The sequence below is a fragment of the Erwinia rhapontici genome (genome assembly GCF_012271765.1).
GTDB lineage: Bacteria > Pseudomonadota > Gammaproteobacteria > Enterobacterales > Enterobacteriaceae > Erwinia > Erwinia rhapontici.
On the sequence record NZ_VRKO01000013.1, the window covers coordinates 227,678 to 283,901 of the forward strand.

Here is a 56,224-nt window from a genome sequence, read left to right on the forward strand (position 1 = left end):
ATCGTAGTGGTGTGGTGGCAAAATGCCGGCTTCACCCGCGGAGGCAAGCACCTGCTGAGTACGCATCATTACCGCATCGGCAAAGCCACGTAGCAACATGACAAATGCCAGAATGATGTACATGATACCGAGTTTTTTGTGGTCAACTGAGGTCAGCCACTCGGTCCACAGATATTTCCACTTACCGAAGTAAGTCAGTGCGGCGACCAGCGCCAGACCGCCAAGAATAATGGCGGCAACCGTAACCATGATAATCGGTTCATGATACGGCACTGCATCCAGTGTTAATTTTCCAAGCATCGTATTATTCCTCGGCTCCCGCGTGAGCGGCATTGCTCATATCCATGCCTTCATGGCCTTCGCCGTGGGACATGTCCATGCTTCCACCGTGGTTCATCTTGAACTGACCGATAATGTCTTTAAACAGTCCAGGTTTCACACTTGAGAAGAATTCAACCGGGTGATTTTCGCTAGGCGCAGCCAGCTTATTAAAATCATCCATTGTCATGAGGGTGTCTGGTGACTGTTTTGCTTTAGCAACCCACTGCTCGAAAGACGCTTCGTCAGGAGTAGCAATCGCTTTAAACTTCATACCAGAGAAACCACGACCACTGAAGTTCGAGGAAATACCGTCAAAGGTGCCGGCTTCATTAGCAATCAAGTTCAATCTTGTCTGCATGCCCGCCATAGCGTAAATCTGGCTACCGAGGGTAGGGATGAAGAAGGAGTTCATGACGGTGTTCGAGGTAATCTTGAAGCTCACAGGGCGGTTAGCCGGGAAAGCAATCTGATTAACGGTGGCAATACCCTGTTCCGGGTAAATGAACATCCATTTCCAGTCAAGAGAGACAACTTCGATCACGACAGGTTTCGCGTCAGATGCCAGTGGCTTGCTTGGTTCCAGTGCATGGGTTGATTTCCACGTCAGAATGCCAAGGAAGACAATGATCAAGATCGGCACAGTCCATACTACGGCTTCCACTTTGTTCGAGTGGGACCAGTTTGGGCTGTACTTCGCATTGGTGTTAGATGCCCGATATTTCCAGGCGAACACCACGGCCATCAAGACTGCGGGGATCACGACGATCATCATCAGGCCGAAGGCCGTCAAAATCAGCGAACGTTGCTCCATTGCAATCTGTCCTTTGGGATTTAATAACGCACTATCACAACCACTTAACAAAATCATGCTTGCGATTAATGACAAAATCCCCAAACTTTTATTGTATTTCCTGAGTCTCATTTAACGACCTCAATGACAAGGGCTCTATTGTCGTTTAAGTGTGGCGGCATTTTACGGGAAGGTTTCAGTACTGTAAACCTGCAACAGGTTGTGTCAGCGGGGTGTTGACACCTTTTGCAAAGACTGTCACATATGTTGCCGTAAGTGACAAAATATGAATGCTGGCAAAGGGTTGGCATCAATATAACAAAATCCAATAGAAAAAACCGTACAAAAATTGTATCTGCTATAACCAGGCATTTAATGCACCATTTATTTAACATCTCATTATCAATTGTGTGATATTGATTAACTAAATTTAATTACGCACCGGGTTTTAATACCTGAAAATGAGGGGGAAGATTCGTCAGGATTTTTTTTAAACGACTTAATAAAGGATAAAAATAATATTTCTCGTCAAGCCATCAACTTTTCTGATGTGTTACCTGCGTGCCGCACTCCCTGTGCGGCAAAAGTCACTCGAATTGTTAACCCATTGTTGGTTAAATAATTTTCTTAACATTTCTCGAATGCAAAGACATTATCGCTGATTTACGATGTTTGCATGGGATTTCCGCAGCGCCAGGAAGTCCAGCAGTGTTCCCGTCACAATCCCGCCCAGTACCAGCAGAATACCTGCTTCAAACAGACGGGTACTCAACTCGGGGTAGGAGAACCAGTCCAGCGCATCCATCGCCAGCACCAGCAGCCAGACAGCCAGCAGTGCACAGCCAGCAATCAGTCCGCGCACTGCCCAGCGATAGCCGGAGCGATAGGCGGTTCGCGGCAGAAAGTCAGGATGAGTTTGTGCATATTCCAGCGTCGAACGGCATCCGAGCAGTAATAGCAGTCCGGGCAGTGCTGCCACCACAGAGAAGGCATAAAACGTCGGCCAGCCCCAGGACTCAACAAACCATCCCGCCACAGGTCCCACATAGACGCGACCCACCGCTGAGAGCGCAGAGAGCAGGGCAAATTGAGTCGCCGAAAACGAACGGTTACACAACGTCATCAATAGCGCCACGAAGGCAGCAGTACCCATCCCACCGCACAGATTTTCCACGGTCACTGCGGCTGCCATGCTGTAAAGGTGCTTGTCAGTGACTGACAGGATCCAGTAACCCAGATTGGACACCGCTTGTAAAATACCGAACAGCATCAGGGCGCGAAACAGGTTAAGACGTTGCATCAGCACACCGCCTGCCAGTGCACCGATGATGGTGGCGACCAGGCCGAGTGTTTTGTTGACCAATCCAACATCACCTGCATCAAATCCGACGCCACGGATCAAAAAAATGGTGGTCAGGCTGGCAGCAAAAGCATCGCCCAGCTTATAAAGGACAATCAGTGACAGAATCAGCCAGGCATTATTGCGGTTGAAGAAATCGCGCAGTGGGGCAATAACGGCTTCTTCCAGTGTCTGTGGGCGATCAACGGTAGCATCTGGCTCTTTAGCCAGTAAGGTGGCTATCACACCCGGCAGCATCATTGCGGCCATCAGCCACCAGATCGCCTGCCAGCCGAGAAAACGATCTGCCAGCCACAGTGCCAGCCCGCCGGAGACCAGCATTGCCAGCCGATAGCCCAGTACGCTAATTGCCGCACCGCTACCGCGCTCAGTGGCGGACAGCACATCCGTCTTCCAGGCATCAAACACAATATCCTGAGAGGCCGAACAAAATGCGACCAGCACCGCCAGCGCTGCCAGCAGAGTCAAATCGCGTGAAGGTTGCATAAAGCCCATCAGTGCGATCCCGACGATCAGCAACAACTGAGTGACTAACAACCAGCCACGTCTGCGCCCAAGAAATGGCGGCGTGTAACGGTCCATCAGCGGTGACCAGAGGAACTTAAAGACGTAAGCCTGTCCGACGAGGGAAAAGAATCCGATGGTTTTAATATCGATATTCTCAACGGCCATCCACGCCTGAAGCGTACCCGATGTGAGCGCGAGCGGCAGACCAGAAGCGAAGCCGAGGAATAAAAGAAGGGCAGAGTTGCGTCGGGTAAAGATGTGCAGATAGTGGTTAGGCATACGGACCTTACATCAGGCCCGGCGTCCTGCCGGGCCAGAGGGATTAACGCGCGTTTTGCTTGATGAAGTCGTTAACGCTGGTGTCCTGCGCCATATCGGCAATCACGTCACCGAGGGTGCTGTTGACGACATTCGTGATTTTCTGATTATTTGCGGCGAACGCACCTTCAACACTGCTGGTCTGGCGGTAGTTTTTCACCTGCTTACTGCCATTTTTAGCCGTAGCGATGATAGAAATATCCGCTTTAGTGGTGATGCTGTAACGCACATTACCCTGGGTAACGTCAGCGTACAGGCCATTCACCACGATTTGCAGATCAACAGCGCCGCTTGGGCCGACCATATAACCGCGTGCGGTCATCTGCTTCTCCAGTGTTTCCTGTAACAGGAAACGCAGATCGCGAGACGGGGTCAGGGTGATCAGCTGGCCGTCGCGGTTAACTTTCGCCAGCGCCTGATCGCTACGCTGATCGGCACCCGTGATGCTGATAGTGATGCCCATCAGGCTTGGATCACGCTGTGGCAGCTGAATTTTTGGTGAAATGTCGAGCGTATTGCTGCTCCCTGCGCAGCCAGCCAGAATTAACACGGCCAGCAGAGGGAAAAATAATTTTTTTAACATGCTTATTTTCTCGATTACGTGAGTAGTATTGCTGACAAAACTGCGGTCATCATATCATTGCCTGTCGGCAGGGGAAGCCCCGATCGAGCGTAAATTCATCGCGTTGCGGAATTTTCAGACTTAATGAGACTCAGGCATTCGACCTCGTGATAGGCGATGTGTTGCATGGCGGTGATTGAAAAGTAAATGCCATCAGGAAAAAAACGCTAAAGTGCGTCGGTTTTACACAAAAACCGACTACGATTTAAAGGGATGGGGCGCAGTTCTCTGCATCAAAGGAGTCCAGGTATGATCCGTGAACAAATAGAAGAAAAGTTACGAACGGCGTTTTCTCCTGTGCATCTTGAGGTGCATGATGAAAGCTATCGCCATAATGTGCCTGCGGGCGCTGAGAGTCACTTCAAGGTGGTGATTGTCAGTGACAGCTTTAACGATCAGCGTTTTCTAACCCGCCACCGGGCTATTTACGGGGTGCTGGCGGATGAGCTGGCCGGCAGTGTGCACGCACTGGCACTTCACAGTTATACCTTGAAAGAGTGGGAGGGTTTACAAGATACCGTTCCATCCTCACCTAACTGCCGTGGTGCCGGTACGCTGGCCTGACCCGACGCAAAAAACTGAAAACGGCCTGTTGGCCGTTTTTTCATTTATAGAGCCAGAAAAATGTGGCAGTCAGCAAATTCTTGCGATTTGGCAGCAAAAATGTAAAAAGTAGCGGGGTCCGGGCGAGAGTGTAGCCTCGACTCATTAAGACGTTGCCGCTATAATGCTGCGTCTATTTTTTTCCGGAATGTCTTCGGGATGCTTCTGTGAAACAGGGAATGTGGTTCTGACATCAGAAGCCGTCCCGGTTCTTAGATACACCCTGGTCATCCAGTGGTGTTTGTCTGAAGTTGACCGAGCACGTGATTTTTTGAGGTAATAAGATGCAAGTTTCAGTAGAAACAACTCAGGGCCTGGGCCGTCGCGTAACGATTACCGTAGATAAAGATGTGATCGAAAACGCGGTGAAAAGTGAGCTGGTCAGCGTAGCTAAGAAAGTGCGCATCGACGGTTTCCGCAAAGGAAAAGTACCGATGACTGTTGTTGAACAGCGTTACGGTGCTTCTGTTCGCCAGGACGTCCTGGGCGATCTGATGCAGCGCGGCTTTGTCGATGCGATCATCAAAGAAAAAATTAATCCGGCTGGCGCACCGCAGTACGTACCAGGCGAATACAAAACCGGTGAAGACTTCACATTCTCAGCTGAATTTGAAGTGTACCCGGAAGTTGAGCTGAAGGGTCTGGAAGCAATCGAAGTTGAAAAACCGGTTGTTGAAGTGACTGATGCTGACGTTGATACCATGCTGGACACTCTGCGCAAGCAGCAGGCCACCTGGAAAGAAACCGACGCTGCAGCGACTGCTGAAGATCGTGCAACCATCGATTTCTCCGGTTCTGTAGATGGTGAAGAGTTCGAAGGCGGCAAAGCGTCTGACTTCGTACTGGCAATGGGCCAGGGTCGTATGATCCCTGGTTTCGAAGAAGGTGTTGTTGGCCACAAAGCGGGCGAGACCTTTACTATCGACGTTAACTTCCCGGACGATTACCACGCTGAGAACCTGAAAGGTAAAGCAGCGAAGTTTGAAATCGTACTGAAGAAAGTTGAAGAGCGCGAGCTGCCAGAGTTCACTGAAGAGTTCATCAAGCGTTTCGGCGTTGAAGATGGTTCTGTCGCGGGTCTGCGTGCAGAAGTGCGCAAGAACATGCAGCGTGAGCTGAAAGGTGCCGTGCGTAACCGCGTGAAATCTCAGGCAATCGACGGTCTGGTGAAAGCCAATGACATCGATGTTCCTGCTGCTTTGATTGACGGTGAGATTGACGTGCTGAAGCGTCAGGCTGCACAGCGCTTTGGTGGTAACGAAAAGCAAGCTCTGGAGCTGCCTCGTGAACTGTTCGAAGAGCAGGCTAAACGCCGCGTAGTTGTCGGTCTGCTGTTGGGCGAAGTGATTCGTACTCACGAGCTGAAAGCTGACGAAGACCGTGTTAAAGCGCTGATCGAAGAGATGGCTTCTGCATACGAAGATCCAACAGAAGTGATCGAGTTCTACAGTAAAAATAACGAGCTGATGAACAACATGCGTAACGTTGCGCTGGAAGAGCAGGCTGTTGAAGCCGTGCTGGAAAAAGCGAAAGTGACTGAAAAAGCCACTAACTTCCAGGAACTGATGAACCAGACTGCTACGGCCTGATTCTGAACTCTGTTAGTTGACGTTAAGCCCGCTGCCTTCTGGCAGCGGGCTTTTGTCGTTTATGGGGTAAAATCCCACTGCTTTTATAGGCTATTTGCGCATTTAATCTGCAAATTATCGACTAAGCTACTTTTCCTGGTTAGCAGTTGATAAAAACGTTGTTATGCTTGAAACAGCAGGGGATCATCCCCAAATTGGTACAACGAAGTCATCAGGCCCGATAACTGTCCGGACGGCATCGGGTGTAAGGCCTGGAATCATAGTGTTCCTGATCGCTCTCAAGTAGAATCGCTACAGAGTGTTGCCAAATGAAATTTATCCAGGAGACGATAATGTCATACAGCGGCGAACGTGAACTAACTGCACCTCATATGGCTCTGGTGCCAATGGTGGTCGAACAAACCTCTCGTGGAGAGCGTTCTTACGACATCTACTCGCGCCTGCTGAAAGAGCGCATTATTTTTCTGACCGGCCAGGTCGAAGACCACATGGCCAACCTGATCGTTGCGCAGATGCTGTTTCTGGAAGCGGAGAATCCAGAAAAGGATATCCACCTGTACATTAACTCTCCTGGTGGCGTCATCACCGCAGGGATGTCAATTTATGACACCATGCAGTTTATCAAACCTGACGTTAGCACCATCTGTATGGGCCAGGCCTGTTCGATGGGCGCTTTCCTGCTGACCGCGGGAGCGAAAGACAAGCGTTACTGCCTGCCGAATTCACGCGTGATGATTCACCAACCGCTGGGCGGTTTCCAGGGGCAGGCGTCAGATATTGACATCCATGCCCGTGAAATCATCAAGACTAAGCAGATGATGAACGAACTGATGGCAAAACATACCGGGCAGACGATCGAAACCATTGAGCGCGATACCAACCGCGACCGTTTCTTGTCGGCCAGCGAATCCGTAGAGTACGGCTTAGTGGATTCTGTGCTGTCCCAGCGTAACTGATTAAACATGTTGTGACATGGTGCCGTTGCCTCCGCGGATAGCTCTGGTGGCGGCCGCGTAACTAACCCCTGGTGGGAAGGTGAGTGTGACAATGAGGGGGAAGTAAATGACTGATAAACGCAAAGACGGTTCAGGTAAACTGCTGTACTGCTCTTTTTGCGGCAAAAGCCAGCATGAAGTGCGYAAGCTGATYGCCGGCCCGTCWGTSTAYRTCTGCGATGAATGTGTYGAYTTRTGYAAYGACATYATTCGCGAAGAGATCAAAGAAGTTGYGCCACAYCGTGAGCGYARCTCACTGCCCACGCCGCACGAAATCCGCCACCACCTCGATGACTACGTTATCGGCCAGGAGCGGGCGAAGAAGGTGCTGGCAGTGGCGGTGTATAACCACTACAAGCGCCTGCGCAACGGCGACACCAGCAACGGTATTGAGCTGGGGAAAAGTAACATTCTGCTGATTGGCCCGACCGGTAGCGGTAAAACCCTGCTGGCCGAAACGCTGGCCCGCCTGCTGGACGTCCCGTTCACCATGGCCGATGCCACCACGCTGACCGAAGCCGGTTACGTGGGCGAGGATGTGGAAAACATCATTCAGAAGCTGCTGCAGAAGTGTGACTACGACGTGCAGAAAGCGCAGCGCGGGATTGTCTACATCGATGAGATCGACAAGATTTCACGCAAGTCAGACAACCCGTCTATCACCCGAGATGTCTCCGGTGAAGGCGTGCAGCAGGCGCTGCTGAAGCTGATCGAAGGCACGGTGGCGGCAGTTCCTCCGCAGGGCGGGCGCAAGCATCCGCAGCAGGAGTTTTTGCAGGTGGATACCTCGAAAATTCTGTTTATCTGCGGCGGTGCGTTTGCCGGCCTGGATAAAGTGGTGTCGCAGCGCGTGGATACCGGCACCGGTATCGGTTTTGGCGCATCGGTGAAGGGCAAGTCTGAGAAAGCGACAGAAGGCGAGCTGCTGGCACAGGTGGAGCCGGAAGATCTGATCAAGTTTGGTCTGATCCCGGAGTTCATCGGCCGYCTGCCGGTGGTGGCGACGCTGACGGAGCTGAGTGAAGATGCGTTAATTCAGATCCTGCGTGAGCCGAAAAATGCGCTGACCAAGCAGTATCAGGCGYTGTTCAATCTGGAAGGCGTGGAGCTGGAGTTCCGTGARGAWGCRYTGACGGCGATTGCCAAAAAGGCAATGTCACGCAAAACRGGTGCYCGYGGGCTGCGTTCTATCGTGGAAGGCGCACTGCTGAACACCATGTACGACCTGCCGTCGATGGATGACGTGGAGAAAGTCGTGGTGGATGCACCGGTCATCGACGGTGACAGCGAACCTAAGCTTATCTACGGCAAGCCAGAAACTCAGCAGGCATCTGGCGAGTAACCTGATGTTATGCAGACAAAAAAGGGCCCGCTGATGCGGGCCTTTTTTTGTTACTGTCGGGCGATTAACCTTTCAGTTCGTCCCACTGGCTGATGACGTGGGTAGTGATACCGTAATCAACGGCTTGCTCAGGACTCATCCAGTAATTACTGTCAGTGTCTTTCTCTACTTTTTCCAGAGGCTGGCCCGTTGCTTTGCTGATCAGCTGGTTAATACGTGCACGTGCACGCAATAGCTCTTTCGCTTCGATCTCAATGTCAGAGACTTTACCGCGCACGCCGCCCAGGGGTTGGTGAATCATAAAGCGAGTATTCGGCAGTGAGTAACGGTCATCTTTGTCAGCTGCAAGGAAAATGGTGATACCGGCGCTGGCCACCCAGCCAGTACCAATGACCAGTACTTTAGGTTTCACAAATTTGATCATGTCGTGGATGGTGTCACCAGCTTCAACATGGCCACCCTGGCTGTTAATGAACAGCTTGATTGGCTCATCGCCCATTTCTTGCAGGATCAGCAACTGTGCGGTCACTTTCTCAGCAAGCGCCTGATTAATCTCACCTGAAATGATAATAGAGCGTGACTGCAGCAGTTTATTGACTGCCAGCGATGAGTTCTTCTCTTCCTGCCCGTTTTCTTCTTTAGTTGGCTCTTGAGGCATGCTTTACACTCCATCGGATAATCATAAGTGACCAGAGTTTAGCATAATCCAATTACCAGCTAAATCAACAGGAATAGTAGGCAGTCTTTGTTATTTAAAACAGTACGTTAAATGACATTTTCACCTGTAAATAAAGTGACTGGCTGTTTTTTGTCCGGAGTGTGTGTGTCCATGATTAAGTCTTGTGAACATGACACGCATCGGACTTTTACTCCCAATTACAGCGGGAAATGGGCTATATTAAGGACTGGTACGCGTAAATTAAGTAAGGCATGAGGTTAACTGATGACAGATAAGCGCAAAGACGGTTCAGGTAAACTGCTGTACTGCTCTTTTTGCGGCAAAAGCCAGCATGAAGTGCGTAAGCTGATTGCCGGCCCGTCAGTCTACATCTGCGATGAATGTGTCGACTTATGTAACGACATTATTCGCGAAGAGATCAAAGAAGTTGTGCCACATCGTGAGCGCAACTCACTGCCCACGCCGCACGAAATCCGCCACCACCTCGATGACTACGTTATCGGCCAGGAGCGGGCGAAGAAGGTGCTGGCAGTGGCGGTGTATAACCACTACAAGCGCCTGCGCAACGGCGACACCAGCAACGGTATTGAGCTGGGGAAAAGTAACATTCTGCTGATTGGCCCGACCGGTAGCGGTAAAACCCTGCTGGCCGAAACGCTGGCCCGCCTGCTGGACGTCCCGTTCACCATGGCCGATGCCACCACGCTGACCGAAGCCGGTTACGTGGGCGAGGATGTGGAAAACATCATTCAGAAGCTGCTGCAGAAGTGTGACTACGACGTGCAGAAAGCGCAGCGCGGGATTGTCTACATCGATGAGATCGACAAGATTTCACGCAAGTCAGACAACCCGTCTATCACTCGAGATGTCTCCGGTGAAGGCGTGCAGCAGGCGCTGCTGAAGCTGATCGAAGGCACAGTGGCGGCAGTTCCTCCGCAGGGCGGGCGCAAGCATCCGCAGCAGGAGTTTTTGCAGGTGGATACCTCGAAAATTCTGTTTATCTGCGGCGGTGCGTTTGCCGGCCTGGATAAAGTGGTGTCGCAGCGCGTGGATACCGGCACCGGTATCGGTTTTGGCGCATCGGTGAAGGGCAAGTCTGAGAAAGCGACAGAAGGCGAGCTGCTGGCACAGGTGGAGCCGGAAGATCTGATCAAGTTTGGTCTGATCCCGGAGTTCATCGGCCGTCTGCCGGTGGTGGCGACGCTGACGGAGCTGAGTGAAGATGCGTTAATTCAGATCCTGCGTGAGCCGAAAAATGCGCTGACCAAGCAGTATCAGGCGTTGTTCAATCTGGAAGGCGTGGAGCTGGAGTTCCGTGAGGAAGCATTGACGGCGATTGCCAAAAAGGCAATGTCACGCAAAACGGGTGCCCGCGGGCTGCGTTCTATCGTGGAAGGCGCACTGCTGAACACCATGTACGACCTGCCGTCGATGGATGACGTCGAGAAAGTGGTGATCGATGAATCGGTCATTGGTGGTGAGAGCGAGCCGATGCTGATTTATGGCAAGCCCGAAGCACAGCAGGCGTCTGGCGAATAAATAACCAAATCATTCCAGTCAGTTATCGAAAAGGGGGAAAATGTTCCCCCTTTTACTTTTCTCGTTACCCCAACATTGAATCTATTCCGTTCATCCCCATATACTCAGATACCTGTGGGTCAAACTGCACTTTTTCTGGATGATGCGGTTCCCCTTACCCTGGCGGAAATTAAACTAAGAGAGAGCTCTATGAATCCTGAGCGTTCTGAACGCATTGAAATCCCTGTGTTACCGTTGCGTGACGTAGTGGTTTATCCGCACATGGTCATTCCGTTGTTTGTTGGTCGTGAAAAATCAATTCGCTGCCTTGAAGCCGCCATGGATCATGACAAAAAGATCATGCTGGTCGCTCAGAAAGAAGCTTCAACGGATGAACCTGGCATCAACGATCTCTTCTCAGTCGGGACTGTTGCCTCTATTTTGCAAATGCTGAAACTCCCTGACGGCACCGTTAAAGTGCTGGTTGAAGGTTTACAGCGTGCACACATCACTACCTTATCCGATAACGGCGACCACTTTACTGCCCAGGCAGAGTACCTGGAGTCGCCTGAAATTGAAGAGCGTGAGCAGGAAGTGCTGGTGCGTACGGCGATCAATCAGTTTGAAGGCTATATCAAGCTGAACAAAAAGATCCCCCCAGAAGTCCTGACCTCACTGAACAACATCGATGATGCTGCCCGTCTGGCCGATACTGTTGCTGCCCATATGCCGCTGAAACTGGCTGATAAACAGTCTGTTCTGGAAATGTCAGATATCAACGAGCGTCTGGAATACCTGATGGCGATGATGGAGTCGGAGATTGACCTGTTACAGGTTGAGAAACGCATCCGTAATCGTGTCAAAAAGCAGATGGAAAAAAGCCAGCGTGAGTACTATCTGAATGAGCAGATGAAGGCCATTCAGAAAGAACTGGGCGAAATGGACGATGCGCCGGATGAAAACGAAGCGCTGAAACGCAAAATCGATGCGGCAAAAATGCCGAAAGAAGCGCGTGATAAAACGGAAGCTGAGCTGCAGAAGCTGAAAATGATGTCGCCGATGTCTGCCGAAGCCACCGTTGTACGTGGTTATATTGACTGGATGGTTCAGGTGCCATGGAATGCACGTAGCAAGGTGAAGAAAGATCTGCTGAAGGCGCAAGAAACGCTGGATATGGACCACTTCGGCCTTGAGCGCGTCAAAGACCGCATCCTGGAATATTTGGCAGTACAGAGCCGCGTCAGCAAAATCAAAGGCCCAATCCTGTGCCTGGTAGGCCCTCCTGGCGTGGGTAAAACCTCGCTGGGGCAGTCCATTGCCAAAGCCACTGGCCGTAAATATGTGCGTATGGCATTGGGTGGGGTACGTGATGAAGCAGAAATCCGTGGTCACCGTCGTACCTATATCGGTTCCATGCCGGGCAAACTGATCCAGAAGATGGCAAAAGTTGGCGTTAAAAACCCACTTTTCCTGCTGGATGAAATTGACAAAATGTCTTCGGATATGCGCGGTGATCCGGCATCTGCTCTGTTGGAAGTACTTGATCCAGAACAGAACATTGCCTTTAACGATCACTATCTGGAAGTAGATTACGATCTCTCCGATGTGATGTTTGTCGCAACGTCTAACTCGATGAACATTCCAGCCCCCTTGCTGGACCGTATGGAAGTGATTCGCCTGTCGGGTTACACCGAAGATGAAAAACTCAATATCGCCAAACAGCACCTGCTGTCGAAGCAGATTGAGCGTAATGCACTGAAGAAAAATGAACTGACCGTGGACGATAGCGCCATTGTTGGCATTATTCGCTATTACACTCGTGAAGCGGGCGTGCGTAGCCTTGAACGCGAATTGTCCAAGCTGTGCCGCAAAGCCGTCAAAACGCTGCTGATGGACAAATCCATTAAACACATCGAAATTAACGGCGATAACCTCAAAGATTATCTCGGCGTGCAGCGCTTCGATTATGGCCGTGCCGATAGCGAAAACCGCGTAGGCCAGGTGACTGGTCTGGCATGGACGGAAGTTGGGGGCGATCTGCTGACCATTGAAACCGCCTGTGTGCCGGGTAAAGGCAAGCTGACCTATACGGGGTCACTGGGCGAAGTGATGCAGGAATCCATCCAGGCGGCGCTGACGGTGGTGCGTGCTCGTGCAGAGAAACTGGGCATCAACGCTGACTTCTATGAGAAGCGTGATATCCACGTTCACGTGCCTGAAGGGGCAACGCCGAAAGATGGTCCAAGTGCCGGTATTGCAATGTGCACCGCGCTGGTTTCGTGTCTGACCGGTAACCCGGTGCGTGCAGACGTGGCGATGACGGGCGAAATTACGCTGCGTGGTCAGGTTCTGCCGATTGGTGGTTTGAAAGAAAAACTGCTTGCCGCACACCGTGGTGGCATCAAGACGGTCTTAATCCCGGACGAGAACAAGCGCGATCTGGAAGAAATTCCGGATAACGTGATTGCCGACCTGGAGATTCATCCGGTGAAACGCATTGAAGAAGTATTAGCCCTGGCCCTGCAAAATGCCCCGTATGGCATGCAGGTTGTTACGGCAAAATAGTGATTTAAGGCAAACTCACTGTAAAACTAAGGCTGGTAAGTGAATTGGTGCTTGCCAGCTTTTTTTTGTGCCGCTAAGTTAGGATGCTGTTAAGCCAGTGACGGCAAAGGTTGCGGGTTGCTGAGGCTCAACAAGCTCGGGCTAAACAGCCATAACAAATCACGCACGTACGTGTCCGGCAGAAAGCCTGTTCACGGTGTAAAAATAAAAGAGGGGATGAGTGAGTGAATAAGTCACAGTTGATCGACAAAATTGCTGCAAACGCCGATATTTCTAAAGCTGCAGCGGGACGTGTATTAGATGCTTTTATCGGTTCAGTTACTGAATCTCTGCAGGCTGGCGATGAAGTGGCGCTGGTCGGCTTCGGTACTTTCTCCGTGCGTGAACGCGCCGAGCGTACCGGCCGTAACCCGCAAACCGGCAAAGAAATTACTATCGCAGCGGGTAAAGTACCTGGCTTCCGTGCCGGTAAAGCGCTGAAAGACTCTGTAAATTAAGTGCATTAAGCCGCCGCAGGAGCAGATTTCTTCGGCGTATTGAGGATCGCCAACGCGTTCTCATGTAACATACGGGGCACATCAGCGACTTGATGTGCCTTTTTTTATGTTTCAATGACAAACGCGTGCTGCGGTTGTCTAAAATGGCTAAGTGCGTCCTCGGGAACGCGGGACGGCAGCGCAAGGTTTTACATTCACACTACAGCGGAGTGTTGTCACACCATGATGGACAATTTACGCGCGGCGTCGAACCATGTCGTGCTCAAAATTATACTGGGCCTGATCATCCTGTCTTTTGTCCTTACCGGCGTAGGCGGGTATCTGACAGGCGGTTCCGGTGATTACGCAGCCAAAGTCAACGGCCAGGAAATCAGTCGTGCACAGCTTGAACGTGCTTTCAGCAGCGAACGTGCGCGTCAGCAGCAGATGCTGGGCGAACAGTTCTCGGCTCTGGCAGGTAACGAAGGTTACATGCAGCAGATCCGTCAACAGGCGCTCTCACAGCTGATTGATGAACTGTTACTGGACCAGTATGCCAAAGATATCGGCCTGGCCATCAGTGACGAGCAAATCAAACAGGCCATCTTTACTCAGCCTGCGTTTCAGACTGAGGGTAAATTTGATAATGCCAAGTACATGGGCATCATTAATAACATGGGCTTCTCTGCCGATCAGTATGCTGAAGCCCTGCGTAAGCAACTGACCACTCAGCAGCTTATCCAGTCCGTTACCGGAACAGATTTTGTGCTGGCTAATGAAACCGATTCTCTGGCGGCACTGGTTTCTCAGCAGCGTCTGGTGCGTGAAGTGACGATTAATGTCAACGCGCTGGTGGCAAAGCAAACCGTGACCCCGGAAGAGATCAACAACTACTACCAGCAGAACAAAAATAGCTTTATGACGCCTGAGCAGTTCCGCGTTAGCTACATCAAACTGGATGCGGCGAGCATGCAGCAACCGGTGAGCGAGAGCGACATCCAGAGCTGGTACGATCAACATCAGCAGGATTACACCCAGCCGCAGCGCAATCGCTACAGCATCATTCAGACCAAAACTGAAGCCGAAGCGCAGTCAGTACTGGATGCACTGAAGAAGGGCGGTGATTTTGCTGCTCTGGCGAAAGAGAAATCATCTGATCCTATTTCTGCCCGCAACGGTGGTGATATGGGCTGGCTTGAACCGGCCACCACGCCGGATGAGCTGACGAATGCAGGCCTGAAAGAGAAAGGTCAGTTATCGGGTGTGATCTCGTCATCGGTTGGCTTTATCGTGGCTCGTCTGGATGACATTCAGCCTGAAAAAATCAAAGCGCTGGCAGAAGTGCATGATGATATTGCCGCAAAAGTGAAGCAGGAAAAAGCGGTCGACGCTTACTACAAACTGCAGCAGAAAGTGAGCGATGCCGCAAGTAACGATAACGAGTCTCTGGCCAGTGCTGAGCAGGTTGCCGGTGTTAAAGCTGTTGAAACAGGTTGGTTTGGTCATGACAGCCTGCCTGCCGAGCTGAACTTTAAAGCCGTACAGGATGCGATCTTCAGCGGTAATCTGGTGGGTGGAAACGGTACGCCGGGAAGTAATTCAGACATCATCACCGTTGATGGTGACCGTGCCTTTGTGCTGCGCATCAGCGAACACAAGCCGGAAGCCGTGAAAGCACTGAATGAAGTGACTGCACAGATTACCGATACCCTGAAGCAGCAGAAAGCACAGCAGGAAGCGAAAGCACAGGCTGACAAACTGCTGGCTGAACTGAAAGCAGGCAAAGGTGATGAAGCTCTGAAAGCGGCAGGCCTGACCTTTGGTGCACAGCAGACGCTGTCACGTACCGGTCAGGATGCGCTGTCTCAGGCAGCCTTTACCCTTCCTCTGCCATCAGAAGGTAAACCTTCATTCGGTGTCAGTGAAGATGCGCAGGGCAACGTCGTCGTGATGGCACTTGATAAAGTGCAGCAGGGCACCATGCCTGAAGCGCAGAAGCAGGCTCTGGTTCAGGGCATTACGCAGAACAATGCACAGCTGGCTTTCGCAGCCATGTTGAGCAACCTGCGTAAGGACGCCAAAATCAAATACGGTGCCGCCGCTCAAGCACAGTAAGCCTCGCAGTTCTACTGCAACTGCTTGCAACACAAAAGGCCGCTTATGCGGCCTTTTCCATTTTTGAAAACAGCCGTTTGCCGGTGTGGCGGTGGGGCGTTAGGGTAGCGTTGCTGTCAAACACATGGAGGAAAACAGCATGATTAATCGTACCTTACAGGCTCTCTCGCTCGCTCTGGCCATCGGACTGACGTTGCCCATCAGTGTCAGTGCCGCTCCCACTGCTGCACCTGCCACTAAAATGGCGCCTGCGAAAGTGCCGGCTGAAAATGCAGCGCAGGTCAGTATCAATAGCGCCAGCGCCCAGGAATTAATGGCGGTGATGAACGGCGTTGGGATAAAAAAGGCGGAGTCTATTGTCAGTTATCGAGAGAAATATGGCCCCTTCACCGATCTCGAGCAATTAAAGGAAGTGCCTGGCATGGGTAACACGTTGGTGGAACGGAATATTGCGAATCTTAAATTGTGATCTGCATCCAGGGTCGGCAAGTCTTACTGCAAGTCGATCCGTCTGACTGCTAATATTGATGAGGTCATACCAGTTGGTGTGGCCTTTTTTTATGACAGAGGACGCAGCACGATGCAGACCACCATTAAAGTACGCGGCTACCATCTGGATGTTTATCAGCATGTGAACAATGCCCGCTACCTTGAGTTCCTTGAAGAAGCCCGCTGGGCCTGGCTGGAAGAGAGCGAGGCGTTTCACTGGATGAATAAGCTCGGCATGGCGTTTGTGGTGGTGAATATCAATATCAATTATCGCCGCCCGGCGGTCATGGGGGATGTACTGGTTATCGACAGTCAACTGATGACACTGGGGGGGAAGAGTGGCGTCATTGATCAGCGGGTTTCCCTGCAATCTGATGGCAGTGCCATCGCCGATGCATTGCTCACCTTTGTCTGCATCGATCTGAACTCGAAGAAAGCCCTGCCGCTGGAGGGCGAACTTCGGTTGCAGCTGGAAACCATTAATCAGTAGGAGCGAGAGATACGTCGCTCCTGGAAGAAATCAAACCAGTCCGGTTTTGGTTTTCATTGCCTGCATAACGGCAGCCGTGTTTTGCTGGTAGTCATGCAGGCCATTGGCACGCAGATGACAGGCGGCACATTCACCACAACCATCACCCTGAATGCCGTTATAACAGGTCAGTGTCTGGTGACGAATCAGAGGGAGTTGCTGCCAGTAATCTGCCAGTGCCCAGGTTTCCGCTTTATTCAGCCACATCAGCGGCGTTTCGAAACGGATATCCCGCGCCATACCGAGGTTAACCGCATGGTTCAGTGCTTTAACAAATTCGTCACGGCAGTCGGGATAGCCGGAGAAGTCTGTCTCACAGACGCCAGTGATCACCGCTTCGGCCTCAATCTGGTAAGCATAGATTGCTGCGAAGGTTAAAAACAGGATATTACGGCCTGGTACAAAGGTGCTTGGCAGGCCACTGGCTGTCGGGTCGTAAGCCGGGACCGGGATGTTATCGCGTGTCAGGCTACTGACAGCCAGCTCGTTGAGCATGGTCACATCCAGCACTTTGTGCGCGCGGGCGCCCAGCGACAGTGACAGTGTCCGGGCAACGTCGATTTCCGCACGGTGACGTTGGCCGTAATCAAAAGTCACGCAGTGTACTTCGTCGTACTGCTGTAAGGCCTGAATCAGACAGGTTGTTGAATCCTGTCCACCGCTGAATACCACCACTGCACGTTTCATACTTAATCTTTCCCGGTTAGTTTCTGCCAGCTATGGTAATACCTTGCCACACAGAAAGGTATCCCCTCTTCAGACGATGTCGACGGGCGGCGGTATCCACGCACGGGAGAAATCAAACCAGCCCCAGGCGTTTAATCGTATGCCTTCAACATCCGGCGGTGCACTGACCTGATAACGATAGTTAAACAGCGGGGTGATCACCGCATCCAACATTAGTTGCTGGTACAACGTTTTTAACCGCTGGTGGCGTTGCTCCAGATCCGGGTAACGCTGCAGGTCATCTAAATGTGTCAGCAGCATTTTCCAACCTGCGGCACCGGATAATATCGGCCACATCGGGTCGAGCCGCAGCCAGCTCTCCAGCGTAAACATCGGCGCTTCGCCAATTAGCCTGTCGCCCATAATCAGGCCAGCCTGTGCAAGTAACGGATAATCTTGCCAGTTTTTTTGTGGATGAAAATGCAGCGTCAACTGACATCCCTGAGTGGCAAGCAGTTGCTGAAGCTTTGCCGCCATAGCGTGCAGCTCCACCGGCAGGTGGTAGTGCAAGCTAAGTTGTGCAGGCAGGATGATATCGGGTTCGGGTTGCCAGTCAGGTATGTGCCAGCCCGGCAGCATTTCACTGCTGGGCGTGATGAGTCCTTCTTCTAATGGCAGCTGTTCAATAATGCCGGACTGATGTACCAGCGACATAATGTGCCGGGCCTGAGCGGGCGAGAGCCCCGCGCGTTCACCTATCGCCAGATAACAGAATCCGAGGCTGATACGCTGGCTAACCGGTTGAAGGGCTTTTAAATCCTGCTGTGCACCAATGGCGATCTGAACAGGATGGCGGCAGCTGGTGCCCAGTCCGGGGTCGAAAAGCTGTGGTGCAATCCAGTATTCAATCGCCTGCATTAGTGGATGTGTAGCGTGATACCAGCCGTGACTTTCCAGACGCAGCAAAGCAGGCGAATTGACCATCAACCGCCACGGCCCGGTGCCAATATCCGGATTATCCGGGTGCGGAAGCAGGCAGGGGACACTTGCCAGACGATGTGCCAGCCAGTTGTCCTGCGTATGCAGATCGATGCGCACGCACAGTGCATGGGCCTGGATAACCGTTTTGACGCTGGACAGCAGACGCTGACCGACCGGGCTGTCCAGGATCATGAGTAGCCGTTGTTGCAGTTGCCCGGTGGTGACCGCTTCGCCATGATGCCAGCGCAACTGCGGGCGCAAAAAAAAGAACCAACTCAGGCCATCATCACTGACTTGCCAGTGATGGGCCAGATCCGGCACGGCGTCATCTCCTGACAGGCGGCTTAATCCGGCAAAGACCTGCTGGGCCAGATGCTGTTCAGCACGGCCGGGCTGCATAAGCGGGCGCAGGGGGTCAAGCGAGCGGTAATAGGGAATACGTAACGTTGGCTGGTTGTTCTGCCATTGTCCGCCCATAAAAGGCTGGAGGAGCTGACTGAGTTGCTCCGGGGCCAGAGGCACAAGTTGCAGAGCGTGTTGTGGATGGCCGTTATCGAGCTGCTGCAACATCAGTTCACTGCGCAGCGTGGCGGGAGATTGCAGAAAGGTCAGAAGGCCACGTTTTCCACGCCCGGATGAGGCATGCCACGTCAGCCAGCCGCATGACTGCCACTGGCGCAGCAGGGTGCGTATATGCCGCTCACTGCAAAAACAGCACTGAGCGATATCAGCGACACTGGTTGACTGAGGTTGCCCGGCGCTGTGTTGCCACAAACGCTGATACTGGTTCAAACGATTGAGTTGTCTCATCTCACCTTAAACCCGGAACAGTTTAAAAAAAGTATTCACTATTAGTTCCGTAAATGCCAGAGGATACTCAGTGCAGATGAAAAACCCATCAACCGGAGAGAAAATGGTGCGTCTTGCTGCATTTGATATGGATGGTACGTTGCTGATGCCTGACCATCAGTTGGGGCAACAAACCCTGCTCAGTCTGCGCGCGCTCCAGGCGCACCCGGTACAGCTCACTTTTGCCACCGGGCGTCACTTTATGGAGATGCAGCCGCTCATGCGGAATTACGATCTGCCGGCTTTTCTTATCAGCGGTAACGGCACACGTATTCATGATCCGTTCGGTGAGCTGCTTTATGCCAGCGATTTGCCACCGGCGGTGGCAAGGCGGGTGATCCATAGCCACTGGGATACGCGTGCCAGCCTTCACGTTTTTAACGACAGCGGCTGGTTTACTCACGACGAGCTCCCGGAGATTTTACAAGCCCATCAGCTGTCTGATTTCCGTTATCAGGTCATTGATCTGCGTACTCTTCCCGAACACCAGGTGACTAAAGTCTGCTTTATCGCTGATTATCAGGAGCTGTGCGCGCTAAAAATTCAGCTGCGCGAGGCTCTGGGAAACAGCGCTCACCTCTGTTTTTCCGCGCAGGATTGTCTCGAAGTACTGCCTCTGGACTGTAACAAAGGGGCGGCGCTGGCACATCTGACTGCGAGGCTCGGCGTGTCGATGGCGGAGTGCATGGCGTTTGGTGATGCAATGAACGATCTGGAGATGCTGGGGCGCGTGGGTCACGGTTTCGTTATGCGCAATGCGATGCATGAACTGAAATCACAACTGCCCCATTTACCGGTTATTGGCGATTGTGCGACACAGGGCGTGTCTCATTACCTCAACCACTGGCTTACCACACCACACCTGGTCTATTCCCCCGAATAATCAGTTCATTGGTCAGTGTGCCGGACAAGGATGTCCGGCTTTTTCGTTTTTAACGGCGCAAGACGGGATTTGCCACCCGTGAAGGCGGGTGGCTTCGCGCACCACGATACAGTGTGAGTAAAATCCCCAGTAAAAATGGCAACAGCAGTAGTAACGATTCGCGGCTGATACTACTGCCATTGATTTCACTTTCCAGCGTGATGGCGATCAGCGGGAACACCAGAAAAACCAGTGATGCCTGAAACGGCCGGGCGACCTGCTGCAAAGCAAAGTAGGCCAGAATACCGCCCACGCCAGCGACGACACCCAAATAAGCGATAGCCAGCAGCGCCTGCGGAGCAAAGGTAGTGACATCGGGAGCTTCCGTCAGCCCTGCCAGCGTCAGTATTAATCCCGCACCGAGGCAGGGCAGCGCGTTGTAGCTCAGCACTGAAATTCCGCCACAGCGCTTTTTACACTGAACGTACATCACTGCGTGAATAAGCACGGCAGCGACCAGGGCCAGAATTCCACGTATCTGGCTTTCGCCGCTGTCGCGGGTTTCATGCCACAGGATCGTGCTTAATGCGCCAAGACTGATGGCCAGCCCGAGCAGCTGTTGACGCGAGGTTCGTTCGCGCAGAAACAGCAGGGAAGCCGCGAGGACGGCGGCGGGCATGGTAGCAAAGATAATCGCCGCCAGGCTGGAAGAGGTATAGCGTTCGCCATAAATCATCAGCGTAAATGGAATGGCGAAATAGAACAGCATAACGCAGAGTTGAAAACTTCGCTGGCCTGCCGGAAACAATAGCGGGGCTTTTTTATAACGCGCCAGCAGCAGGAGCAGCGGGGCGGCGCAGAGAAAGCGCAGACCGGTGGCAAAGGCAGGGGGAACGGTAGCAACGGTCATTTTCATCGCCATCCATGTGGTCCCCCATGTGAGAGCTACGGCGCTGAATAAAGCTATGATCAACAGGTTACGGTAAGTGTTGGTATGCATCATGGTCATCCCTGAATGAGCTAATGGTGAGTCACCAGATTAACCAAACGGCAGGGGAAAAGGTTGCTATAATAGTGCTGCATTTTTGGCTTGTAGGAGAAAATTTTGCTACCAATACCGCTGGATAAAAAAGATCGCTTGCTGTTAAACCTGCTCCAGCAGGATTGCACGCTCTCTCTGCAGGCGCTGGCTGATGCCGTCAGCCTGACCACCACTCCCTGCTGGAAGCGCTTGAAAAGACTGGAGGATGAAGGCTATATTCGCGGCCGGGTTGCTTTACTCGATGGTGAAAAGCTTGGACTGAGTCTTACCGCCTTTGTTCTAATCAAAACTCAGCAGCACAGCAGCCTGTGGTATCAGCAATTTGTTGATGTGGTACAGGCGATGCCGGAAGTCATGGGTTTCTACCGGATGGCCGGAGAGTATGACTATCTGCTGCGCGTGCAGGTTGCAGATATGAAAAGCTACGATGGTTTTTACAAACGGTTGGTGAACGGCGTACCGGGTCTGATCGATGTCACTTCGAGTTTTGCGATGGAAGAGATAAAATACACCACCGCTTTGCCGGTTGCCCTTTAACCAGCCGATAATCAGGACATTTTTTTGCGACTTTTTAGCCAACTAAGCTGGTATTTTTTGCGCGAATGGCGCCGCTATCTCGGTGCGGTTTTGCTGTTAATCGTGATTGCCTTGCTGCAACTCCTGCCACCACATGTGGTGGGAAAGATCGTCGATGGCGTCAGTCGCGATGGGATGAGCAACGGCCAACTGATGATGTGGGTTGGCGTGATGCTGGCTACGGCAATCATCGTCTATTTATTGCGTTATGTCTGGCGCGTGCTGTTGTTCGGTGCCTCCTATCAGTTGGCGGTAGAACTGCGTGAAGATTTTTATCGCCAGCTCAGCCGTCAGCACCCCGGATTCTATTTACGCCATCGTACCGGTGATCTGATTGCCCGTGCCACTAACGATGTTGACCGGGTGGTGTTCGCGGCAGGCGAAGGCGTACTGACGCTGGTGGATTCACTGGTGATGGGCATGGCCGTACTGATTGTGATGAGTACCCAGATTAGCGGTACCTTAACCCTGCTTGCCCTGTTACCGATGCCGATCATGGCGCTGGTGATCAAACGTTACGGCGACCAGTTACATCATCGCTTTAAGCTAGCCCAGGCTGCTTTCTCCTCGCTAAACGACCAGACGCAGGAAAGCCTGAGCAGCATCCGTATGATTAAAGCCTTCGGGCTGGAAGATCATCAGTCAGGCCAGTTTGCGGCGATTGCTAAAGACACCGGAGAGAAGAATCTGCGCGTGGCGCGGGTGGATGCACGCTTCGATCCGACGATCTACATCGCTATTGGCATGTCAAATCTGCTGGCGATTGGCGGCGGCAGCTGGATGGTCTGGCACGGCACAATGACCCTCGGGCAGCTCACCAGCTTTGTCATGTATCTGGGGCTGATGATCTGGCCCATGCTGGCGCTGGCGTGGATGTTTAATATTGTCGAGCGTGGCAGCGCCGCCTGGACACGAATCCAGGCATTGTTAGCAGAAGCGCCTGCCGTGGTTGATGGAGACAAACCGTTGCCAGAGGGGCGCGGCCTGTTGCAGATTTCGGTGCGGGAGTTTTGTTACCCCGGGGCGCAGCAACCTGCGTTGCGTAATCTGAAGGTTCAGGTTAATCCAGGGCAAATGCTGGGGCTTTGTGGCCCAACGGGATCGGGTAAAAGCACTTTACTCAGTTTGATCCAGCGTCACTTCGATATTGATCAGGGCGATATTCGTTACCACGATATCCCTCTGCCGCAGTTGCAGCTCGATGGCTGGCGTAGCCGACTGGCGGTAGTCAGTCAGACGCCATTCCTGTTCTCCGACAGCGTCGCTAACAATATTGCGCTGGGGTGTCCTGGTGCAACGCAAAGTGAGATTGAGCACGCTGCACAGCTTGCCTTTGTTCATGACGACATTTTACGGCTCCCTGAGGGCTATCAAACTGAAGTGGGCGAACGTGGTGTGATGCTGTCGGGTGGGCAGAAACAACGTATCTCCATTGCCCGGGCATTGCTGCTGAATGCCGAGATTCTGGTGCTGGATGATGCCCTCTCTGCGGTAGATGGCCGCACTGAACACCAAATCCTGCATAACCTGCGCAGTTGGGGCGAAGGACGTACGATTATTATCAGCGCTCATCGTCTCTCTGCCCTGACCGAGGCCAGTGAAATTCTGGTCCTGCAACACGGGCAGGTTGCGCAGCGTGGCGATCATGAGCAACTGGCCGCCGCTTCAGGCTGGTATCGCGATATGTACCGTTACCAACAGCTGGAAGCGGCACTGGACGACGATGAAGATGAAACAGAACAGGGAGCTGCGCATGGCTAATGTCACTCAATTGTGGCCAACCATTAAACGGCTGCTCTCCTACGGTGCGCCGTGGCGTAAGTCCCTGAGCCTGGCCGTGCTGATGCTGTGGGTGGCCGCTGCCGCCGAAGTGTTGGGACCTGTTTTAGTCAGCTACTTTATCGACAATATGGTGGCAAAACACCGTATGCCTGTTGGACTGGCCGCTGGCCTTGTAGTCAGTTTTCTGCTGTTGCAACTGTTGGCGGCGGCGCTGCATTATTGTCAGGCACTGTTATTTAATCAGGCCGCCGTTGGCGTGGTACAGCGCCTGCGTACTGATGTGATGGATGCTGCACTTCGCCAGCCTTTGGGCGCATTTGATACCCAGCCGGTCGGGCAGATTATTTCGCGTGTTACCAATGATACCGAGGTGGTACGTGATCTCTACGTGACCGTTGTTGCCACTGTATTGCGCAGTGCAGCGCTGGTGGGGGCGATGCTGGTGGCGATGTTCAGTCTTGACTGGCGCATGGCGCTGGTTGCCATCACCATTTTCCCGGCGGTACTGATCGTTATGCTGATTTACCAGCGTTACAGCACGCCGATTGTGCGCCGGGTGCGCAGCTATCTGGCAGAAATCAATAACGGCTTCAATGAAGTCATCAATGGCATGAGTGTGATCCAGCAGTTTCGCCAGCAGGCTCGTTTCGGTGAACGTATGGGGGAGGCCAGCCGCTCTCATTATATGGCGCGTATGCAGACGCTAAGGCTGGATGGTTTTCTCCTGCGACCGCTGCTCAGCCTGTTTTCTGCCATGATCCTGTGCGGATTGATGATGCTGTTCGGTTTTTCTTCTGTAGGGTCGATTGAGGTCGGCGTGTTATATGCCTTTATCAACTACCTCGGGCGCCTGAATGAGCCGCTAATCGAACTGACGACCCAGCAATCGATGCTGCAACAGGCGGTGGTGGCGGGTGAGCGTATCTTTGAACTGATGGATGCGCCACGTCAGCCATATGGCGATGACAACACGCCACTTGCCAGCGGCAGTATCGATATTCGTGATGTGACCTTTGCTTATCGCACTGGCCGCCCGGTGTTAACGGATATTAACCTGTCTGTGCCATCGCGCCATTTTGTCGCGCTGGTCGGGCACACCGGCAGTGGAAAAAGTACGCTCGCTAACCTGCTAATGGGATATTACCCGCTCAGCCAGGGCGAGATCAAACTGGACGGACGTCCACTCGCCTCCCTCAGCCATGCCGCGTTGCGGGGGAGTGTGGCGATGGTACAACAGGATCCAGTGGTGCTGGCCGATACTTTCTTTGCCAATGTCACGCTGGGACGGGATATTAGCGAGGATGCCGTCTGGCAGGCGCTGGAAACGGTACAGCTGGCGGCACTGGCACGTGAGTTACCTGAAGGGATCCATACGCGCTTAGGGGAGCAGGGCAATAATCTCTCCGTTGGACAGAAACAGCTGTTGGCAATGGCGAGGGTGCTGGTGGCCACACCTCAGATCCTGATCCTGGATGAAGCGACCGCGAATATCGATTCCGGTACGGAACAGGCTATCCAGAAAGCCCTGCAGATCGTGCGTCAGCGTACTACGCTGGTGGTGATTGCTCACCGACTGTCAACCATCACCGAAGCCGATACCATTATGGTATTGCACCGTGGGCAGGCAGTGGAGCGTGGCAGCCATCAGCAACTGCTGGCTGCACAAGGGCGCTACTGGCAGATGTACCAACTACAACTTGCGGGTGAGGAGCTGGCAGTGGCAGAGAGCAGCTAAATCGCTGCCGTTGCGCTGCACCAAATTCAGGCGAATAACCACTCAATAACCCTACAAATGCACCGCTCTAACGCATAGCGCACCTTTCTGGTGCGTTTTTTCTATGCTCCTTTCTGTGCCTTTCTTTTCTCTGTGATCTGCGTCTCAGCTACGACTCAGACCAGCTCTGACTAATCGTCTGAAAAATTCAGATTTTTAAACTCTGGCACAGCCTTTGCTTTAATCATTTCGTGTCGCTGAAACAACCTATTTTTTTACCTGGAGGGGATCGTATGAAGCTGGTTACCGTGGTAATCAAACCGTTCAAACTGGAAGACGTGCGTGAAGCACTGTCGTCAATCGGCATTCAGGGTCTGACCGTCACTGAAGTCAAAGGCTTCGGCCGCCAGAAAGGGCATGCAGAACTGTATCGCGGTGCTGAATACAGCGTGAACTTCCTGCCAAAAGTAAAAATTGATATTGCTATTGCTGACGACCAGCTTGATGAAGTGGTTGATGTGATTAGTAAAGCGGCCTACACAGGCAAAATTGGTGACGGGAAGATCTTCGTTGCAGAACTGCAACGTGTCATCCGTATTCGCACCGGCGAAACTGACGAAGCAGCACTGTAATTCGGGGCTCAGAATTGTGATGGGATGGGACAAAATGAAAAAACTCGCTAAGTTAGGCCTCGCCGGTGTTGCTCTTTTACCGTCGCTGGCAATGGCCGCTGCTCCTGCAGTAGCCGACAAAGCTGATAACGCCTTTATGATGATCTGCACCGCGCTGGTGCTGTTTATGACAATCCCTGGTATTGCATTGTTCTACGGCGGCCTGATTCGCGCCAAGAACGTGCTGTCGATGCTGACTCAGGTTGCCATGACCTTCGCGATGGTCTGTGTGCTGTGGATGGTTTACGGCTACTCACTGGCGTTCAGCGAGGGCAACGCCTTCTTCGGTAGCTTCAACTGGGCAATGCTGAAAAATATCACCCCTACTGCGGTGATGGGGTCTTACTATCAGTACATCCACGTGGCGTTCCAGGCATCCTTCGCCTGTATCACCGTGGGTCTGATTGTCGGTTCCATCGCAGAACGTATTCGTTTCTCTGCATTGTTGATCTTCGTTGTAATCTGGCTGACCTTCGCTTACCTGCCAATTGCACACATGGTATGGGCAGGCGGCTTCCTGGCGGCTGACGGCGCGCTGGACTTTGCGGGCGGTACTGTTGTTCACATTAACGCCGCGGTAGCAGGCCTGGTGGGTGCTTACCTGGTGGGTAAACGTGCTGGTTTCGGTAAAGAAGCTTTCAAACCCCATAACCTGCCGATGGTGTTCACCGGTACGGCTATTCTGTACTTTGGCTGGTTCGGCTTCAATGCAGGTTCTGCCAGCGCTGCTAACGAAATCGCGGGTCTGGCCTTCCTCAACACCGTGATTGCTACAGCAGGTGCGATGCTGAGCTGGACCTTCGGTGAGTGGGCGCTGCGCGGTAAGCCATCTCTGCTGGGCGTCAGCTCTGGCGTGATTGCCGGCCTGGTGGCTATCACCCCAGCCTGCGGCTATGTGGGTGTGGGCGGTGCACTGATTATTGGTTTGGTTGGTGGATTAGCCGGTCTCTGGGGTGTGACCATCCTGAAGAAATGGCTGCGTGTTGATGACCCTTGTGATGTGTTCGGTGTTCACGGTGTGTGCGGTATCGTAGGCTGCATCCTGACCGGCGTATTTGCCTCCTCTTCACTGGGCGGCGTGGGTTATGCCGAAGGCGTCACCATGGGCCATCAGGTCTGGGTACAGCTGTTCAGCGTCGGTCTGACCATCGTCTGGACTGCGGTTGTTGCCTTCATCGGTTTCAAAGTTGCCGATATGATTGTGGGCCTGCGTGTTCCGGAAGATCAGGAGCGTGAAGGTCTGGACGTCAATAGCCATGGCGAGAATGCTTACAACCAGTAAGTGATTGCTGTGCTGAAGGCTGAAGAAAAGTAGTGCGCTAAAAAATAATAAAAGACGAAGCGGGCCATCATGGCCCGCTTTTTTATGCCTCTGATTACGAACGCTGGCGGATCACCCCTTCCTGCACCGTCGATGCCACCAGCACACCCTGCTGGTTCCAGAACTCACCGCGCACAAAACCACGGGCACTGGAGGCAGAAGTGCTCTCTACGCTGTACAGCAGCCATTCGTTGAGGTCAAAGGGACGGTGGAACCACATCGAGTGGTCAATGGTGGCGACTTGCATACCTGGCTCCAGAAAACCTTTTCCGTGAGGCTGCAATGAAACAGGCAGGAAGTTGAAGTCAGACGCATAGCCCAGCAGATACTGATGAATGCGTTTATCCTCCGGCATGCTGCCGTTGGCGCGTAGCCAGGTATAGCGGGCGGGTTTACTGACATGTCCTTTGAGTGGGTTATGGAACTCCACCGGGCGGATCTCAAAGGGTTTTTCGGATAAAAACTTATCACGAGCCTTCTCTGGAATGTATTGCGCCAGTTGGCGAGCAATGTCTGTCTCAGAGGGCAAGTTATCCGGCCCTGGAACCTCAGGCATTGTTTTCTGATGTTCAAAGCCGCTTTCTGGCCCCTGGAATGAAGCCGTCATATAAAAAATGGGCTTGCCGTTCTGCACGGCTTTTACCCGGCGGGCGCTAAAGCTCTGGCCATCGCGCAGATTTTCCACATCATAAATGATCGCTTTCTGGCTATCGCCCGGGCGCAGGAAATAGCTATGGAAGGAGTGGATAATGCGATCCTGTGGAACGGTTTGTTTGGCCGCATACAACGCCTGGCCGACCACCTGTCCACCAAACACCTGGCGCAAACCCAGATCTTCGCTCTGCCCACGAAACAGACCCTCTTCCAGCGTCTCCAGGTCCAGAAGATTTAACAAGTTTTGTAACGCCTGGCCCATATTCTGTTCCTCAATAGTTTTATCGCCACCAGTTTGCGAGATCCGACCAGTTAGCGTCAACGACTGTTTATGCGATCTGTGTGGGAAGCTGATAAAGCCAGACTTGCGGTGCTTCCAGGAAAAAATCAGCAACTTGTGCCAGAATTAAAGCTACGCAGACAGTAAAAACTGTCTTTGTGCGGCGAAGTGACTGCCGTAAGCATTGATCGGAAGGAGAAACTATCAATGAAATTTTGGCATGTATTAAGTGGTGCGGCGCTGGTTGTAGCAATTTCAGGCTGTGCTGATAAAAGCAAAGATGTGCCGACGCCGACGCTCGGCTCCCAGGTGGCGGGCCAGCAGACGACGATGAAACAGCCTAACGTGAGCGGTACAGTATGGATCCGCCAAAAGGTGGCTCTGCCGCCGGATGCGGTACTGACAGTGACACTGTCGGATGCTTCGCTGGCGGATGCACCATCGAAGGTGCTATCCCAGCGTGCTGTTCGTACTGAAGGTAAGCAGGCGCCTTTCAAGTTTACCTTGCCGTTTAATCCGGCAGACATTCAACCCAATGCACGCATTCTGCTGAGTGCCGCCGTGACGGTCGACGGTAAAATGCTGTTTATTACTGATACGGTGAAGCAGGTAGTGACCACGGGTGGAACACATCAGGATCTGACATTGGTGCCAGTACCTTCCGTTGCCGTGCCAACGCAGAGCGGAGCCGCCACGACGGTGCCATTAACATCGCCAACGCAGGTTTCCCCTTCTTCTGCCGTACCGGCACCCACCTCACTGTAACGTAGTTTTACGCCCCGAAAGGGGCGTTATCATGGTTGCCAGCGATAACGTTTAAGATCGACCTTTCCTTCCTGGGAGACTTCAATCCCTTCGTCTATTAGTGCTCTGCGCTGTCGACCGAGATCGTCCCCCACCAGCGAGATTTCTCCTTTACGGTTAATCACGCGATACCAGGGAAGTTTACTCCCCGCAGGCAGGCGTTTCAGTACGCCTCCAACCTGACGTGCGGCACGAGGAGAACCGGCTAGCTGAGCGATTTCACCGTAAGTGGTCACATAGCCAAAAGGAATGGCGGCGACAATAGTGTAGATGCGTTGTTGAAAGCTATCGTCTTCGAAGGTCATGGTGTTCCGTACCGGGGAAATAAACTGCAGATCGTGCAAGAAACCAACGGTCATCCCGGGGTTGCTTGCAATTGGCAGGGGCATCATTGATAATGCCTGCGCTCTGGTTACCCAGGGCACTCAATGGGGGCCCGGTTGGTTCTCCCGCAATGCTAATTTGTGAACTCGGTCAGATCCGGAAGGAAGCAGCCGTAACAGATGACGCGTGTGCCGGGATGTAGCTGGCAGGGCCCCCACCCAATTCTGCCCTTACCAGCTTTTCCCGCCTGACTCAAACCAGCCACACTCATTAACGCACAAACTTCCAGACCGCTACCGGTATCTTGTCATAAAGCTTATTCATTGTGAGTTCCGCCAAACGGTGATCGGCAGCAGAATAAAATATGGCTAATTCGTCATCAGATAATTCGTACTTGTTCTTTTCAATCACGCGCTCAAGCGTGTCGATAGAACGACAACGTCTGAGGCGCATAAGATAATCAGTTTTCGTTAAAAGTTTGTCTGTCATTATTAAACCGTAGAAAAAGTAATGGGTTGCTAAAAGGAATGGCTGGCCTGGGTCCGACTTGTTGCACATTCTTCTGCAAAAATATTGAACAGCCTCTTTGCTGATTTCTGCCAGCGCTGTAAGTCCTGAGCATTAATGCCGTAATTACTGAACAACATGAAGGTGTCATCAAGATATTCATCAACCTGAGTTATCAGATCACTATCCTCAATGTGCTTAATTTTGTAATTCATCGTGAATGCCGCAATATGCTCAATCAGATCGTTAAGCTGTAGATTGGCAGCAGAGGTAGGATCATTAACCCAGCCGTGATGGCTGTCGCCTAACGTTGCAAGGCTTTCATCGTACAGGCTTTCACTCAAGAATTTAAGCTGGGCAATATCATGCCTTCTCGGCGAGTATTCGTCCATCTTTTTCCCCTCCTAAGCTTGCGAAACATGCTATTTGACTGCACTTTTAAACATGGTGTGCCAGGAAGTGATAAATACATCTCAACTAAATTTATCTATACAAAATATAACTAAAATTAAAATAAACGTTAGATGTTTGACTCATTATTACAATTCATCTGACATTGCATTACGATCGTTATCAATGAAATCAAACACCAGCGCATCTGCGTTCCAGCTAAAATTGACTGACTGGTTGGTTGTTTCAAACGTATCAATATCCAGGCAGGCATTGAACACGTTCCAGTGAAAACTATAGTTAAGTTTATAACGCGATTGCTCCAAATGTTCCAGGGAAATAATTCTGATACTGTCGGGAACATATCGCGCATTTGATGAATACCATTGAAGAGATCCCACAAGGTCATCTTCTATTTTGGGAATTATCTGTTGTATCTCTTGCATTAATTCTAGTGGATTAAGCTCGTCTTGACGATATTTTAACAGTAAGGTTTTGCGCATTTTTTCTCCACAGAGTTAATGTTTACTAATCAGGGTAATTGCTTCTGATGGTAAAATAGACCGCTGTATAAATGAAGTGTAGTCTATGGTGATGATTTGTCAGTTAATTATTTTGTCGCTAAATGCTCTGGTTGTCACTAGCGTAAAGACTTGTTGAGTTTTTTTAATATATATAGGGACATATTCCTTATCGTAAAGTGAAATACTTAGATACATTTTTGCTTTACCGTTACCGCTCGATTCGCGCTATTTTGTTGTTATGTTATAACATTAAAGTGTCATTTCCATGAATTCCTCCCCCGTGTTTTTACGTCTTGGCACATTGTTGAGTTGCCCGGCGTGGCTGCGCATGGTCCTCACCGCGCTGCTGGTGAGTCTGCTGGTTCTGCTAACCTGGTGGGCCATTATCTGATGATCGTACTCAATCAACTCGTTGTTGGCTATCAGCACCGTGCAGTGAGCCCCGTGCTGGGCGGTGAATTTGCCCGTGGCAGTATGACGGCGCTGGTCGGCGCAAACGGCTGTGGCAAGTCAACACTATTGAAAACCTTATGTGGGATGCTGCCTGCTGTCAGTGGCTCGGTCAGTTTTACCACGCCACGCCCTTCCATAGCCTGGCTGCCACAGCATTCTGACATTGAAAAAAGTTTTCCGCTTACGGTGTTTGATCTGGTGGTGATGGGGTTCTGGCGGCACTGCGGCTGGTTCAGAGGGATCTCCCGTCAGCAGCGTCAACAGGCTCTGTCGGCGCTGGATCGTGTCAACATGCTTCCCTTTGCGGAAGCGGCACCTGGGACCCTATCAGGGGGGCAACTCCAGCGTGTACTGTTTGCCCGACTGCTGGTGCAGGATGCGGAATTGCTGTTACTTGACGAACCCTTTAGCGGCGTTGATAGCGACACCATTGCGCTACTACTGGCATTGTTAGCAGAGCGCCATCACGCGGGCTGCACACTCATCGTCGTTCTGCATGATATGGCGACGGTGGCACAGCATTTTCCTCAGGTATTACGCCTGAAAGAACAGCACAGCGAGTGGTCATGCCGCGACTGTGGGGTGACCGGGCTGAACTTCGGACGCAGCGGAGGAGCCAGCGCATGATGTTGCTACACCCGTTTATTGAATTTGGTTTTATGCGTCGTGCGCTGGTTGCCTGTGTGGCGTTGTCTCTCAGTGCCACTCCGCTGGGAGTCTTTCTTTTACTACGCCGCATGAGCCTGGTCGGGGATGCGTTGTCCCACGCGGTTCTTCCCGGTGCGGCGATTGGCTATTTGCTTTCCGGTCTCTCACTGGTGGCGATGGGCATTGGTGGTGCCATTGCCGGACTGACGGTGGCGCTTTTATCAGGTGCAGTGAGTCGTTATACCCCTTTGCGCGAGGATGCCAGCTTTGCCGGTTTCTATCTCGGCTCACTGGCGCTGGGCGTTACGCTGGTGTCATTACGCGGTTCCAGCGTGGATCTGCTGCACGTGCTGTTTGGCTCGCTGCTGGCGGTGGATGTTCCCTCTATCGTGCTGGTCAGTACCATCAGTGGCGTTTCTCTGCTCATTTTTTCCCTGATCTATCGGCCGCTGGTGATTGACGCATTTGACCCCACTTTTTTGCGCGCTCAGAACCGTTGGGCCTCACCACTGGTTCACGGTATTTTCCTTGTACTGGTTGTAGTCAATCTGGTGGCAGGTTTTCAGGTCCTAGGCACGCTGATGAGTGTCGGGCTGATGATGCTGCCCGCTGCCAGCGCCCGTTTCTGGAGTCGGCATCTTTCCGGCACGCTGGCAGCTGCAATGCTACTGGCGACCCTCGCCAGCTTTGGCGGTCTGTACGCCTCATTTTATCTCTCATTACCCGCCGGGCCTGCTGTGGTGCTCAGTGCGGCAATTTTATTCTTTATTTCTATTTTAATCGGACCTTGCGGCGGAATTTTTTCCTCACGCAAAACATTGTCTATGGTGAAGGAGTAAGCATGAAGAAGTTACCTGTAGCGCTGGCATTATCAGCATTAATGGCCACCCCACTGGCGATGGCAAAAACAGTTGAGGCGGTAGCCAGCTTTACCGTGCTGGCTGATATTGTGAAAAATGTTGGCGGTGAGCATGTTGTCGTCAAAAGCCTGGTAGGGCCAAATGGCGATCCGCACAGCTTTGAACCAACGCCGAAAGACAGCCAGGCGCTTGCCCATGCTGATGTGGTTTTTGTGAGTGGCCTGGGGATGGAAGGGTGGATGGACCGCCTGATCACGGCATCTGGCTATAAAGGCCAGACTGTGGTGGCATCCAGTGGCATCAATACCCGTAAAATGGAAGAGGATGGACAGACTATTACCGATCCGCATGCATGGAACAGTATGCAGAATGGTGTGACCTATGCCACCAATGTGATGAATGCGCTGATTGCCGCTGATCCGGAGGATGCGGATTATTTCCGTCAACAGGGGAGCGCGTATATTGAGCAGCTGAAACAGCTGGATAGTTGGGCGCAGAAGGCGTTCAGTACGATCCCTCAAGAGAAGCGTAAGGTGCTGACCAGCCATGATGCGTTTGGTTATTTCGGCCAGCGTTATGGCGTGAAGTTCCTGTCGCCGGTGGGTTTCTCCACGGAGTCAGAAGCCAGCGCCTCTGATGTTGCCGGATTGATTACCCAGCTGAAGCACGAAAAAATCCACGTGTACTTTATTGAAAACCAGACCGACCCGCGCCTGGTGAAGCAGATTGCGGCCTCGGGTGGCGCCACATCAGGCGGAGAGCTTTATCCTGAGGCGTTGACTGCTCAGGGCGGTGCTGCTGACAGTTATGTCGCAGCGTTCAAACACAATGTGAATGCGATGGTCAACAGTATGAAGTAAACCGTGTGCCGGGTACGCCCGGCCACGGTAGTTTGGCTGATACTGTTGGTCGAAAAGATAAAAAAAGGGATAGCGCAAGCTATCCCCTTTGGCATGACGACATGGCTACAGCAATCAGCGTTTCTTTCCGCCCCGGCCCTGTACGGCTTTGAAGCGGGGGTTACTCTTACAAATGACAAATACACGGCCGTGACGGCGAACAATTTTGCAATCTTTGTGACGCTTTTTGGCCGAAGCCAGAGAACTTAATACCTGCATGATGGCTCCTTATTTTTTCATCGCGCCAAGAAAACCGCCAAAACGCTGGCTGAAGCGTGCTGCACTGCCTTCTTTAGCAAAATCTTTCTGTTTACCGGTGTAATAAACGTGTGAGGCAGAAGAGACGTCCAGCAGGACGTATGGCATCTCTTTGCCTTCGTGTTCGATTGTACGGTCAGTTTTGATGGTGGAACCCACCACAAAGTAAGCATCAGCCGTGGTGTCATGGAATACCACCTGGCGGTAAGCAGGATGAATACCCTGTTTCATTTTCTACCCTTAATGTAATGTTATACTATAACAATAGTATGCGCTGCCGCTTTTTAAATTGCAACCGCAGAAAGGGCAGGGAAATAGCAAAAAAAAGGCCGCCCGAAGGCAGCCTCTTATTCACATCAACTCAGCGTTGATTAGTGATGCTGTGAATCAACCGGATGGCTGTGTTCCAGCTCCTCTTTGTTCTTACTGAAGCGGCGGCGGACCACCACGAAGAACACAGGAACGAAGAAGATTGCCAGGACGGTTGCAGTGACCATACCGCCCATTACGCCCGTACCAACGGCGTTCTGAGCACCGGAGCCTGCACCGCTACTGATAGCCAGCGGGAGAACACCCAGGATAAAGGCCAGAGAGGTCATCAGAATCGGACGTAAACGCATGCGCACCGCTTCCAGCGTGGCCTCAACCAGCCCTTTGCCTTCTTTTTCCATCAGGTCTTTAGCAAACTCGACTATCAGGATGGCGTTCTTCGCCGACAACCCTATGGTTGTTAGCAGCCCCACAACAAAGTAAACGTCATTACTTAACCCGCGCAGGGTGGTGAAGATCAGCGCACCGACCACACCCAATGGCACCACCAGCATGACAGAGAACGGAATTGACCAGCTCTCATACAGCGCTGCCAGACACAGGAACACCACAATCAGTGAGATGGCGTACAGCGCTGGAGCCTGGTTACCAGATAAACGCTCCTGGTAAGACATGCCCGTCCAGTCATAGCCGATACCGGTTGGCAGCTTAGAGGCCAGATCCTGCATCAGGTCCATGGCTTCACCGGAGCTTTTACCCGGTGCTGGTTGCCCTAACAGCTCCATGGATGGAAGGCCGTTATAACGCTCCAGACGTGGCGAACCATAAACCCAGTTGGCTGACGCAAAGGCATTAAATGACACCATTTCGCCGCTGGTAGAACGCACATACCAGTTGCCGATATCACCAGGCAACATACGGTAAGGTGCTTCACCCATCACGTAGACTTTCTTAACGCGACCACGGTCAATGAAGTCATTGACATAGGAGCCACCCCAGGCGGCTGCCAGTGTGGTGTTGATATCAGACAGCGATACCCCCAGCGCCTGTGCTTTTTCCTGGTCGATAGTCAGTTTGTACTGCGGGGTGTCTTCCAGTCCGTTAGGACGCACACCCACCAGTACATCCGGATGTTGGGCAATCATACCCAGCAGCTGGTTACGTGCGGCAGTCAGTTTTTCATGGCCTAAACCGCCCTGATCGATTAGCTGGAAGTCGAAGCCTGTTGCCTGACCCAGTTCAACAATGGCTGGCAGGTTGAAAGGAATCACCATCGCATCTTTAATGACGGAAAGTGCGCCCATTGCCCGCCCGGCAATTGCAGGAACCTTATTGTCGGCACCTGGACGTTCATCCCACGGCTTCAGACTGACAAAGGCGAGGCCGGTGTTCTGACCACGACCTGCAAAGCCAAAGCCGTTAACAGTAAACACAGAGTTAACCGTAGCTTTTTCTTTATTCAGGTAGTAATCCGTCACCTGGTCCAGCACTTTCTGAGTACGCTCCTGAGTCGCACCAGCAGGGAGCTGGGCCATCGTCAGGAACACACCCTGATCTTCTTCCGGTAGGAAGGAGGTCGGCAGACGCAGGAACAGGAAAGCCATGCCCACGAAAATCAGCAGGTAAATCACCAGATAACGACCGGTACTGCGAACGATGTGGCCAACACTTTCGGTATAATGATTGGTACTCTTGTCGAACAGGCGGTTAAACCAGCCGAAGAATCCAGTCGTCTTACCGTGATCGCCTTTCGCAATCGGTTTCAGCATCGTTGCACAGAGTGCCGGGGTCAGGATCAACGCCACCACTACCGACAACACCATCGCAGAAACAATGGTAATTGAGAACTGACGGTAGATAACGCCGGTAGAGCCGCCGAAGAATGCCATCGGGATAAATACAGCCGACAGTACAAGGGCAATACCAACCAACGCCCCCTGGATCTGATCCATTGACTTACGTGTGGCTTCTTTCGGTGGCAGGCCCTCTTCGGCCATGACGCGCTCGACGTTTTCCACCACCACAATGGCGTCATCCACCAGCAGGCCGATGGCCAGCACCATCCCGAACATCGTTAGCGTGTTTATCGAGTATCCGAAGGCGCTGATAATGGCAAACGTTCCCAGCAGTACGACTGGCACGGCGATCGTTGGGATCAGCGTTGCGCGGAAGTTTTGCAGGAACAGATACATGACCAGGAATACCAGCACGATAGCTTCGACCAGCGTCTTCACCACTTCGTTAATCGAAATCTTAACGAATGGCGTGGTGTCATACGGATAAACCACCTTCATCCCGGCAGGGAAGAAAGGCTCCAGCTTGGTGAGTTCTGCCTTAACGGCGGCGGCGGTATCCAGTGCGTTAGCGCCGGTTGCCAGCTTGATCCCCAGACCGGAAGCCGGTTGTCCATTATAACGGGCAATAATCTCGTAGTTTTCACCACCCAGCTCAATATGCGCGACATCACTCAGACGAACACGCGAACCGTCGGTATTCACCTTCAGCAGAATTTTGCCGAACTCTTCCGCCGAGGTCAGGCGTGTCTGCGCAATAATAGACGCGTTAAGCTGCTGGCCGGCAACAGGCGGAGAACCGCCGAGCTGACCCGCCGCCACCTGGGCGTTCTGGGTATTGATGGCGCTAATGACATCAACGGGCGTGAGCGAGTAGTTGTTGAGCTTGTGAGGATCCATCCAGATGCGCATGGCGTACTGTGCACCGAACAGCTGTGTATCACCCACGCCTGACACTCGACTGATAGGGTCTTTAATGTTCGACCCGACATAGTCGGAGAGATCGTTCTGGGTCATGGTGCCGTTGTCATTGATGAAACCGGCGACCATCAGGAAGCTGCTCGAGGATTTCTGAACCTTAATCCCCTGTTGTTGCACTTCCTGCGGCAGTAGCGGCATCGCCAGTTGCAGTTTGTTCTGCACCTGTACCTGAGCGATGTCAGCATTAGTCCCTGATTCAAAGGTCAGCGTCAGCTGCAGCGTCCCGGAGGAGTCACTGCTGGAGCCCATATACATCAGGCCGTCGATGCCGTTCATGTTTTGTTCGATAACCTGCGTGACGGAGTCTTGCAGTGTTTTCGCATCAGCGCCAGGGTAGGTTGCTGTGATCTCAATTGCCGTTGGAGCAACGTTTGGATATTGCTCGATCGGTAGTTTAAGAATCGACAGCGCACCCGCCAACATAATAATGATGGCGATTACCCAGGCAAAGATGGGGCGATCGATAAAAAACTTAGCCATGTCTCAGTGGCTCCTGTTAAGACTTCGGTTGTTCAGACTTCGCCTGAGACTCGGAACCTGCTTTGGCGCTGTCATCGCTGACTTCCTGAGGCGTTACCGCTGCACCAGGTTTCACGCGTTGCAGACCGGTCACAATCACACGATCGCCATCTTTCAGACCGGCAGACACCAGCCACTTATCACCAAATGCCTGGTCGGCAGTCAGATTACGGACTTCAACCTTATTGTCCGCGCCCACAACCATGGCAGTTGCCTGACCGGTTGGCGTACGGGTCACACCCTGTTGAGGAACCAACAGTGCATTCGGGTTGGTGCCTTCATCCAGACGGGCACGCACAAACATACCCGGCAGCAGACTATGATCAGGGTTAGGGAACACGGCACGTAATGTGATCGAACCTGTGGTTTCATCCACAGTGACATCAGAGAATTCTAATGTTCCGCTCTGCGCGTATTCGCTACCATTTTGCATCAGTAGTTTGACTTCAGCTTTACCATTGGTCTGCTGAAGTTTGCCGGAATTCAGTTCATCACGCAGGCGCATGAAATCTTCGCTGGATTGGGTCACATCAACATAGATAGGGTCAAGTTGCTGTACGGTTGCCAACGCAGTGGTTTGCGCACTGGCAACTAAAGCGCCTTCCGTCACCGACGATTTACCGATGCGACCGCTGATAGGTGAGGTCACTCGAGTATAGGCGAGGTTGATGCGTGCTGTTTCTACAGTGGCCTGAGCAGCCTGAACGGCAGCGGCGGTCTGGCTTTGCGTTGCCATTGCCTGGTCGTAGTCCTGCTGGCTGATGTACTTAGTACCCAACAGGGGCTTGTAGCGTTTTACCGTCAATGCGGCAATCTGTGCATTGGCTTGTGCCTGTGCCAGATCACCTTTCGCACTGCTATAAGCAGCTTGATATGTGGCGGGGTCAATTTGATATAAAGACTCGCCAGCCTTGATATCGCTACCCTCAACGAAGTTGCGTTTCAGAATAATGCCAGATACCTGTGGGCGAACTTCTGCAATACGGAACGATGAGGTTCGACCTGGCAGGTCGGTAGTAATTTTAAGCGGGGCGCTTTTCAACGTTGTGATACCCACTTCAGGTGCCTGCTGTTGCTGTCCGGCTTGCTGAGATTCTTTGTTGTCACAACCCGTTAGCACTAAGCTGCCTGAGAGCATCAGAACGGCCGCCAGAGGCGTTAACCCTCTGTTTTTGTTCATAAATAAACCTCGAGTGTCCGATATCGATTGTTCAATGGATTACAAACCCATAAACCCATTGCTGCGTTTAAATTATGGTCGTGATATGGTACATACATTCGGAAATGTATGTAAGTCTAACTCTTTGTAAATCACACCCTCATGGCACGAAATACCAAACAACAGGCGCAGGAAACGCGCAATCACATCATTGATGCCGCAATTAAGCGCTTCTCTGAACATGGCGTATCCAAAACGTCACTGGCGGATATTGCCTCAAGTGCTGGCGTGACGCGGGGTGCTATTTACTGGCATTTCAAAAATAAAACTGATTTGCTGAATGAAATCTGGGCGCAATCCGAATCCGGAATGGCGGACCTGGAGCTTGAGTATCAATCAAAATATCCTTCTGATCCACTATCTGTAATGCGCGCAATGTTGTTGTATGTCCTTGACGCAGCAGCCAGTGACCCAAGAAGGCGTGCACTTATGGAAATTATTTACCACAAATGTGAGTTTGTTGGAGAAATGACTACCCTACAACTGATGCAACAAAATCTCTATCTTGAATGTTATGAAAAGATAGAAGAGGTTTTATCGCAGTGCATTGATGCAAAACAACTCCCCGAAAATCTGGATACCCGGCGTGCTGCCGTTGTGATGCGTGGCTACATCAGTGGCATCATGGAAAACTGGTTATTTATGCCGGGCAGTTTTGATTTAGCCGGTGATGCGCCGCAATTAGTGGAAACGCTCATTGATATGCTGGCGCTCTGTCCGACGTTACGTCAGTCAGTTTAACCGCCGATTATGACTGGCTGGCGACTTTCTGTTCAAAATCCCGCTGTACGATCGCCAGCGCAGCCAGAACGGTTTCTGGTGCAACATGATTTTCTTCCAACAGCATAATCAAATCGACGGCGAGTTTGATTTCTTCCGGCGCGGTTTCCAGTGACATACTTGCTCCTTATTTCTGAATGCAGACAATCAGCGGTCAGATACGTAAAATTTTGACGATACCCGTCATCACCAGTGCACCTATAAGTGAAGTCAGCATCGTATGTGGGTCGAGGGTGGCCAGCGTGCCGTTATTCATATAGGTACTGATATAGCCGCCAATCAACGCTCCCACGGCGGCAAGTACTAATGTGGGCACCAGCCCGCCCGGGCGGCCAGGAAAAAAATAGCGTGCAATAAAACCCACCAGAAGACCGATGATTATCCAGGAAATCAGACCCATTTTCGCTCTCCAGTTACAGGGCAATGTGACTATTATAGTCCCCGATTCGGCAGGGGATGAGACGAGGCTAGCTGCTACGTTCGCGATTTTCAATGGCGCGTTCAATTCGCTTGAGGGCTTGCAAACATCGCTGTAACCGTCCTTCCAGAGCAGCGACTTCCCGTTGCAACTGTTGCTGTTGTGCCAGGGTTTCCTGCACGGCCAGCAAACTCTCCCGGTCGATAATCATGGCACGTAAGCGACGTTCGAAATCCTGATGCTCGGCCAGTTTCTCATATAAATTCTCTTTGACCGGAACAGGGCGAGACTCGCTGCGACGCATTTTCTGCGTTGCCAGCTCACGTTGCAGGGCGCTCATCTGCATCACTACCCGTTCAGCCATCCAGGCCACGCTCTCCATACGGTTATCACGTACGCTTTGTTTCAGCTGTGCCATCGTCTGGCGAACTTCCAGTAAATAATCGCCCAGTCGGGTGGTGTGGCAGTGAAACAATTTAATATCGAAGCGTGCCTGTGCAGTGCGATTATTGGCATGAGGTTCCACGGCGTGCGCAAGTTGTTCGAGTTGCATATCGAGTTGTTGCAGTAAACCTGCGCTTTTCATCTTATTCTCCGTGGCGGTAATGCTCTGTATGATACCCTGATTCTGAGACATTTTTCCGGGTGTGCCATGCAACGTTATATTCTTATTGTTTTAGGCTGGCTTGCTGTGGTGTTAGCGACGTTGGGAGTGGTGTTGCCGTTGCTGCCCACCACGCCATTCTTACTGCTGGCCGCCTGGTGTTTTGCCCGTTCTTCACCGCGTTTTCATTACTGGCTGCTGCACCGCTCGGTATTTGGTCGATATTTGCGTCACTGGCAGCAACACCGGGCGATGCCTCCAGGTGCTAAGGGCAGGGCGATCCTGTTTATTCTGATCACTTTTGCTTTTTCGCTGTGGATGGTCAAGATCCTTTGGGTGCGTCTGTTACTGTTGGCGATCCTCTGCGCGCTGCTGGTCTTTATGATTCGTATACCCGTGGTTGATGAAGGGCAAGAAAAGCGGTGATTTTGCTTAACACGGTTGCAATTGTCCGGCGGTTTGCATAGATTTGGTCGTTTTCGTGCGCGGCTTCCCCTCAACGTCTGAATTTCACCCGGCAACCCTGCCGCAGAGTGGAATGAAGCTGCGCGAGTCAGATTTGTATTTACCAGGCATAACATTATGACCGCGACTGCGCAGCAGCTTGAATTGATTAAAAACAGTATCAAAAGCATCCCGGATTACCCAAAGCCGGGTATTCTCTTTCGTGACGTGACCAGCCTGCTGGAAGATCCGAAAGCGTTTGCATTGAGCATTGAACTGTTGGTTGAACGCTATCGTGACGCTGGCATCACCAAAGTAGTGGGCACTGAAGCGCGAGGTTTTTTGTTCGGTGCACCGGTTGCGCTAGGACTGGGAGTAGGTTTTGTGCCGGTACGTAAGCCGGGCAAACTGCCACGTAAAACCTTTGCTGAAACCTATGAGCTGGAATACGGCACAGACACGCTGGAACTGCACTGTGATGCGATTCAGCCGGGTGATATTGTTCTGGTGATCGATGACTTGCTGGCAACCGGTGGCACTATTGAAGCAACGGTGAAGCTGATTCGCCGTGCAGGTGGCAGCGTAAAAGACGCTGCATTTATCATTAACCTGTTTGATTTGACCGGCGAATCTCGCCTGAAAGCGCAGGGTATTGAAAGCTACAGCCTGGTGAACTTCCCCGGTCACTAAGCTTGATCAGGCCGGGTTAACCCCGGCCTTGTTACGACTCTCTTCTGTTTCCCGCTTTTCGCTTCCCGCCCCTTTATCAATACTAAAAATGCGCTCGCCCGCTGTTCGGCACGATTCGCGGCGAACGGTTGATTCTCTGCTCTAAAATACGACAGCCAACATCAAGCTGTGATTTCACAGGCGTCAGGGAAGAGTGAAATGAAAAAAACCATGACTGTATTGCTGTTTTTTCCCCTGCTTGCCGGGGCTGAAGACGTTGTTGCCAGCACCACACAAAAGCCGTTACAGCAGGCCTACCCGCCGGAAAGCTTTAGCGGGCGGCATACTTTCACGCTGGGTTACACTGAAAGCCACATCTCACATTTCAAAGCCATGAAAGGGGTCAATGCGAAGTATCGCTATGAAATCCCGGAATTACCTCTGAGCGCGATGGTCTCTTTCAGCGGCATGAGCGGCAGGGGTAGCCAGAGTGTCGGAGGAAGCGATGCCCGAGAAGTGAAGCACCACCGCGTGCGTTACTATAGCCTGATGGTCGGGCCTGCCTGGCGGGCGACGAGCTGGGCCAGCCTTTACTTGCTGGGAGGGGCGGGCTGGGAAAGCAGCAGCAACCAGACTGACTACCATAACCCAGGCGGGGACAGTACCGGGCGCTATAAAATATTTGATGCGCGTTTTGCCTGGGGAGCAGGGGTGCAGTTCAACCTGATTGATAACGTAGCGGTGGATGTTGGCTACCAGGCCGGGCACGTGCAGAAAACGTCCAGTAACGGGTTTAATGTTGGGATAGGTTATCGATTCTGATGGGGATACGAAGAGTAGAAAGGGCAGCGAAGCTGCCCCTGATAATCATTAGAACGCGAACCTGATCCCGGCATAAATGGTGTTGTCGGTGATGTGCGATGACGCATTCAACTGATAGTTAAGACTGTAAGACAATGCGTCGTGCGACAGCTCAATGCCAATGTTACTGGTGAACACGGAATGATCGGTAATACTTGAATCGGTCATTGAGTAGCTGGCTTCCTCGCCCGGAAGCCAGCTACGGCTTTTCGCTTTGACGTCCCCGCTGTTGCCGGTCCACGTCAGGTCCAGTAAAGGCTTAACCTGGTAGCCTTTACTGGCTGTGAACGTCCTGGACAGCGAAACGCCCAGCGGGAATGACCAGATTTTCTGTGAGTCACCCGCTGTTTCAAACATCGTTCCCAGCTCGTTATGCGTCGTAAAGGCCTCGCTTTTCAGTCGCGTATAATGTATTGCTGCATGTGGCGTCACATCGGCCAGTTTGTTATTCCACTGGTAACTGGCCGTGATACCACTGCTCAGCGCCCAGCTGTTCATTCTGGCCCGCAGCGACCCACCCTCAATCTCAGCCGGACTTTGCTGTTTCATTCTGTTACGGCTGCCGGTGTAACTGACATCTGCCATCACATTCAGCGCGCCCCGTTGCCAACTGCTGTAGAGTGAGCTTCCCCAAAAGTTGAAGTCATTACGCGTTGGGCTCACGTTTCCATGGCTGGTACTTTTGCCCCCGCCCGTATTCAGCGCCATACCGGTAGTCATCATGCCGAAGTCGCCGGCATCAAAACGGAAATCACTCCCTAATGCCAGTCCACCGAGATTTGCAGAAGAGCGAGCCTGCCAACGTCCTGAAGAAAACCCATGAGAACGGCTGTTATCAGACAGCAGCGTCGCCCATAGATTAACGCCTGTCGCAGCCTGTGCCCCGGGCATTGATGCAATGCCAGAGAGATGATGCTCAACCGCATGACGAGCCGCTGACAGCGCCATAAAGGTGCTGTGCTGGACACCCACCACAGAGGCGATATGTAATGCTGACTGCACGACTTTACTGGCGAGAACCTCTTCGCGGATATAACGAATATCCATCGACTGCGAAATAAAGCGCTGGCCTGCATCGTCAGAGTGAGTATTAACACCCTGCGTTTTAGCCATATTGGCCATCAGGTCCTGTGTGTCCGGTGGCAAAAGCGGCTGGCTGGTCTGTGCAGCGGTCAGATGATGGGCATTGCCCTCCACGCTGCTGCCCATCTTAAACAGACGGCTACTGCTGGTAATATTCTGCTGCTGCCAGAAACCCTCCGTCGTATTGCCTCCTTCGCTGGCGATGAAGCGTTCCCCCGTTTTGAGATTGTCATCGGTGATGACCAGCATTTTCGCCGTCAGGGCCACGCTCCCGTCCCCGATCAGCAGGGCGGATGAACCTTGGTCCACGTAGGTTTTTGCGGAAACGATCGTCAGTGATGCATCATCGAATCGATTGAGATGTCTGTCGCTACCAATACTCCAGTGCAGATCCGGGCTGGACAAATCGACGGTTTCACCTGCTGCAATAGCCAGCGTTCCGGCAAACGGTTCAGACTGCTGCTGTGTCATCCATCCGGCGCCTTGCTGCCAGAGTTCAGCGTTCAGTTCACGTGTTCCGATAATCGCGGTGCCTTTGCCCATGACATCCATCTGCCCTCGTGAGGCATCAAGGTGCGTACTGGCAAACATTCCACCGTTAACGCGTAGTGCACCGGAGCGCAACCCGGTATTGTCGGCCGTGAAGATGCCGCCAGTTTGCAGGTACTGGTTTTCACTACCGTAGCGGGTGTCTGCCTGGCCGATGGTTAAGCTGTCTGCGGTGTAGTTACCGCTTTCGATGGTGAGCTGCCCATTGCCCGCCAGGCCTGATTCATTCTCCTGTCCGCCATCGTTGCCGCCGAGCACGATATCAGTAGCGATATGGCCACTACTGTTTTTAAACAGAGCAGAACCGGTGCCCCCATTGCCACCCTTGCCACCGAGACCTGGACCAGTGCCGCCAGAAGTGGTGCCGCTAGTTCCTGCCTGGCTGCCGTTCCCCCCCAGCTGGAGGAAGCTGCTATTGGTGATATGACTATCCTCAACATTCAAGGTGCCGCTGCCCCCGTGACCGCCTGCACCTCCCTGGCCACCGATAGCATCGGATGCGCTATTACCACCAGCCCCACCACGTTCTCCATCAGCCCCAAGCGTTATCGAATGAATAGAAAGGTGGCTGGTAGCGATGTTGATGGTTGCGTTTCCGCCATCACCACCAATGGCACCTGTACCACCATCCCCTCCTGCGCCGCCAATACCACCGATACCGGACAATGATGCGCCATTGAGGCCGGTTTCTCCGCCATTACCGCCGCGAGAACCCTGGCCGCCAGCCCCCCCTGCCTGCAGGTTGTTTTTGACTGTTAAATCGGCATTGTTCAGGCTCAGTTCAGCATAGCCACCTTGCGCTCCGTTGCCGCCGTTGCTTCCCGCGGCACCGGCACCCCCGTCTCCGCCGTTGCCACCGCGACCTGCGGTCCCCCCGGTGCCGCCCTGACCACCCAGGCCACCGCTGCTGGCCAGTCCGTCAGAGCCGTTCTCACCTTGAATGCCATCCTGGCCCCGGGAGCCCGCGCTGCCACCGTCTCCACCCCGGCCCCCCGCAGACCCGTTACTGGCAGCGCCTGCCTTTCCACCCGTGCCGCCAAGTAGGATCGTGTCAGCATAAAAATTACCGTTAGTCAGCGTGAGTTCTGCGTTCCCCCCGCTTGCAGCCTGAGCGCCTTGGCCACCGAGTGATCCTGACGCACCTGCGGCACCGAGGCCGCCTGCAGCACCCGCTGCTCCATCGCCACCTCTGCCGCCGTTACCACCATAGCCGTCGATATCGGTGTTGCTCCCTGCGCCGCCCTGTCCGCCATCGCCAGCGTTGCCGCCGCTCCCCCCTTTGCCGCCCATTCCTCCAGCACTTCCCGCGGAGGCCTGACCCGCCACACCGCCATTCCCCCCCAGAGTGACTGAACCCAAGGAGGCATCATCACCCTCGACGATCAGTGTTCCTGATCCCCCCGCCTGACCCGAAGAACCATCACTTCCCTGGGGGCCGCGAGTGCCACTGGTGCCATTCGTTGCCAGTCCGGCTGGTGATCCCGGGTTGCCATTGCCACCGGCAGAGGAGCTACCGTTCTGGCCATCGTAGCCATCACCACCGTTGCCCCCGTTACTTCCATTACCTGCACTGCCGCTCTGGCCTGCATCGGCGCCATCACTGCCGTTACCACCTTTATCTCCTTGCGTAATAGTGTGACGTCCTGTCATCTCGCTGAGGGGCTGGGTTTCGTTCGTGCCAGGTGCAGCGGCAGCCGATGCAAGAGGGACGGCGCTGAATATCGGCAGTGAGAGCAAGGCCAGTGTAGAAATGGAAGAACGCAGACGGTGCTTTTTAAGCGGAAGATCCACGAGCTGTTTAGCTGTTGTATGTTTCATAAATTAATCCGTTAATCAGTGGAGATCCTTGTGGCGCTGCAATTTTTTGAAAAAAAGGCGGCACCAATTCGCCGGAAAATGGAAACCCGGATGATTGCGTATCAGAGGCGTGGTGAACGTTTTTGCACTGTTATTCCTTTAATGCTGGGAGAAAGCACATCCTGTGCTTTTGCGGAAAACATGGGCAATTTGCCACATACTTCGGAGGGGGGAAATTAGCATTTCGTGTTACGTGTAGCGGTAAAACGATTTTTGGATATTTTATGAATTGATGGGTTTTATTCACCCGTTTTCATCGAAAAAGAGCAAGTCTGCGTGGCAAAATAAGCGTGTAACAGCATGGCGACAGGTAGACCTTCTGTTATAGTACCTTCCCTTAATCCGCTTATTGGCCGTGAACACGGTTGATCTTGCCGATACTCGTCAACAGGCTAAACTGCGGTTTATCACGGTTTGGGTAAGTAATTTTTTAAAAAATGATGAAGTCTTAATGAGCTATCAGGTACTGGCCCGCAAGTGGCGTCCGCAAGCGTTTACTGAGGTTGTCGGTCAGCAACATGTTCTGACCGCGCTGGCTAATGGTTTGTCCCTTGGCCGCATCCATCACGCTTATCTTTTTTCTGGCACCCGTGGCGTCGGAAAAACCACCATCGCCCGTCTACTGGCAAAAGGACTGAACTGTGAAACAGGCATTACCGCTACCCCTTGTGGGAAGTGTGATAACTGCCGTGAAATTGAGCAGGGCCGTTTTGTCGACTTGATTGAAATTGACGCAGCTTCCCGAACTAAAGTGGAAGATACGCGCGATCTGCTGGATAACGTGCAGTACGCTCCGGCACGTGGCCGCTTTAAAGTTTACCTGATCGATGAAGTCCACATGCTCTCGCGTCACAGCTTTAACGCGCTGTTGAAAACGCTGGAAGAGCCACCAGAACATGTAAAATTTTTGCTGGCGACCACCGACCCGCAAAAACTGCCGGTAACGATTTTATCGCGCTGTCTGCAATTCCATTTGAAAGCGCTGGATCAGGAGCAGATCCGTGGTCAGCTTGAGCATGTATTGCAAGCTGAGCAGATCAGTGCTGAAACCCGCGCATTGCAATTACTGGCACGCGCTGCTGACGGCAGTATGCGTGATGCGCTGAGCCTGACCGATCAGGCAATTGCGATGGGGCAGGGGCAGGTAACGACCTCCACGGTTAATGACATGCTGGGCACGCTAGACGATGAACAGCCACTGGCGTTGATCGAAGCATTGGTCCATGCCGATGGTGCAGAAGTCATGGCGTTGCTCAACCAGGCCGCTGCGCGGGGTGTGGAGTGGGAAGCGCTGCTGGTAGAAATGCTTACGCTGCTGCATCGTGTGGCAATGATTCAACTACTGCCTTCTGCGCTGGGCGACGATATGGCCGCCATTGAACAGCGGTTGCGTGAACTGGCACGGGTACTTCCGCCCGCAGATGTTCAGCTTTATTACCAGACGCTGCTAGTTGGCCGCAAAGAGTTGCCGCTGGCACCGGACCGCCGTATGGGTGTGGAAATGACGCTGCTGCGCGCACTGGCTTTTCACCCCAAAGCCGTGATCGCTGACCCGGTTGCACGCCCAACCATGGCATTACAGACCCCGGCAGCACCCTCAGCAGAGCCTGTACCCCATACGGCATCGGCGTCCCCGATTCAGGACGCGCCACCACCTCACCAGGGATTATCTGACTCTACCAGCCAGCTCCTACAGGCGCGAACGCAACTGCTGCGCCATCAGGGGGCGAGTAAGCCAAAAAAGACTGAGCCGGCAGCGCAGGGTGCGCGGCCGGCAAGTTCGGCACTGGAGCGTCTTGCTGCGGTTACCGAACGCGGGCAGCAACGTCTGCAACAGGCAGCGGCAGAAGCGGTTCCTGTAAAAGAAGAGGCGTATCGCTGGAAAGCGCAAAACCCAACGGAAGTGAAGGCAGAAGCGGTTGCAACGCCAAAGGCGCTTCGTACGGCACTGGAACATGAGAAGAATCCTGAGCTGATGGTGAAGCTGGTGGCGGAATCGCTAGAACGCGACCCGTGGGCTGGCGAAATTGCGGTGCTGGTCATACCAAAACTGGTTCAACAGCTTGCGTTAAATGCCTGGAAAGAGCAGACCGAGAGTGGTATTTGCCTGCATTTGCGTTCCAGCCAGCGTCACCTGAATTCCCCTTCTGCGCAAAAAGCGCTAAATGATGCCTTGAATGCTGCTGCCGGGCACCCCATTGAATTAACCGTGGTGGAAGATGATAATCCTTCGGTGCTGACACCGTTGGAATGGCGGCAAAAAATTTATGAAGAGAAGCTGGCGCAGGCGCGTCAGTCGATTATCACTGATACTCATATTCAGACGCTGCGTCGGTTTTTCGATGCCGATGTGGATGAAGAAAGTATCCGACCTGTTTAACCCGCCGCATCGCAGTTACGTTGATGCGGCCTGAGCTGAAGAGAGAGAACTTATGTTTGGTAAAGCCGGATTGGGCAACCTGATGAAGCAGGCCCAGCAAATGCAGGATAAAATGGCCCAGGTGCAGGAAGAGATTGCTGCCATGGAAGTGACCGGTGAATCAGGCGCAGGCCTGGTGAAAGTCACCATCAACGGCGCTCACAATTGCCGTCGTGTGGAAGTAGACCCAAGCCTGCTGGAAGATGACAAAGACATGCTGGAAGACCTGGTGGCTGCGGCCTTCAACGATGCGGCGCGCCGCGTTGCTGAAACCCAGAAAGAGAAAATGGCGGCGGTATCAAGCGGTATGCAGTTGCCACCTGGCTTCAAGATGCCATTCTGATGCAAACCAGCCCACTCCTTGAAACATTAATGGAGTCGCTGCGTTGCCTGCCAGGCGTTGGGCCGAAGTCGGCGCAGCGCATGGCGTTCCAGCTGTTACAGCGTGACCGCAGCGGTGGCATGCGTCTGGCACAGGCGCTGACGCGGGCGATGTCGGAAATCGGCCATTGTTCTGATTGCCGTACTTTCACCGAGCAGGAAATCTGCACCATCTGCGCCAACCCACGACGGCAGCAGAATGGATTGATCTGCGTGGTGGAAAGCCCGGCGGATATCCATGCCATTGAACAGACCGGGCAGTTTGCCGGGCGTTACTTTGTGCTGATGGGGCATCTGTCACCGCTGGATGGCATCGGGCCGAATGATATTGGCCTCGACCGCCTGGAACAGCGTCTGGAAAAAGAGACGATTGTTGAAGTTATCCTCGCCACCAACCCAACGGTGGAAGGGGAGGCGACCGCTAACTACATTGCCAGCCTGTGTGAACAGTATGGCGTGGAAGCCAGCCGTATTGCTCACGGTGTTCCCGTGGGCGGAGAGCTGGAAATGGTTGACGGTACGACGCTTTCGCACTCACTGGCCGGGCGTCAAAAGTTTAAATTCTGAGCAATCAACGGCACGAGTCCTTCGTGCCGTCTTGAAATCCTTTATGTCACCCCCATTTAATACCTCAACGTTCATCATCTGTTTTTTAGTTGAGGGTAGCAATGACCATGAAAGGACAAGAGACACGTGGCTTCCAGTCAGAGGTAAAACAGCTTCTGCACCTGATGATCCATTCACTCTATTCAAACAAAGAAATCTTCCTGCGTGAGTTAATCTCTAACGCTTCAGATGCTGCTGATAAGCTGCGCTTCCGCGCGTTATCCACCCCGGATCTCTATGAAGGTGATGGCGAACTGCGTGTACGCGTCTCTGTCGACAAGGAAAATCGTACGCTGACGCTGAGTGATAACGGCATCGGTATGCGTCGTGATGAAGTCATTGAAAATCTCGGTACCATTGCGAAATCTGGCACCAAATCTTTCCTTGAATCGCTGGGTTCTGACCAGGCGAAAGACAGCCAGTTGATCGGTCAGTTCGGTGTTGGCTTCTATTCTGCGTTTATTGTCGCCGATAAAGTCTCCGTACGGACTCGCGCCGCAGGCGCTGCCGCGTCAGAAGGTGTGTTCTGGGAGTCAGCCGGTGAAGGTGAATACACCATCGCCGACATTGAAAAAGCCGATCGCGGCACCGAAATCACTCTGCATCTGCGCGAAGGCGAAGATGAGTTCCTCGATGCCTGGCGCGTGCGCAGCATCATCAGCAAATACTCAGACCACATTGCACTGCCGGTTGAGATCGAAACCCACAATGAAGAAGACAACACCACCACGTGGGAAAAAATCAACAAGGCGCAGGCGCTGTGGACGCGCAACAAGTCTGAGATCAGTGCTGACGAATACAAAGAGTTCTACAAACATGTCGCCCATGACTTCACCGATCCGCTGACGTGGAGCCACAACCGGGTAGAAGGCAAGCAGGAGTACACCAGCCTGCTCTATATCCCTGCCCAGGCGCCGTGGGATATGTGGAACCGTGACCACAAACATGGGCTGAAACTGTACGTGCAGCGCGTGTTCATCATGGACGATGCCGAACAGTTTATGCCGAACTATCTGCGCTTCGTCAAAGGGCTGATTGACTCTAACGATCTGCCGCTGAACGTCTCGCGTGAAATCCTGCAGGACAGCCGCATAACTCAGAGCCTGCGCGGTGCGCTGACCAAGCGTTCACTGCAAATGCTGGAAAAAGTGGCGAAAGATGACGAGGAAAAATACCAGTCATTCTGGCAGCAGTTTGGTCTGGTCCTGAAAGAAGGCCCGGCAGAAGACAGCAGCAATGCTGAAACCATCGCGAAACTGCTGCGTTTTGCCAGCACCAGCAGCGAAGGCCCGGCGCAAACCGTGTCGCTGGAAGACTATGTCAGCCGCATGGTGGAAGGGCAGGAGAAGATTTACTACATCACTGCCGACAGCTATGCCGCCGCGAAAAGCAGCCCGCACCTGGAGCTGTTCCGTAAGAAAGGTATCGAGGTTCTGTTACTCTCCGATCGTATCGACGAATGGATGATGAGCTACCTGACTGAGTTTGACGGGAAAGCCTTCCAGTCAGTGAGCAAAGCGGATGACGCGTTAAGCAAACTGGCTGATGAAGAAACCGAAGAGCAGAAAGAGGCGGAAAAAGCGCTGGAGCCGTTCGTAGAACGTGTGAAAACGCTGCTGGGTGAGCGCGTCAAGGAGGTGCGTCTGACACACCGTCTGACCGATACTCCGGCCATCGTCACCACTGAAGCTAACGAAATGACCACTCAGATGGCAAAACTGTTTGCTGCTGCGGGTCAGGACGTGCCTGAGGTGAAATATCTGTTTGAGCTGAATCCAGACCATGCGCTGGTGAAACGTGCTGCCGATACTCAGGACGAAGCTCGCTTTGCCGAGTGGATTGAGCTGCTGCTGGAGCAGGCACTGCTGGCAGAGAAGGGATCGCTGGAGGATCCTAACCAGTTTATCCGCCGTATGAATCAGCTGCTGCTGGGATAACGAGCCACGGGCGACGCATGCCTCGCCCCTGCGTTATGCCGTGATGCTTACCGGATGAGGCGTGCCTCACCCCTACACTATGCCGTGATATTGTCTCGGGCGAGGCGTGCGTTAAGCCGCAATAATCTGTAGGGGTCGGGTATGCCCGACCCTGTTCTATTCCCGTAAACAGCAACGCAATGGGTTATTCAACATATACTCCCGCACGTTAGACAACTCATCCTTGTCGCGAATCACCCGATCCCAATATCCTCGCTGCCATACCGTTAACCCCACATGTATTCGACGTACTCTATTCGTCACTGCCGATTTATAGCTGCCCACGAGTGTCGCGACCGAAAACTGATACCTCTCCGGTATCACTAAGATACAGTGCAGATGGTCGGGCATAATGATACTGCTGTCGATCTGGCAACCGGGAAAATGGTGAGGTAATGCGTAAAGATAGTCTCGGGCGATGATACCGTATGGATTGAGATAGCTGCGGTAATCTAAGCAGTGGCCGAACAGTGGCCTTCTTTGCTGACAGCACAGTGTCAGATAGTAGTATCCGGCCTGGCGATAATCGTAGTGTTTAAGGCGCAGAGATTTCCTTTGTTGCATGACATCCTCCTTTTTTGGGAGCATATCAGTACCGGATATATTGCGTATTTTCGGAGTAAATATCGTCAGCACGGCTCGCAAAAAAACGGGCGAGGCATGCCTCATCCCTACGATATACCGCGATGCTGTATCGGGCGAGGCATGCCTCACCCCTACGATATACCGCGATGCTGTATCGGGCGAGGCATGCCTCACCCCTACAATATACCGCGATGCTGTATCGGGCGAGGCGTGCCTCACCCCTACGCTATGCTGCGATGTTGTCTCGGGCGAGGCGTGCGTTAAGCCGCAATAATCTGTAGGGGTCGGGCATGCCCGACCCGGCCGGATGTTGTTGATGATTTTTGTAGGGGTCAGGCATGCCTGACCCGTTTTATCCCGCGATCGACGCCTCTTCTAACAACCACCGCCGAAACAACTCAATCTCAGCTTCTTCTTTACGGGCGGTTTTGACCATCATCCATGTCGCGCGATCCACCTCTGCAAACCCCAGCGGAGCAATCAAAGACCCGTCACGTATCTCTTTTTTGACCAGAATCTGCGGGGTCATAATAATTCCCATTCCGTTACGTGCCGCCTGAATCGCCAGCGTCAGATTATCGAAATGACGTCCCGCCCAAAAATCGCCTCTTGCCCCGGTTTTCTTTGCCCACTCCGCCCAGGCATGCAGTTTGGTATCGGCATGTAGCAGTGGCAGAGTGGAAAAATCTGTCTCGTAGGTAAAGCGATGACTGAACTTCGGGGCGCATACCGGACCAATATAGTCGACGGTAATCAGCGTGGCGGTAATATCCTCCTGCAACGGCTGCTCGTGGCTGACAATCAGCACATCGGTATGCTCGCTGCGCACCCGCTCAATATCAACATGGGTCTGAAAGGTGAGGGCAATATCGCTGTGCCGTTCTGAGAAACGACTGATACGCGGGATCAGCCACTGTGCCAGAAAGCTGGGGGCACAGGAGATGGTCAGGCTGTGCAAATTGCGTGCGCGAATTTTCTCACAGGTCAATTCGATCTCGCGAAAGGTCTGTATGCAACACACTTTTAGCCGTTCGCCATCCGGGGTCAACTGCACCCGTCCGTTCACCCGTAAAAATAACGGTTTGCCTAGCCACTCTTCTAACTGTTTGATTTGGTGGCTAACAGCGCTGTGCGTCACGTTTAGCGATTGCGCCGCCAGGCTGAAGCTTTGATGCTGTGCTGCCTGATGAAAGTAGCGCAGGGCACGCAGTGAAGGAAGGCCAGACATAATCATACCTTGTTAGAAAAACTAACAAGGAGTGTCTGTTTATATCATTTTCAAGTCCAGCATAATTTCCCTACTCTGGCTTCCAGGTCGGGGTGCTGTCCTGTCAGCCACCAGCAAACGCCCCCTTCTGGTTTCTCTCGTTACACAGCCGTATTTTCCCCTTGTCAGCCCACGATTACATTCATCATCAATGCGAAGGAAAGGAAAATGACAAATCAGCATTCTGTAAAAACACAGCTCGTCATGTTTACCGGCGGTCGTGATAGCACCCTGGCAGCGTGTTATCTGATGTTACAGGGTATCCCTGTACACCTCTGGTCAGGAAACAGCGGATGTTCACTGCATCGTGGCATTTTGTCGCACCGTGTTGATGAATTGAAAAGCCGGTTTGGCGACTTAGTCGTCGCCCATACCATTGCCGATATCAGCGGTGCTTTCCGTTCAATTGCGATTGAACACCTGGAAAGTGACATTCTGAAATATCGTAAAAACCTGGTGCTGCTGGGAGAGAAACTGGCAATCCATGCCCATCTGGTCGATTTCTGCCACCGCAACGACATTAACACCATTAATGATGGCATCACCCATTATCAGATGGAATTCCCGGAGCAGCGTCAGGTAGCGAAAACCTTCCTGATGGAGATGATGGCACAGTACGACATCAACTATCAGTCGCCGATTTATGAGTTTGCTCAGTCAGCGGATGACGTGAAATACCGCCTGCTGCAGCTGGGGATTTCGACCAAATCGCTGGAAGGAATCAGCATTTTCGCCGACAGCTTCTCGACGCCGAATGATGAGGTGATCCTCGCATATCTGCATGACAAAGCGCCACTGGCACACAACATCGTCCGTTTCCTGTCAGGTGAAACCCTGATGACGCCTGTGCTGAAAACCAGCGCTGCTGCCTGAATCTGAACGTCAGAGGTGGCGTAGCCTGCGGGTTACGTCACCCGGAGTCTGAGATGAAAATAATCGTTAAATGCGCGGCCATTATTATTTATCAGCGTTCGCTGTTATTGACCCGTAAACGCGGCACCGAGATTTTTATCTCCCCCGGCGGTAAGCCACATGCGGGAGAAGACCATCTGAGTTGCCTGAAGCGTGAGCTTCAGGAAGAGCTGGGTGTGCAGATTAAAGGCTTCCGGCCTTTTGGCCTGTTTCATGGTCAGGCCGAATTTGAAGCCATGGCGATAGAGAACCATGTCTACCACGTTGAAATCGACGGGCAGCCGCGCGCAGGCAGCGAAATCGAAGAGATTGCCTGGGTGAATTATCGCAGGCCTCCCTGTGAGATCGCGGTCGGATCGATCTTCCGTGACAACGTTATGCCACTGCTTTTCCAGCAAGAGTTGATAAATTAATGGACGCATCCTCACTTTCCCCTCAGTTACAGCAGATCCATGGCGATCGGTTTTATAAGCGAGTTTCTATGCTGAAAGATGAACTCCGGGAAGAGTTAACCCGCATATATCAGCTGCAAGAGTACGATCTGTTTTTTGTTCAGTCGGTTCGCGTTGGACTGGTGATCTTATCGCATCTGTTTCATAAGCAGGAAACCACGCTGTGCCTGGCCAAACATGCGCACTATCAGCCCATCACTGAGCTGTTCAGCCCTCCGGCCTCACATTTTACCGAGCCTGGCAGCGTGCGTATCATTACTCACGTCAATCCATATACCGGTGAACTCAACAGTCTGAAAAACAGTAAAGGTAAAGGCGTAGTGGATGCCTCGCACAGTTTTGCCACCAACCGCCACGGTGAGCTGATTGCGGACAGTTCCATTTTTGTCGCCCCTCTCCACAAACATGCCTCGTTAACTATCGGTCTGGCGATTATTGCCCTGCGTCCCGAGGACTTTAGTACCCTGATGCGCAGTGAGTTGCGTTTGTTTGAAGAGTCCACCTCGTCGGCAAAACCACTGGAAGAAGCACTGCAAAACATCCGTAGCACCCAATGGCAGCCGTATAACGTGGCGCAGGTTGGGCCTGTGCAGCTGAACGATGTCGCAGGTATGGATTTCACCTCAATCAGTGCACCGGATTTGCCCTTTAGCTGTTTCCCGGTACCTGCGCTCAGCGAGAGTCTGCAACAGCAGGTGAAAGCAGCAGGGGCCAGCTATTTCCCTCATGCCAAAACCCTGCGTTTGTCGTGCTGGGTAAGGGGTGACGGCAGTGAGCCTGTCGATATGACGGAACAGGTAGAAAACAAACTGAGCACCCTGTGGGAGGCAAAATGAAAAGTACCTTTGCCGTGAATGGCAATATGATTGGCATCATGGGCGGTGTGATTCTCAGTACGGATTCGGTGTTTATCCGCATGATGGGCATTGAAAATTCCTGGCTGATTGTGGCCCTGCGCGGCCTTTGCATGTGGGGTGTCTGCCTGCTGATGTGGGCCTTTTGGCGCCAGAGCCGCTCCACTCTTGGCACGCCGTGGCTGACCAAAGACAATGTGCTGTCGGCGCTGTTTTTTTGCATAGCTTCCGCCTGCTTCGTTAATGCACTGAACCGGGGCAATGTGGCCACGGTACTGGTGATTATCTCTTCAACGCCGTTTATTTCGGCCCTGATTACCCGGCTGTTCTTCAAAGTGGCTATCGATCGCAGCGTGATGCTAGCATCACTGGCGGGCATTGTTGGCGTGGTGATTGTGATGTCAGGCCGTGGTCTGGGCCATAATGGCATCGCCAATGTTTATGCGCTGGGCACGGCAGTCTCTATGGCACTGGCATTTATCTTTACCTCACGCGTTAGTGGTGGCTCGGCGGGTTTACCGTCATTGGGGGCGGTGCTGGCATCGGTGTTGATTGTGCTGTGGCCGGACTCAAACATGGTCGATAGTCTGAAAGTGTTGTCGGCTGCGCAATATGGGTGGGTGATCGCGGAAGGGGCGTTAATTATGCCGCTGGCGATGGGGTTAATCACGTTATCCACGCGTTTTGTCTCTCCGGCCAATGCCGGGCTGTTTTTACTGCTTGAAACTGCGCTGGCGCCATTGTGGATGTTTCTATTTATGGACGAAATCCCAACAATTCAGGCAGTTATTGGTGGTGCAATTATTATCGTTGCGGTGATTTCTCAAACGCTGTATGCCCGC

The 56,224-nt window shown here is 52.7% G+C and carries 57 protein-coding genes, 1 other RNA gene and 1 other annotated feature (2 of these 59 cut by a window edge); of the genes, 35 read left to right on the top strand and 23 right to left on the bottom strand.

Annotated elements, in window-relative coordinates:
* The 4 genes from cyoB to FVB43_RS12115 all read right to left on the bottom strand — a co-directional run.
* On the bottom strand, positions 1 to 300 hold the 5' portion of the coding sequence (gene cyoB / locus FVB43_RS12100) for a cytochrome o ubiquinol oxidase subunit I (protein WP_133846313.1). The gene continues 1,692 nt to the left of window position 1, outside the view; the window shows 300 of its 1,992 coding nt (coding positions 1–300); the start codon lies at positions 298 to 300; its stop codon lies beyond the left edge, outside the window.
* A 4-nt stretch (positions 301 to 304) separates the two neighbouring features.
* Positions 305 to 1,243, bottom strand: coding sequence for a cytochrome o ubiquinol oxidase subunit II (gene cyoA / locus FVB43_RS12105; protein WP_133846314.1), 939 nt, complete (start codon positions 1,241 to 1,243; stop codon positions 305 to 307).
* A 520-nt stretch (positions 1,244 to 1,763) separates the two neighbouring features.
* Positions 1,764 to 3,257: a muropeptide MFS transporter AmpG gene (gene ampG / locus FVB43_RS12110; RefSeq protein WP_133846315.1), complete on the bottom strand. Its 1,494-nt coding sequence runs from the start codon at positions 3,255 to 3,257 to the stop codon at positions 1,764 to 1,766.
* A 43-nt stretch (positions 3,258 to 3,300) separates the two neighbouring features.
* A complete protein-coding gene (locus FVB43_RS12115; RefSeq protein ID WP_133846316.1) occupies positions 3,301 to 3,879 on the bottom strand; it encodes a lipoprotein in 579 nt (192 codons plus the stop codon).
* Between the two features lie 288 nt (positions 3,880 to 4,167).
* Here FVB43_RS12115 and bolA point away from each other — a divergent pair, with 288 nt between their 5' ends.
* The 4 genes from bolA (at position 4,168) to clpX (FVB43_RS12135) (ending at position 8,447) form a co-directional block, all read left to right on the top strand.
* Entirely contained in the window at positions 4,168 to 4,482 is a 315-nt protein-coding gene (bolA, locus tag FVB43_RS12120; RefSeq protein WP_133846317.1) for a transcriptional regulator BolA, read from the top strand.
* Positions 4,483 to 4,805: 323 nt separating this feature from the next.
* Positions 4,806 to 6,110 (top strand): trigger factor, encoded by a 1,305-nt coding sequence (gene tig / locus FVB43_RS12125; protein ID WP_133846318.1) that lies wholly within the window; start codon positions 4,806 to 4,808, stop codon positions 6,108 to 6,110.
* A 332-nt stretch (positions 6,111 to 6,442) separates the two neighbouring features.
* The gene (gene clpP, locus FVB43_RS12130; protein ID WP_167864064.1) at positions 6,443 to 7,066 is read left to right on the top strand and encodes an ATP-dependent Clp endopeptidase proteolytic subunit ClpP; all 624 of its coding nucleotides are present in this window, start codon (positions 6,443 to 6,445) and stop codon (positions 7,064 to 7,066) included.
* Positions 7,067 to 7,172: 106 nt separating this feature from the next.
* Positions 7,173 to 8,447: an ATP-dependent protease ATP-binding subunit ClpX gene (gene clpX, locus FVB43_RS12135; RefSeq protein WP_167864065.1), complete on the top strand. Its 1,275-nt coding sequence runs from the start codon at positions 7,173 to 7,175 to the stop codon at positions 8,445 to 8,447.
* A gap of 64 nt (positions 8,448 to 8,511) precedes the next feature.
* Here clpX (FVB43_RS12135) and FVB43_RS12140 read toward each other — a convergent pair whose 3' ends face one another.
* Positions 8,512 to 9,105 (bottom strand): ATP-dependent Clp protease proteolytic subunit, encoded by a 594-nt coding sequence (locus tag FVB43_RS12140; protein ID WP_133847037.1) that lies wholly within the window; start codon positions 9,103 to 9,105, stop codon positions 8,512 to 8,514.
* A 285-nt stretch (positions 9,106 to 9,390) separates the two neighbouring features.
* On the opposite strand from FVB43_RS12140, the gene clpX (FVB43_RS12145) reads away from it, so the two are divergent.
* From clpX (FVB43_RS12145) to FVB43_RS12170, 6 genes are all read left to right on the top strand, one after another.
* Entirely contained in the window at positions 9,391 to 10,665 is a 1,275-nt protein-coding gene (gene clpX / locus FVB43_RS12145) for an ATP-dependent protease ATP-binding subunit ClpX (RefSeq protein WP_167864066.1), read from the top strand.
* Between the two features lie 189 nt (positions 10,666 to 10,854).
* Complete coding sequence (gene lon / locus FVB43_RS12150) at positions 10,855 to 13,209, top strand: endopeptidase La (RefSeq protein ID WP_133845773.1); 2,355 nt, start codon at positions 10,855 to 10,857, stop codon at positions 13,207 to 13,209.
* 224 nt (positions 13,210 to 13,433) lie between these two features.
* On the top strand, positions 13,434 to 13,706 hold the full coding sequence (hupB, locus tag FVB43_RS12155) for a nucleoid-associated protein HU-beta (RefSeq protein ID WP_062744954.1): 273 nt from the start codon (positions 13,434 to 13,436) through the stop codon (positions 13,704 to 13,706).
* Positions 13,707 to 13,928: 222 nt separating this feature from the next.
* Positions 13,929 to 15,800, top strand: a complete 1,872-nt coding sequence (gene ppiD / locus FVB43_RS12160) for a peptidylprolyl isomerase (protein ID WP_133845772.1) — start codon at positions 13,929 to 13,931, stop codon at positions 15,798 to 15,800.
* A gap of 139 nt (positions 15,801 to 15,939) precedes the next feature.
* Positions 15,940 to 16,269, top strand: a complete 330-nt coding sequence (locus tag FVB43_RS12165; RefSeq protein ID WP_133845771.1) for a ComEA family DNA-binding protein — start codon at positions 15,940 to 15,942, stop codon at positions 16,267 to 16,269.
* A 111-nt stretch (positions 16,270 to 16,380) separates the two neighbouring features.
* Positions 16,381 to 16,779 carry an acyl-CoA thioesterase gene (locus tag FVB43_RS12170; protein WP_337707281.1) on the top strand — a complete coding sequence of 133 codons (399 nt, stop codon included), beginning with the start codon at positions 16,381 to 16,383 and terminating at the stop codon, positions 16,777 to 16,779.
* Between the two features lie 30 nt (positions 16,780 to 16,809).
* Here FVB43_RS12170 and queC read toward each other — a convergent pair whose 3' ends face one another.
* Positions 16,810 to 17,505 carry a 7-cyano-7-deazaguanine synthase QueC gene (queC, locus tag FVB43_RS12175; RefSeq protein ID WP_133845769.1) on the bottom strand — a complete coding sequence of 232 codons (696 nt, stop codon included), beginning with the start codon at positions 17,503 to 17,505 and terminating at the stop codon, positions 16,810 to 16,812.
* 69 nt (positions 17,506 to 17,574) lie between these two features.
* Entirely contained in the window at positions 17,575 to 19,275 is a 1,701-nt protein-coding gene (locus FVB43_RS12180) for an SgrR family transcriptional regulator (protein WP_167864067.1), read from the bottom strand.
* A gap of 103 nt (positions 19,276 to 19,378) precedes the next feature.
* On the opposite strand from FVB43_RS12180, the gene cof reads away from it, so the two are divergent.
* Positions 19,379 to 20,197 (top strand): HMP-PP phosphatase, encoded by an 819-nt coding sequence (cof, locus tag FVB43_RS12185; RefSeq protein ID WP_133845786.1) that lies wholly within the window; start codon positions 19,379 to 19,381, stop codon positions 20,195 to 20,197.
* A gap of 49 nt (positions 20,198 to 20,246) precedes the next feature.
* Here the strand turns inward: cof and FVB43_RS12190 are convergent, their stop codons facing one another.
* Positions 20,247 to 21,179: a DMT family transporter gene (locus tag FVB43_RS12190; RefSeq protein ID WP_479691061.1), complete on the bottom strand. Its 933-nt coding sequence runs from the start codon at positions 21,177 to 21,179 to the stop codon at positions 20,247 to 20,249.
* 102 nt (positions 21,180 to 21,281) lie between these two features.
* On the opposite strand from FVB43_RS12190, the gene FVB43_RS12195 reads away from it, so the two are divergent.
* The 5 genes from FVB43_RS12195 (at position 21,282) to amtB (ending at position 27,243) form a co-directional block, all read left to right on the top strand.
* The gene (locus tag FVB43_RS12195; protein ID WP_133845766.1) at positions 21,282 to 21,755 is read left to right on the top strand and encodes an Lrp/AsnC family transcriptional regulator; all 474 of its coding nucleotides are present in this window, start codon (positions 21,282 to 21,284) and stop codon (positions 21,753 to 21,755) included.
* A 24-nt stretch (positions 21,756 to 21,779) separates the two neighbouring features.
* Complete coding sequence (locus FVB43_RS12200; protein ID WP_167864069.1) at positions 21,780 to 23,555, top strand: SmdA family multidrug ABC transporter permease/ATP-binding protein; 1,776 nt, start codon at positions 21,780 to 21,782, stop codon at positions 23,553 to 23,555.
* Positions 23,548 to 25,311, top strand: coding sequence for a SmdB family multidrug efflux ABC transporter permease/ATP-binding protein (locus tag FVB43_RS12205; protein WP_133845764.1), 1,764 nt, complete (start codon positions 23,548 to 23,550; stop codon positions 25,309 to 25,311). Before FVB43_RS12200 ends, FVB43_RS12205 begins: the two co-directional genes overlap by 8 nt.
* A 272-nt stretch (positions 25,312 to 25,583) precedes the next feature.
* A complete protein-coding gene (gene glnK / locus FVB43_RS12210; RefSeq protein WP_007886947.1) occupies positions 25,584 to 25,922 on the top strand; it encodes a P-II family nitrogen regulator in 339 nt (112 codons plus the stop codon).
* 19 nt (positions 25,923 to 25,941) lie between these two features.
* Positions 25,942 to 27,243 carry an ammonium transporter AmtB gene (gene amtB / locus FVB43_RS12215; protein ID WP_171148780.1) on the top strand — a complete coding sequence of 434 codons (1,302 nt, stop codon included), beginning with the start codon at positions 25,942 to 25,944 and terminating at the stop codon, positions 27,241 to 27,243.
* 94 nt (positions 27,244 to 27,337) lie between these two features.
* Here amtB and tesB read toward each other — a convergent pair whose 3' ends face one another.
* A complete protein-coding gene (gene tesB / locus FVB43_RS12220; protein ID WP_133845762.1) occupies positions 27,338 to 28,198 on the bottom strand; it encodes an acyl-CoA thioesterase II in 861 nt (286 codons plus the stop codon).
* Between the two features lie 225 nt (positions 28,199 to 28,423).
* On the opposite strand from tesB, the gene FVB43_RS12225 reads away from it, so the two are divergent.
* Entirely contained in the window at positions 28,424 to 28,981 is a 558-nt protein-coding gene (locus FVB43_RS12225; protein ID WP_133845761.1) for a YbaY family lipoprotein, read from the top strand.
* Positions 28,982 to 29,010: 29 nt separating this feature from the next.
* Here FVB43_RS12225 and FVB43_RS12230 read toward each other — a convergent pair whose 3' ends face one another.
* A complete protein-coding gene (locus FVB43_RS12230; RefSeq protein ID WP_133845785.1) occupies positions 29,011 to 29,325 on the bottom strand; it encodes an MGMT family protein in 315 nt (104 codons plus the stop codon).
* Positions 29,326 to 29,458: 133 nt separating this feature from the next.
* Between FVB43_RS12230 and ffs the strand changes: the two genes are divergently transcribed.
* Positions 29,459 to 29,555: signal recognition particle sRNA small type (ffs, locus tag FVB43_RS12235), an RNA gene on the top strand.
* Positions 29,556 to 29,614: 59 nt separating this feature from the next.
* On the opposite strand, the gene FVB43_RS12240 is transcribed toward ffs, so the two are convergent.
* The 3 genes from FVB43_RS12240 to FVB43_RS12250 all read right to left on the bottom strand — a co-directional run bounded on the left by FVB43_RS12240 (position 29,615) and on the right by FVB43_RS12250 (position 30,744).
* The gene (locus tag FVB43_RS12240) at positions 29,615 to 29,833 is read right to left on the bottom strand and encodes an HHA domain-containing protein (protein WP_133845760.1); all 219 of its coding nucleotides are present in this window, start codon (positions 29,831 to 29,833) and stop codon (positions 29,615 to 29,617) included.
* 29 nt (positions 29,834 to 29,862) lie between these two features.
* Positions 29,863 to 30,243 (bottom strand): Hha toxicity modulator TomB, encoded by a 381-nt coding sequence (gene tomB, locus FVB43_RS12245; protein ID WP_133845759.1) that lies wholly within the window; start codon positions 30,241 to 30,243, stop codon positions 29,863 to 29,865.
* A 147-nt stretch (positions 30,244 to 30,390) separates the two neighbouring features.
* A complete protein-coding gene (locus FVB43_RS12250) occupies positions 30,391 to 30,744 on the bottom strand; it encodes a hypothetical protein (RefSeq protein WP_133845758.1) in 354 nt (117 codons plus the stop codon).
* Between the two features lie 286 nt (positions 30,745 to 31,030).
* On the opposite strand from FVB43_RS12250, the gene FVB43_RS24750 reads away from it, so the two are divergent.
* Genes FVB43_RS24750 through FVB43_RS12265 form a run of 4 tightly spaced genes read left to right on the top strand, consistent with a single transcriptional unit; the run spans position 31,031 to position 33,586 of the window.
* Positions 31,031 to 31,156 (top strand): hypothetical protein, encoded by a 126-nt coding sequence (locus tag FVB43_RS24750; protein ID WP_259151068.1) that lies wholly within the window; start codon positions 31,031 to 31,033, stop codon positions 31,154 to 31,156.
* A complete protein-coding gene (locus tag FVB43_RS12255; RefSeq protein ID WP_133845757.1) occupies positions 31,156 to 31,845 on the top strand; it encodes a metal ABC transporter ATP-binding protein in 690 nt (229 codons plus the stop codon). Before FVB43_RS24750 ends, FVB43_RS12255 begins: the two co-directional genes overlap by 1 nt.
* Complete coding sequence (locus FVB43_RS12260; RefSeq protein ID WP_133845756.1) at positions 31,842 to 32,705, top strand: metal ABC transporter permease; 864 nt, start codon at positions 31,842 to 31,844, stop codon at positions 32,703 to 32,705. The genes FVB43_RS12255 and FVB43_RS12260 overlap by 4 nt, the downstream gene beginning before the upstream one ends.
* A gap of 2 nt (positions 32,706 to 32,707) precedes the next feature.
* Positions 32,708 to 33,586: a metal ABC transporter substrate-binding protein gene (locus FVB43_RS12265; protein WP_133845755.1), complete on the top strand. Its 879-nt coding sequence runs from the start codon at positions 32,708 to 32,710 to the stop codon at positions 33,584 to 33,586.
* Between the two features lie 114 nt (positions 33,587 to 33,700).
* Here FVB43_RS12265 and ykgO read toward each other — a convergent pair whose 3' ends face one another.
* From ykgO to FVB43_RS12285, 4 genes are all read right to left on the bottom strand, one after another.
* Positions 33,701 to 33,844, bottom strand: coding sequence for a type B 50S ribosomal protein L36 (ykgO, locus tag FVB43_RS12270; protein ID WP_012442195.1), 144 nt, complete (start codon positions 33,842 to 33,844; stop codon positions 33,701 to 33,703).
* 9 nt (positions 33,845 to 33,853) lie between these two features.
* Entirely contained in the window at positions 33,854 to 34,114 is a 261-nt protein-coding gene (locus tag FVB43_RS12275; RefSeq protein WP_133845754.1) for a type B 50S ribosomal protein L31, read from the bottom strand.
* Positions 34,115 to 34,254: 140 nt separating this feature from the next.
* Complete coding sequence (gene acrB, locus FVB43_RS12280; protein ID WP_133845753.1) at positions 34,255 to 37,407, bottom strand: multidrug efflux RND transporter permease subunit AcrB; 3,153 nt, start codon at positions 37,405 to 37,407, stop codon at positions 34,255 to 34,257.
* A gap of 16 nt (positions 37,408 to 37,423) precedes the next feature.
* Positions 37,424 to 38,626, bottom strand: coding sequence for an efflux RND transporter periplasmic adaptor subunit (locus FVB43_RS12285; protein WP_133845752.1), 1,203 nt, complete (start codon positions 38,624 to 38,626; stop codon positions 37,424 to 37,426).
* 141 nt (positions 38,627 to 38,767) lie between these two features.
* Here FVB43_RS12285 and acrR point away from each other — a divergent pair, with 141 nt between their 5' ends.
* Positions 38,768 to 39,406, top strand: a complete 639-nt coding sequence (gene acrR, locus FVB43_RS12290; RefSeq protein WP_133845751.1) for a multidrug efflux transporter transcriptional repressor AcrR — start codon at positions 38,768 to 38,770, stop codon at positions 39,404 to 39,406.
* 7 nt (positions 39,407 to 39,413) lie between these two features.
* On the opposite strand, the gene rsmS is transcribed toward acrR, so the two are convergent.
* From rsmS to priC, 3 genes are all read right to left on the bottom strand, one after another.
* Entirely contained in the window at positions 39,414 to 39,563 is a 150-nt protein-coding gene (gene rsmS / locus FVB43_RS12295; RefSeq protein ID WP_133845750.1) for a pleiotropic regulatory protein RsmS, read from the bottom strand.
* A gap of 36 nt (positions 39,564 to 39,599) precedes the next feature.
* A complete protein-coding gene (locus tag FVB43_RS12300; protein WP_133845749.1) occupies positions 39,600 to 39,845 on the bottom strand; it encodes a GlsB/YeaQ/YmgE family stress response membrane protein in 246 nt (81 codons plus the stop codon).
* A 67-nt stretch (positions 39,846 to 39,912) separates the two neighbouring features.
* Positions 39,913 to 40,449: a primosomal replication protein PriC gene (priC, locus tag FVB43_RS12305; RefSeq protein ID WP_133845748.1), complete on the bottom strand. Its 537-nt coding sequence runs from the start codon at positions 40,447 to 40,449 to the stop codon at positions 39,913 to 39,915.
* Positions 40,450 to 40,515: 66 nt separating this feature from the next.
* Here priC and FVB43_RS12310 point away from each other — a divergent pair, with 66 nt between their 5' ends.
* The 3 genes from FVB43_RS12310 to FVB43_RS12320 all read left to right on the top strand — a co-directional run bounded on the left by FVB43_RS12310 (position 40,516) and on the right by FVB43_RS12320 (position 42,402).
* A complete protein-coding gene (locus FVB43_RS12310) occupies positions 40,516 to 40,893 on the top strand; it encodes a DUF454 family protein (RefSeq protein ID WP_133845747.1) in 378 nt (125 codons plus the stop codon).
* 156 nt (positions 40,894 to 41,049) lie between these two features.
* Positions 41,050 to 41,601 carry an adenine phosphoribosyltransferase gene (gene apt, locus FVB43_RS12315; protein WP_133845746.1) on the top strand — a complete coding sequence of 184 codons (552 nt, stop codon included), beginning with the start codon at positions 41,050 to 41,052 and terminating at the stop codon, positions 41,599 to 41,601.
* 198 nt (positions 41,602 to 41,799) lie between these two features.
* The gene (locus FVB43_RS12320; protein WP_159337509.1) at positions 41,800 to 42,402 is read left to right on the top strand and encodes an Ail/Lom family outer membrane beta-barrel protein; all 603 of its coding nucleotides are present in this window, start codon (positions 41,800 to 41,802) and stop codon (positions 42,400 to 42,402) included.
* A gap of 48 nt (positions 42,403 to 42,450) precedes the next feature.
* On the opposite strand, the gene FVB43_RS24755 is transcribed toward FVB43_RS12320, so the two are convergent.
* On the bottom strand, positions 42,451 to 45,891 hold the full coding sequence (locus tag FVB43_RS24755; protein WP_167864070.1) for an autotransporter outer membrane beta-barrel domain-containing protein: 3,441 nt from the start codon (positions 45,889 to 45,891) through the stop codon (positions 42,451 to 42,453).
* Positions 45,892 to 45,921: 30 nt separating this feature from the next.
* Between FVB43_RS24755 and FVB43_RS12330 the strand changes: the two genes are divergently transcribed.
* From FVB43_RS12330 to htpG, 5 genes are all read left to right on the top strand, one after another.
* The gene (locus FVB43_RS12330; protein ID WP_167864071.1) at positions 45,922 to 46,110 is read left to right on the top strand and encodes a hypothetical protein; all 189 of its coding nucleotides are present in this window, start codon (positions 45,922 to 45,924) and stop codon (positions 46,108 to 46,110) included.
* A gap of 271 nt (positions 46,111 to 46,381) precedes the next feature.
* Entirely contained in the window at positions 46,382 to 48,310 is a 1,929-nt protein-coding gene (gene dnaX / locus FVB43_RS12335) for a DNA polymerase III subunit gamma/tau (RefSeq protein ID WP_133845743.1), read from the top strand.
* Positions 47,649 to 47,710: a sequence feature (DnaX frameshifting element), on the top strand. Its footprint overlaps the gene before it by 62 nt.
* A gap of 52 nt (positions 48,311 to 48,362) precedes the next feature.
* Positions 48,363 to 48,692 carry a YbaB/EbfC family nucleoid-associated protein gene (locus FVB43_RS12340; protein WP_017799391.1) on the top strand — a complete coding sequence of 110 codons (330 nt, stop codon included), beginning with the start codon at positions 48,363 to 48,365 and terminating at the stop codon, positions 48,690 to 48,692.
* Positions 48,692 to 49,297: a recombination mediator RecR gene (gene recR / locus FVB43_RS12345; protein ID WP_133845742.1), complete on the top strand. Its 606-nt coding sequence runs from the start codon at positions 48,692 to 48,694 to the stop codon at positions 49,295 to 49,297. Before FVB43_RS12340 ends, recR begins: the two co-directional genes overlap by 1 nt.
* A gap of 101 nt (positions 49,298 to 49,398) precedes the next feature.
* Positions 49,399 to 51,273, top strand: coding sequence for a molecular chaperone HtpG (gene htpG, locus FVB43_RS12350; RefSeq protein ID WP_133845741.1), 1,875 nt, complete (start codon positions 49,399 to 49,401; stop codon positions 51,271 to 51,273).
* A 156-nt stretch (positions 51,274 to 51,429) separates the two neighbouring features.
* On the opposite strand, the gene FVB43_RS24895 is transcribed toward htpG, so the two are convergent.
* Positions 51,430 to 51,981, bottom strand: a complete 552-nt coding sequence (locus FVB43_RS24895) for a transposase (protein ID WP_422718024.1) — start codon at positions 51,979 to 51,981, stop codon at positions 51,430 to 51,432.
* 268 nt (positions 51,982 to 52,249) lie between these two features.
* The gene (locus FVB43_RS12360; protein WP_133845739.1) at positions 52,250 to 53,125 is read right to left on the bottom strand and encodes a LysR substrate-binding domain-containing protein; all 876 of its coding nucleotides are present in this window, start codon (positions 53,123 to 53,125) and stop codon (positions 52,250 to 52,252) included.
* A gap of 207 nt (positions 53,126 to 53,332) precedes the next feature.
* Here FVB43_RS12360 and FVB43_RS12365 point away from each other — a divergent pair, with 207 nt between their 5' ends.
* The 4 genes in view from FVB43_RS12365 to FVB43_RS12380 are tightly spaced (at most 53 nt apart) and all read left to right on the top strand, a layout consistent with a single transcriptional unit that may run on beyond the window.
* Positions 53,333 to 54,037, top strand: a complete 705-nt coding sequence (locus FVB43_RS12365) for a hypothetical protein (RefSeq protein ID WP_159337506.1) — start codon at positions 53,333 to 53,335, stop codon at positions 54,035 to 54,037.
* Positions 54,038 to 54,090: 53 nt separating this feature from the next.
* Positions 54,091 to 54,489: an NUDIX hydrolase gene (locus FVB43_RS12370; RefSeq protein ID WP_133845737.1), complete on the top strand. Its 399-nt coding sequence runs from the start codon at positions 54,091 to 54,093 to the stop codon at positions 54,487 to 54,489.
* The gene (locus FVB43_RS12375) at positions 54,489 to 55,364 is read left to right on the top strand and encodes a DUF6024 family protein (protein WP_133845736.1); all 876 of its coding nucleotides are present in this window, start codon (positions 54,489 to 54,491) and stop codon (positions 55,362 to 55,364) included. Before FVB43_RS12370 ends, FVB43_RS12375 begins: the two co-directional genes overlap by 1 nt.
* A protein-coding gene (locus FVB43_RS12380) for a DMT family transporter (protein ID WP_133845735.1) crosses the window boundary here: on the top strand, positions 55,361 to 56,224 show its 5' portion. The gene runs 39 nt beyond the window's last position; only the first 864 of its 903 coding nucleotides appear in the window; the start codon lies at positions 55,361 to 55,363; its stop codon lies off the right edge, out of view. The genes FVB43_RS12375 and FVB43_RS12380 overlap by 4 nt, the downstream gene beginning before the upstream one ends.

Coding starts and splice junctions, on each gene's coding strand:
- cyoA (WP_133846314.1), bottom strand. CDS start 1,243: ATGAGACTCAGGAAATACAATAAAAGTTTGGGGATTTTGTCATTAATC.
- ampG (WP_133846315.1), bottom strand. CDS start 3,257: ATGCCTAACCACTATCTGCACATCTTTACCCGACGCAACTCTGCCCTT.
- FVB43_RS12115 (WP_133846316.1), bottom strand. CDS start 3,879: ATGTTAAAAAAATTATTTTTCCCTCTGCTGGCCGTGTTAATTCTGGCT.
- bolA (WP_133846317.1), top strand. CDS start 4,168: ATGATCCGTGAACAAATAGAAGAAAAGTTACGAACGGCGTTTTCTCCT.
- tig (WP_133846318.1), top strand. CDS start 4,806: ATGCAAGTTTCAGTAGAAACAACTCAGGGCCTGGGCCGTCGCGTAACG.
- clpP (WP_167864064.1), top strand. CDS start 6,443: ATGTCATACAGCGGCGAACGTGAACTAACTGCACCTCATATGGCTCTG.
- FVB43_RS12140 (WP_133847037.1), bottom strand. CDS start 9,105: ATGCCTCAAGAGCCAACTAAAGAAGAAAACGGGCAGGAAGAGAAGAAC.
- clpX (WP_167864066.1), top strand. CDS start 9,391: ATGACAGATAAGCGCAAAGACGGTTCAGGTAAACTGCTGTACTGCTCT.
- lon (WP_133845773.1), top strand. CDS start 10,855: ATGAATCCTGAGCGTTCTGAACGCATTGAAATCCCTGTGTTACCGTTG.
- ppiD (WP_133845772.1), top strand. CDS start 13,929: ATGATGGACAATTTACGCGCGGCGTCGAACCATGTCGTGCTCAAAATT.
- FVB43_RS12165 (WP_133845771.1), top strand. CDS start 15,940: ATGATTAATCGTACCTTACAGGCTCTCTCGCTCGCTCTGGCCATCGGA.
- FVB43_RS12170 (WP_337707281.1), top strand. CDS start 16,381: ATGCAGACCACCATTAAAGTACGCGGCTACCATCTGGATGTTTATCAG.
- queC (WP_133845769.1), bottom strand. CDS start 17,505: ATGAAACGTGCAGTGGTGGTATTCAGCGGTGGACAGGATTCAACAACC.
- FVB43_RS12180 (WP_167864067.1), bottom strand. CDS start 19,275: ATGAGACAACTCAATCGTTTGAACCAGTATCAGCGTTTGTGGCAACAC.
- cof (WP_133845786.1), top strand. CDS start 19,379: ATGGTGCGTCTTGCTGCATTTGATATGGATGGTACGTTGCTGATGCCT.
- FVB43_RS12190 (WP_479691061.1), bottom strand. CDS start 21,179: ATGATGCATACCAACACTTACCGTAACCTGTTGATCATAGCTTTATTC.
- FVB43_RS12205 (WP_133845764.1), top strand. CDS start 23,548: ATGGCTAATGTCACTCAATTGTGGCCAACCATTAAACGGCTGCTCTCC.
- glnK (WP_007886947.1), top strand. CDS start 25,584: ATGAAGCTGGTTACCGTGGTAATCAAACCGTTCAAACTGGAAGACGTG.
- amtB (WP_171148780.1), top strand. CDS start 25,942: ATGGGATGGGACAAAATGAAAAAACTCGCTAAGTTAGGCCTCGCCGGT.
- tesB (WP_133845762.1), bottom strand. CDS start 28,198: ATGGGCCAGGCGTTACAAAACTTGTTAAATCTTCTGGACCTGGAGACG.
- FVB43_RS12225 (WP_133845761.1), top strand. CDS start 28,424: ATGAAATTTTGGCATGTATTAAGTGGTGCGGCGCTGGTTGTAGCAATT.
- FVB43_RS12230 (WP_133845785.1), bottom strand. CDS start 29,325: ATGACCTTCGAAGACGATAGCTTTCAACAACGCATCTACACTATTGTC.
- FVB43_RS12240 (WP_133845760.1), bottom strand. CDS start 29,833: ATGACAGACAAACTTTTAACGAAAACTGATTATCTTATGCGCCTCAGA.
- tomB (WP_133845759.1), bottom strand. CDS start 30,243: ATGGACGAATACTCGCCGAGAAGGCATGATATTGCCCAGCTTAAATTC.
- FVB43_RS12250 (WP_133845758.1), bottom strand. CDS start 30,744: ATGCGCAAAACCTTACTGTTAAAATATCGTCAAGACGAGCTTAATCCA.
- FVB43_RS24750 (WP_259151068.1), top strand. CDS start 31,031: ATGAATTCCTCCCCCGTGTTTTTACGTCTTGGCACATTGTTGAGTTGC.
- FVB43_RS12255 (WP_133845757.1), top strand. CDS start 31,156: ATGATCGTACTCAATCAACTCGTTGTTGGCTATCAGCACCGTGCAGTG.
- FVB43_RS12260 (WP_133845756.1), top strand. CDS start 31,842: ATGATGTTGCTACACCCGTTTATTGAATTTGGTTTTATGCGTCGTGCG.
- FVB43_RS12265 (WP_133845755.1), top strand. CDS start 32,708: ATGAAGAAGTTACCTGTAGCGCTGGCATTATCAGCATTAATGGCCACC.
- ykgO (WP_012442195.1), bottom strand. CDS start 33,844: ATGCAGGTATTAAGTTCTCTGGCTTCGGCCAAAAAGCGTCACAAAGAT.
- FVB43_RS12275 (WP_133845754.1), bottom strand. CDS start 34,114: ATGAAACAGGGTATTCATCCTGCTTACCGCCAGGTGGTATTCCATGAC.
- acrB (WP_133845753.1), bottom strand. CDS start 37,407: ATGGCTAAGTTTTTTATCGATCGCCCCATCTTTGCCTGGGTAATCGCC.
- FVB43_RS12285 (WP_133845752.1), bottom strand. CDS start 38,626: ATGAACAAAAACAGAGGGTTAACGCCTCTGGCGGCCGTTCTGATGCTC.
- acrR (WP_133845751.1), top strand. CDS start 38,768: ATGGCACGAAATACCAAACAACAGGCGCAGGAAACGCGCAATCACATC.
- rsmS (WP_133845750.1), bottom strand. CDS start 39,563: ATGTCACTGGAAACCGCGCCGGAAGAAATCAAACTCGCCGTCGATTTG.
- FVB43_RS12300 (WP_133845749.1), bottom strand. CDS start 39,845: ATGGGTCTGATTTCCTGGATAATCATCGGTCTTCTGGTGGGTTTTATT.
- priC (WP_133845748.1), bottom strand. CDS start 40,449: ATGAAAAGCGCAGGTTTACTGCAACAACTCGATATGCAACTCGAACAA.
- FVB43_RS12310 (WP_133845747.1), top strand. CDS start 40,516: ATGCAACGTTATATTCTTATTGTTTTAGGCTGGCTTGCTGTGGTGTTA.
- apt (WP_133845746.1), top strand. CDS start 41,050: ATGACCGCGACTGCGCAGCAGCTTGAATTGATTAAAAACAGTATCAAA.
- FVB43_RS12320 (WP_159337509.1), top strand. CDS start 41,800: ATGAAAAAAACCATGACTGTATTGCTGTTTTTTCCCCTGCTTGCCGGG.
- FVB43_RS24755 (WP_167864070.1), bottom strand. CDS start 45,891: ATGAAACATACAACAGCTAAACAGCTCGTGGATCTTCCGCTTAAAAAG.
- dnaX (WP_133845743.1), top strand. CDS start 46,382: ATGAGCTATCAGGTACTGGCCCGCAAGTGGCGTCCGCAAGCGTTTACT.
- FVB43_RS12340 (WP_017799391.1), top strand. CDS start 48,363: ATGTTTGGTAAAGCCGGATTGGGCAACCTGATGAAGCAGGCCCAGCAA.
- recR (WP_133845742.1), top strand. CDS start 48,692: ATGCAAACCAGCCCACTCCTTGAAACATTAATGGAGTCGCTGCGTTGC.
- htpG (WP_133845741.1), top strand. CDS start 49,399: ATGACCATGAAAGGACAAGAGACACGTGGCTTCCAGTCAGAGGTAAAA.
- FVB43_RS24895 (WP_422718024.1), bottom strand. CDS start 51,981: ATGAGGCATGCCTCGCCCGTTTTTTTGCGAGCCGTGCTGACGATATTT.
- FVB43_RS12360 (WP_133845739.1), bottom strand. CDS start 53,125: ATGTCTGGCCTTCCTTCACTGCGTGCCCTGCGCTACTTTCATCAGGCA.
- FVB43_RS12365 (WP_159337506.1), top strand. CDS start 53,333: ATGACAAATCAGCATTCTGTAAAAACACAGCTCGTCATGTTTACCGGC.
- FVB43_RS12370 (WP_133845737.1), top strand. CDS start 54,091: ATGAAAATAATCGTTAAATGCGCGGCCATTATTATTTATCAGCGTTCG.
- FVB43_RS12375 (WP_133845736.1), top strand. CDS start 54,489: ATGGACGCATCCTCACTTTCCCCTCAGTTACAGCAGATCCATGGCGAT.